Annotated in this window: 47 protein-coding genes, 4 tRNA genes and 1 pseudogene (1 of these 52 running past the window's edge); 18 read left to right on the top strand and 34 right to left on the bottom strand. The window is 58.4% G+C overall.

Translation table 11 applies throughout. The features are described from left to right. Positions 1 to 1322 carry the 3' portion of an MFS transporter gene (locus F8N44_RS05580; protein WP_150649637.1) on the top strand. It extends 553 nt beyond the left edge of the window, so the window shows 1322 of its 1875 coding nt (coding positions 554-1875); its start codon lies off the left edge, out of view; the stop codon is at positions 1320 to 1322. Between the two features lie 97 nt (positions 1323 to 1419). On the opposite strand, the gene sugE is transcribed toward F8N44_RS05580, so the two are convergent. The 3 genes from sugE to rdgC all read right to left on the bottom strand — a co-directional run bounded on the left by sugE (position 1420) and on the right by rdgC (position 3887). Further along, entirely contained in the window at positions 1420 to 1734 is a 315-nt protein-coding gene (gene sugE / locus F8N44_RS05575) for a quaternary ammonium compound efflux SMR transporter SugE (protein ID WP_122597317.1), read from the bottom strand. Positions 1735 to 1853: 119 nt separating this feature from the next. Then, complete coding sequence (locus F8N44_RS05570; protein WP_150649636.1) at positions 1854 to 2819, bottom strand: bile acid:sodium symporter family protein; 966 nt, start codon at positions 2817 to 2819, stop codon at positions 1854 to 1856. A gap of 147 nt (positions 2820 to 2966) precedes the next feature. Then, positions 2967 to 3887, bottom strand: a complete 921-nt coding sequence (gene rdgC / locus F8N44_RS05565; protein WP_007919763.1) for a recombination-associated protein RdgC — start codon at positions 3885 to 3887, stop codon at positions 2967 to 2969. 159 nt (positions 3888 to 4046) lie between these two features. On the opposite strand from rdgC, the gene F8N44_RS05560 reads away from it, so the two are divergent. The 5 genes from F8N44_RS05560 to F8N44_RS05540 all read left to right on the top strand — a co-directional run bounded on the left by F8N44_RS05560 (position 4047) and on the right by F8N44_RS05540 (position 6148). Next, positions 4047 to 4122: transfer RNA gene (locus F8N44_RS05560), tRNA-Val, on the top strand. A gap of 19 nt (positions 4123 to 4141) precedes the next feature. Next, a tRNA-Asp gene (locus F8N44_RS05555) sits at positions 4142 to 4218 on the top strand. A gap of 191 nt (positions 4219 to 4409) precedes the next feature. Beyond that, positions 4410 to 4485 (top strand) — tRNA-Val (locus tag F8N44_RS05550). Between the two features lie 19 nt (positions 4486 to 4504). After that, positions 4505 to 4581 (top strand) — tRNA-Asp (locus tag F8N44_RS05545). 205 nt (positions 4582 to 4786) lie between these two features. Then, positions 4787 to 6148: a hypothetical protein gene (locus F8N44_RS05540; protein WP_150649635.1), complete on the top strand. Its 1362-nt coding sequence runs from the start codon at positions 4787 to 4789 to the stop codon at positions 6146 to 6148. 6 nt (positions 6149 to 6154) lie between these two features. Here F8N44_RS05540 and F8N44_RS05535 read toward each other — a convergent pair whose 3' ends face one another. Together F8N44_RS05535 and F8N44_RS05530 are read right to left on the bottom strand one after the other, a co-directional pair. After that, entirely contained in the window at positions 6155 to 7288 is a 1134-nt protein-coding gene (locus F8N44_RS05535; protein WP_191630869.1) for a catalase family protein, read from the bottom strand. A 26-nt stretch (positions 7289 to 7314) separates the two neighbouring features. Next, entirely contained in the window at positions 7315 to 9123 is a 1809-nt protein-coding gene (locus F8N44_RS05530) for a di-heme-cytochrome C peroxidase (RefSeq protein WP_150649633.1), read from the bottom strand. 270 nt (positions 9124 to 9393) lie between these two features. Here F8N44_RS05530 and F8N44_RS05525 point away from each other — a divergent pair, with 270 nt between their 5' ends. The 7 genes from F8N44_RS05525 (at position 9394) to F8N44_RS05495 (ending at position 17531) form a co-directional block, all read left to right on the top strand. Further along, positions 9394 to 10110: an FKBP-type peptidyl-prolyl cis-trans isomerase gene (locus tag F8N44_RS05525; protein ID WP_007919751.1), complete on the top strand. Its 717-nt coding sequence runs from the start codon at positions 9394 to 9396 to the stop codon at positions 10108 to 10110. A 294-nt stretch (positions 10111 to 10404) separates the two neighbouring features. Further along, positions 10405 to 10860, top strand: coding sequence for a YkvA family protein (locus tag F8N44_RS05520; RefSeq protein ID WP_122608401.1), 456 nt, complete (start codon positions 10405 to 10407; stop codon positions 10858 to 10860). Between the two features lie 112 nt (positions 10861 to 10972). After that, entirely contained in the window at positions 10973 to 11314 is a 342-nt protein-coding gene (locus F8N44_RS05515) for a helix-turn-helix domain-containing protein (RefSeq protein WP_150649632.1), read from the top strand. Then, positions 11311 to 11682, top strand: coding sequence for a hypothetical protein (locus tag F8N44_RS05510; RefSeq protein ID WP_003223109.1), 372 nt, complete (start codon positions 11311 to 11313; stop codon positions 11680 to 11682). The genes F8N44_RS05515 and F8N44_RS05510 overlap by 4 nt, the downstream gene beginning before the upstream one ends. Further along, positions 11683 to 12090: an SEL1-like repeat protein gene (locus F8N44_RS05505; protein ID WP_150649631.1), complete on the top strand. Its 408-nt coding sequence runs from the start codon at positions 11683 to 11685 to the stop codon at positions 12088 to 12090. It abuts the gene before it with no gap. Between the two features lie 240 nt (positions 12091 to 12330). After that, complete coding sequence (locus F8N44_RS05500) at positions 12331 to 17106, top strand: RHS repeat-associated core domain-containing protein (RefSeq protein ID WP_150649630.1); 4776 nt, start codon at positions 12331 to 12333, stop codon at positions 17104 to 17106. Between the two features lie 8 nt (positions 17107 to 17114). Then, positions 17115 to 17531 carry a hypothetical protein gene (locus F8N44_RS05495; RefSeq protein ID WP_191629871.1) on the top strand — a complete coding sequence of 139 codons (417 nt, stop codon included), beginning with the start codon at positions 17115 to 17117 and terminating at the stop codon, positions 17529 to 17531. A gap of 20 nt (positions 17532 to 17551) precedes the next feature. Here F8N44_RS05495 and F8N44_RS05490 read toward each other — a convergent pair whose 3' ends face one another. Further along, on the bottom strand, positions 17552 to 19342 hold the full coding sequence (locus tag F8N44_RS05490) for a bifunctional diguanylate cyclase/phosphodiesterase (RefSeq protein WP_150649628.1): 1791 nt from the start codon (positions 19340 to 19342) through the stop codon (positions 17552 to 17554). A 134-nt stretch (positions 19343 to 19476) separates the two neighbouring features. Beyond that, positions 19477 to 21561, bottom strand: coding sequence for a carboxy terminal-processing peptidase (locus tag F8N44_RS05485; protein WP_191630860.1), 2085 nt, complete (start codon positions 21559 to 21561; stop codon positions 19477 to 19479). Between the two features lie 138 nt (positions 21562 to 21699). On the opposite strand from F8N44_RS05485, the gene F8N44_RS05480 reads away from it, so the two are divergent. Then, entirely contained in the window at positions 21700 to 22662 is a 963-nt protein-coding gene (locus tag F8N44_RS05480; protein ID WP_150649626.1) for a zinc-binding dehydrogenase, read from the top strand. Positions 22663 to 22807: 145 nt separating this feature from the next. Here the strand turns inward: F8N44_RS05480 and F8N44_RS05475 are convergent, their stop codons facing one another. The 6 genes from F8N44_RS05475 to F8N44_RS05445 form a co-directional block, all read right to left on the bottom strand. Beyond that, a complete protein-coding gene (locus F8N44_RS05475) occupies positions 22808 to 23461 on the bottom strand; it encodes an HAD family hydrolase (RefSeq protein ID WP_122598943.1) in 654 nt (217 codons plus the stop codon). 34 nt (positions 23462 to 23495) lie between these two features. Next, on the bottom strand, positions 23496 to 24485 hold the full coding sequence (locus F8N44_RS05470; RefSeq protein ID WP_127926393.1) for an ABC transporter ATP-binding protein: 990 nt from the start codon (positions 24483 to 24485) through the stop codon (positions 23496 to 23498). Further along, on the bottom strand, positions 24482 to 25282 hold the full coding sequence (locus F8N44_RS05465) for an ABC transporter permease (RefSeq protein WP_038367024.1): 801 nt from the start codon (positions 25280 to 25282) through the stop codon (positions 24482 to 24484). Before F8N44_RS05465 ends, F8N44_RS05470 begins: the two co-directional genes overlap by 4 nt. Next, positions 25269 to 26105, bottom strand: a complete 837-nt coding sequence (locus tag F8N44_RS05460; protein WP_191630868.1) for an ABC transporter permease — start codon at positions 26103 to 26105, stop codon at positions 25269 to 25271. Before F8N44_RS05460 ends, F8N44_RS05465 begins: the two co-directional genes overlap by 14 nt. A 5-nt stretch (positions 26106 to 26110) precedes the next feature. Next, entirely contained in the window at positions 26111 to 26917 is an 807-nt protein-coding gene (locus F8N44_RS05455) for an alkaline phosphatase family protein (RefSeq protein WP_150649624.1), read from the bottom strand. Positions 26918 to 27098: 181 nt separating this feature from the next. Continuing rightward, complete coding sequence (locus F8N44_RS05445; protein WP_007916337.1) at positions 27099 to 28166, bottom strand: ABC transporter substrate-binding protein; 1068 nt, start codon at positions 28164 to 28166, stop codon at positions 27099 to 27101. Between the two features lie 350 nt (positions 28167 to 28516). Between F8N44_RS05445 and F8N44_RS05440 the strand changes: the two genes are divergently transcribed. Then, positions 28517 to 29230 carry a UTRA domain-containing protein gene (locus F8N44_RS05440; RefSeq protein WP_102901192.1) on the top strand — a complete coding sequence of 238 codons (714 nt, stop codon included), beginning with the start codon at positions 28517 to 28519 and terminating at the stop codon, positions 29228 to 29230. 527 nt (positions 29231 to 29757) lie between these two features. Here F8N44_RS05440 and F8N44_RS05435 read toward each other — a convergent pair. The 8 genes from F8N44_RS05435 to minC all read right to left on the bottom strand — a co-directional run bounded on the left by F8N44_RS05435 (position 29758) and on the right by minC (position 37901). Then, positions 29758 to 31092, bottom strand: a complete 1335-nt coding sequence (locus F8N44_RS05435; RefSeq protein WP_150649623.1) for an amidohydrolase — start codon at positions 31090 to 31092, stop codon at positions 29758 to 29760. Between the two features lie 64 nt (positions 31093 to 31156). Continuing rightward, positions 31157 to 33310 carry a mechanosensitive ion channel family protein gene (locus F8N44_RS05430; protein WP_150649622.1) on the bottom strand — a complete coding sequence of 718 codons (2154 nt, stop codon included), beginning with the start codon at positions 33308 to 33310 and terminating at the stop codon, positions 31157 to 31159. A gap of 77 nt (positions 33311 to 33387) precedes the next feature. Beyond that, a complete protein-coding gene (locus F8N44_RS31265) occupies positions 33388 to 33564 on the bottom strand; it encodes a hypothetical protein (protein WP_163004785.1) in 177 nt (58 codons plus the stop codon). Positions 33565 to 33730: 166 nt separating this feature from the next. Continuing rightward, the gene (locus F8N44_RS05425) at positions 33731 to 35020 is read right to left on the bottom strand and encodes a M18 family aminopeptidase (RefSeq protein ID WP_007919200.1); all 1290 of its coding nucleotides are present in this window, start codon (positions 35018 to 35020) and stop codon (positions 33731 to 33733) included. A 180-nt stretch (positions 35021 to 35200) separates the two neighbouring features. Then, positions 35201 to 35836: an RluA family pseudouridine synthase gene (locus tag F8N44_RS05420; protein WP_150649621.1), complete on the bottom strand. Its 636-nt coding sequence runs from the start codon at positions 35834 to 35836 to the stop codon at positions 35201 to 35203. A 91-nt stretch (positions 35837 to 35927) separates the two neighbouring features. After that, entirely contained in the window at positions 35928 to 36182 is a 255-nt protein-coding gene (gene minE / locus F8N44_RS05415) for a cell division topological specificity factor MinE (protein WP_003223146.1), read from the bottom strand. Beyond that, positions 36182 to 36994: a septum site-determining protein MinD gene (gene minD / locus F8N44_RS05410; protein ID WP_007913953.1), complete on the bottom strand. Its 813-nt coding sequence runs from the start codon at positions 36992 to 36994 to the stop codon at positions 36182 to 36184. The genes minE and minD overlap by 1 nt, the downstream gene beginning before the upstream one ends. A 169-nt stretch (positions 36995 to 37163) precedes the next feature. Then, the gene (gene minC, locus F8N44_RS05405) at positions 37164 to 37901 is read right to left on the bottom strand and encodes a septum site-determining protein MinC (protein ID WP_095114357.1); all 738 of its coding nucleotides are present in this window, start codon (positions 37899 to 37901) and stop codon (positions 37164 to 37166) included. Between the two features lie 117 nt (positions 37902 to 38018). Here minC and F8N44_RS05400 point away from each other — a divergent pair, with 117 nt between their 5' ends. Together F8N44_RS05400 and F8N44_RS05395 are read left to right on the top strand one after the other, a co-directional pair. Then, the gene (locus tag F8N44_RS05400; protein WP_095114336.1) at positions 38019 to 38951 is read left to right on the top strand and encodes a lipid A biosynthesis lauroyl acyltransferase; all 933 of its coding nucleotides are present in this window, start codon (positions 38019 to 38021) and stop codon (positions 38949 to 38951) included. A gap of 35 nt (positions 38952 to 38986) precedes the next feature. Continuing rightward, the gene (locus F8N44_RS05395; protein WP_150649620.1) at positions 38987 to 40144 is read left to right on the top strand and encodes a patatin-like phospholipase family protein; all 1158 of its coding nucleotides are present in this window, start codon (positions 38987 to 38989) and stop codon (positions 40142 to 40144) included. 88 nt (positions 40145 to 40232) lie between these two features. Here F8N44_RS05395 and F8N44_RS05390 read toward each other — a convergent pair whose 3' ends face one another. The 8 genes from F8N44_RS05390 to puuE all read right to left on the bottom strand — a co-directional run bounded on the left by F8N44_RS05390 (position 40233) and on the right by puuE (position 48388). Beyond that, the gene (locus tag F8N44_RS05390) at positions 40233 to 41018 is read right to left on the bottom strand and encodes an outer membrane protein OmpK (RefSeq protein WP_095119997.1); all 786 of its coding nucleotides are present in this window, start codon (positions 41016 to 41018) and stop codon (positions 40233 to 40235) included. A 373-nt stretch (positions 41019 to 41391) separates the two neighbouring features. Further along, entirely contained in the window at positions 41392 to 42177 is a 786-nt protein-coding gene (locus tag F8N44_RS05385) for an outer membrane protein OmpK (RefSeq protein WP_150649619.1), read from the bottom strand. A gap of 176 nt (positions 42178 to 42353) precedes the next feature. Next, positions 42354 to 43712, bottom strand: a complete 1359-nt coding sequence (locus tag F8N44_RS05380; protein ID WP_150649618.1) for a nucleobase:cation symporter-2 family protein — start codon at positions 43710 to 43712, stop codon at positions 42354 to 42356. Between the two features lie 166 nt (positions 43713 to 43878). After that, the gene (locus tag F8N44_RS05375) at positions 43879 to 45192 is read right to left on the bottom strand and encodes a urate hydroxylase PuuD (protein ID WP_150649617.1); all 1314 of its coding nucleotides are present in this window, start codon (positions 45190 to 45192) and stop codon (positions 43879 to 43881) included. Between the two features lie 51 nt (positions 45193 to 45243). Further along, on the bottom strand, positions 45244 to 45747 hold the full coding sequence (locus F8N44_RS05370) for an ureidoglycolate lyase (RefSeq protein ID WP_077571770.1): 504 nt from the start codon (positions 45745 to 45747) through the stop codon (positions 45244 to 45246). Between the two features lie 119 nt (positions 45748 to 45866). Beyond that, positions 45867 to 46862, bottom strand: coding sequence for an allantoicase (alc, locus tag F8N44_RS05365; protein WP_123467405.1), 996 nt, complete (start codon positions 46860 to 46862; stop codon positions 45867 to 45869). An 87-nt stretch (positions 46863 to 46949) separates the two neighbouring features. Further along, positions 46950 to 47465 (bottom strand): 2-oxo-4-hydroxy-4-carboxy-5-ureidoimidazoline decarboxylase, encoded by a 516-nt coding sequence (gene uraD, locus F8N44_RS05360; protein ID WP_150649616.1) that lies wholly within the window; start codon positions 47463 to 47465, stop codon positions 46950 to 46952. Then, on the bottom strand, positions 47462 to 48388 hold the full coding sequence (puuE, locus tag F8N44_RS05355; RefSeq protein ID WP_077571773.1) for an allantoinase PuuE: 927 nt from the start codon (positions 48386 to 48388) through the stop codon (positions 47462 to 47464). Before puuE ends, uraD begins: the two co-directional genes overlap by 4 nt. A 420-nt stretch (positions 48389 to 48808) precedes the next feature. Between puuE and uraH the strand changes: the two genes are divergently transcribed. Next, the gene (gene uraH / locus F8N44_RS05345) at positions 48809 to 49162 is read left to right on the top strand and encodes a hydroxyisourate hydrolase (protein ID WP_003223171.1); all 354 of its coding nucleotides are present in this window, start codon (positions 48809 to 48811) and stop codon (positions 49160 to 49162) included. A gap of 178 nt (positions 49163 to 49340) precedes the next feature. Here the strand turns inward: uraH and F8N44_RS05340 are convergent, their stop codons facing one another. The 5 genes and pseudogenes from F8N44_RS05340 to F8N44_RS31260 form a co-directional block, all read right to left on the bottom strand. After that, the gene (locus F8N44_RS05340; RefSeq protein ID WP_150649614.1) at positions 49341 to 51227 is read right to left on the bottom strand and encodes a hypothetical protein; all 1887 of its coding nucleotides are present in this window, start codon (positions 51225 to 51227) and stop codon (positions 49341 to 49343) included. A 49-nt stretch (positions 51228 to 51276) separates the two neighbouring features. Then, the gene (locus F8N44_RS05335; protein ID WP_150649613.1) at positions 51277 to 53127 is read right to left on the bottom strand and encodes a hypothetical protein; all 1851 of its coding nucleotides are present in this window, start codon (positions 53125 to 53127) and stop codon (positions 51277 to 51279) included. A 92-nt stretch (positions 53128 to 53219) separates the two neighbouring features. Next, positions 53220 to 54950 (bottom strand): hypothetical protein, encoded by a 1731-nt coding sequence (locus tag F8N44_RS05330; protein WP_150649612.1) that lies wholly within the window; start codon positions 54948 to 54950, stop codon positions 53220 to 53222. Positions 54951 to 55182: 232 nt separating this feature from the next. Next, on the bottom strand, positions 55183 to 57033 hold the full coding sequence (locus F8N44_RS05325; RefSeq protein WP_150649611.1) for a hypothetical protein: 1851 nt from the start codon (positions 57031 to 57033) through the stop codon (positions 55183 to 55185). 172 nt (positions 57034 to 57205) lie between these two features. Next, positions 57206 to 57671, bottom strand: a pseudogene (locus F8N44_RS31260) (calcium-binding protein); the annotation flags it as partial.

Below are 57671 nucleotides of genomic sequence, written 5' to 3'. Positions count from 1 at the left end.
CCGTGCTGGGTTATCTGGCCAGCCGCAGCATCCCGCGCGCAGCGGCGTCCTCCCCGGAGATGCGTCTGAACTGGAATATCTTCAGCCAGTCGTGGGCCACGTTGAAACTCGGTTTGGGCCAGACGCCGGCGGTATCGCGTTCGATAGTCGGCAACTCGTGGTTCTGGTTTGTCGGGGCGATTTACCTGACGCAGATTCCGGCCTACGCCAAGGAATGGATGCACGGTGATGAAACTGTTGTAACGCTGATTCTCACGGTGTTCTCGGTCGGTATCGCGCTGGGTTCGATGCTTTGCGAGAAACTGTCCGGGCGCAAGGTCGAGATCGGCCTGGTGCCGTTCGGCTCATTTGGTCTGACTGTGTTCGGCCTGCTGCTGTGGTGGCACTCCGGCGGAATTCCCGACAGTGTCACTGGCCATAGCTGGATTGAGGTGCTGGGCTTCGTGCACACCTGGGCGGTGTTGATCGATATTCTTGGCCTCGGCATCTTCGGTGGTTTCTACATAGTGCCGCTGTATGCCTTGATCCAGTCACGTACCGCTGAAAACGAGCGCGCGCGGGTGATTGCCGCCAACAACATTCTCAACGCGTTGTTTATGGTGGTATCAGCCATCGTCTCGATCGTGCTGCTGAGTGTGGCCAAGCTGTCGATCCCGCAGTTGTTCCTCGTGGTGTCGCTGCTGAACATTGGCGTCAACGCCTACATCTTCAAGATCGTCCCCGAGTTCAGCATGCGCTTCATGATCTGGCTGCTCAGCCATTCCATGTACCGCGTCGAGCATCGCAATCTTGAAGCGATTCCCGATGAAGGCGCGGCATTGCTGGTGTGCAACCACGTGTCGTTTGTCGATGCCTTGCTGATTGGCGGCGCAGTGCGTCGGCCGATTCGCTTTGTCATGTACTACAAGATCTACAACCTGCCGGTGCTGAACTTTATCTTCCGCACGGCGGGGACAATTCCGATTGCCGGGCGTAACGAAGACATCCAGATCTACGAAAAGGCCTTCACCCGGATTGCTCAATATCTGAAGGATGGTGAGCTGGTGTGCATCTTCCCGGAAGGCAAGCTGACGGCGGATGGCGAGATGAACGAATTCCGGGGTGGCCTGACGCGGATTCTCGAGGAGACGCCGGTGCCGGTGATTCCGCTGGCATTGCAGGGGTTGTGGGGGAGCTTCTTCAGCCGCGATCCGAATAAAGGATTGTTTCGGCGGTTGTGGTCGCGGGTGACGTTGGTGGCGGGATCGCCGGTGGATGTTGATGCGGCTGAGCCGGCGAAGTTGCACGTTCTGGTGGGGGAGTTGCGCGGGGCAGTCAGATAATCTGTGATTGTGTGGGCCTCATCGCGAGCAGGCTCACTCCTACATTGGAAATGCGTTTCCCTGTAGGAGTGAGCCTGCTCGCGAAAGCGGTAGTGGCTTAAGCGCTGACCTTGAGTCCAATCAACCCGGTAATGATCAACGCCACACTGGCCAGCCGAATCAACGCCATCGACTCGCCGAACAGAATAATTCCGGCAATCACCGTACCCACGGCACCAACACCGGTCCAGATCGCATAGGCCGTGCCCAGCGGCAGCTCCTTCATCGCAAGGCCCAGCAAACCCAGGCTGATGGCCATGGCCGCGATGGTCAGAACGGTGGGGAGCGGGCGGGTGAAGCCGTCGGTGTATTTCAGGCCGACGGCCCAGCCGACTTCGAACAGGCCGGCGAAAAACAGAATGATCCAGGACATGAGAGACCTCCATCGATTGACGGGGTCGTCCCCAGATTAATGACTCGATCGAGCCGCAGGGTCGTCCCTGCGTTGCGCGATAGTTTGACCAGCATTAACCCGGGGATCAAGTTTCGGGATCAGTCGGCCGCTTGCTGCGACAGTGCCTCGCGATCCTGCTTTTCACTCATGCGTCGGAAGTACGTCGACAGCAGTGCGCCGGAAATATTGTGCCAGACGCTGAACAGCGCGCTTGGCACCGCCGCCAATGGCGAAAAATGCGCACTGGCCAATGCCGCGCCCAACCCCGAGTTCTGCATGCCGACTTCCAGTGCCAGCGATTTGCGCTGGGCCAACGGCAACTTGAACAGGCGCCCGGTGAAATAGCCCAGCAGATAACCGAAGCTGTTGTGCAGCATCACCACGGCCATGATCAACAGGCCGGACTCGGCGATTTTTGCCTGACTGGCAGCCACTACGGCAGTCACGATGATCACGATGCTGACCACCGACACCAGCGGCAACACATCCACCGCATGGCGCACTTTGTCGCCGAGCAAACGCTGGGCAACTACGCCAAGAATGATCGGCAGCAACACCACTTGCAGGATCGACCAGAACAGCTCCATGAACGACACCGGCAGCCACGCCGAAGCCAGCAGCCAGATCAGCGCCGGGGTCAGCAGCGGGGCGAGGAGGGTGGTGACGGCAGCGATAGCTACCGACAATGCCAGATCGCCGCGAGCCAGCCAGGTCATGACGTTGGAAGAAGTGCCACTCGGGCAGCAACCGACCAGAATCACCCCGACGGCGATTTCCGGCGGCAGGTGAAACACCTGGCAGAGCAACCACGCCACACCGGGCATGATCACGAAATGTGCAACCACGCCCAACGCCACACGCCACGGATGGCGGGCAACGGCAGCGAAGTCGTCGAGTTTGAGGGTCAGGCCCATGCCGAACATGACAAGCCCGAGCAACGGTACGATCGCGCTTTTCAGGCCGAGGAACCATGCTGGTTGCAGGAACGCAATCACAGCGAAAATCAGAACCCAGTAAGCGAAGGTGTTGCCGACAAAGCGGCTCAGTGCAGCCAGTGCGCGCATGGCCCGATCCTTATTATTAAATGAACACCACAAACCAATTGTGGGAGCGAGCCTGCTCGCGAAAGCGGTGTGTCATTCAACTTAAATGTTGGCTGACAGGTCACCTTCGCGAGCAAGCTCGCTCCCACATTGAAATATCACACGGCTTTAGATGCCTTGAGGAGTCTCTTCGCCACCCAACGCTTCAACCAGCGCCGGCAGGAAATCGCCGAAAGTCAGCATCATCAGGGTGAAGCTGGCATCCAATTGACCCAGTGCCTCATCACCGCCGTCCTGTTCTGCTTGATCCTGTAGCAGATCTTCGAACTTCAGGCGTTTAACGGTCATCTTGTCGTCGAGCATGAACGACAACTTGTCCTGCCAGGCCAGCGACAGTTGAGTCACGACTTTGCCGGTGCTCAGGTGCAGCTGGATTTCTTCGCTGGTCAGGTCCTGACGTTTGCAGCGGACGATGCCGCCGTCTTCGTGGGTGTCGCGCAGTTCGCACTCGTCCAGTACATAGAAGTCATCGGCCGCTTTCTGCGTGGTGACCCACTCGGTCATGGTCGCGGTTGGCGACATTTTTACCGTCAGCGGACGGACGGGCAGGGTGCCGATTACTTCGCGCAGGGTCGACAGCAGGTCTTCGGCGCGTTTCGGGCTGGCCGAGTTGACCAGGATCAGGCCTTGTTTCGGCGCGATGGCGGCGAAGGTCGACGAGCGACGGATAAAGGCGCGCGGCAGGAACGCCTGGATGATTTCATCCTTGATCTGATCGCGTTCCTTCTTATAGACCTTGCGCATCTGCTCGGCTTCGATCTCTTCGACCTTTTCCTTGACCGCGTCGCGCACGACGCTGCCTGGCAGAATGCGTTCTTCCTTACGCGCGGAAATCAGCAGGAAGTCACCGCTGACGTGCACCAGCGGAGCATCTTCGCCTTTGCCAAACGGCGCGACGAAACCGTAGGTGGTCAACTCCTGGCTTGCACATGGACGCGCCAGTTTGGTGGCCAGTGCAGTTTCCAGCGCCTCGGCATCGACAGGCAGGTCTTGGGTCAGGCGATAGATAAGCAGGTTTTTGAACCACATGGGGTGAGTCTCTCCTTTATACAAAGGGGGGCATTATTGTCTTCGCCGTCTCATAGGCCAACCCTTCTCTAAGCCTTTGGAAGGCCTGAGAAAATTATTTAAAAAAGTGCTTGCCAGAGGTTGGGTCGCTCCGTAGAATGCGCGCCACACCGAAGCGAAGGGTGATTAGCTCAGCTGGGAGAGCGTCTGCCTTACAAGCAGAATGTCGGCGGTTCGATCCCGTCATCACCCACCATTCGTTTCAAGTGTTTAGCGCAGCGGTAGTTCAGTCGGTTAGAATACCGGCCTGTCACGCCGGGGGTCGCGGGTTCGAGTCCCGTCCGCTGCGCCATATTCGGTAACCTGGACCACTGAACGCCAGGTCACCACGGAAAAACCCGCCAAGGCGGGTTTTTTTCTGCTCCAAGGTTGTACCCGCGGGATGTGTCGTTTTACTGGTTTTCGGATTTATTTGAAAAAAACTTCAATTAAATCAACACTTTACGAAAACTTGTGGCATAATGCGTCCCGTAACGAAGCGAAGGGTGATTAGCTCAGCTGGGAGAGCGTCTGCCTTACAAGCAGAATGTCGGCGGTTCGATCCCGTCATCACCCACCATTCGTTTCAAGCGTTTCGCGCAGCGGTAGTTCAGTCGGTTAGAATACCGGCCTGTCACGCCGGGGGTCGCGGGTTCGAGTCCCGTCCGCTGCGCCATATTCGGAATCTGGAACACTGAACGCCAGATTCCACAGAAAGCCCGCCTTGTGCGGGCTTTTTGCTGTCTGGCGTTTGGGTATTTTTCGCTGCGTATAACTATGTAGTGCCTGCCAGGCGTACCGCTTTCGGAGAATGGGCAACGTTATTCATGACTCATTTCGTGTCATGAATTGGTTCAATTGCCTACCGAGAGACCGAGCGCATGGATACTTCCCCTCCCAAAGAAGCCGCAGAAGAGTCGCAAGAAAAAACATTCCGGGCGTACAACCCGTCCTTCCTGACCTGTGATGATGCAGCTGCCTGCCTGCATGACTTATTGTCCTTTCAGCGGGGGACCGAGCTTCGCTGGTTCATCTTAAAAAGCGAAGTCGGGCGTTTCTACTTTGCAGAGGCTTCAGAGCTCGACGCAACGCCTATCGAAAACAGTGAGGATATCGACGATGACGAAGAGCCCGAATCGCTGACTTCGCTTGTCGTACCGGTAAGTGCAAGCGATCAACTCGACGTTCCACAGGGCTATACCGTCGAAGCAGTCTTCCGTTTGCATCCCGCGAGCGAGCAAGGCATTGATGAAAGTGTATCGGAGTGGAGCCAGCGCAATCGCTTTTTCTCTATATCCGACCTGTCGGACGTTATGAATCCACATCGACAGTACGCCAGGTGCTATCTATCAGTAGACGGCAACCTGCTGTCGTACACCTCAAAGAATTCGGTATTTGAAAAGGAATTGGCCCCCAGAATTGCCAAAGATCGCAGTGGTGCATTGCGAATGTTTGAACGTATGTATGGGCGAGGCTTGGTGCCGAGCAGTATCTGGATTCTGTTGGCTGTAACGGCTGGGGAGGTGGCCGTGGTCGTACCGGGTGTCCTTTGGCGCAGGCGGGGTCTGATCAAGGCCAGTTGGCGCTCGGACCCATTTCAAGAAACGCCTATGAATGAACGGATGCCGATCTTTGGCCCGGTCTGTCAAAGCGCCAGGGAAGTTGCACTTCAGTTACGCCTTCGACACCAGGAGACGTCAGCCGGCCGGCAATCGATGGGTTTTATCCTCAAACATAAAACCGAGGACTTGTTTGTCGCGACAGCGCCGAGTTTCAGCAACTACACCGATTTTGACCGGGCGATGCTGTTTCCCAAGGATCAGCATGGTAATCCGATGCTGCCCAGAGACTTTCGTGTACATGGCATTTATCATTCGGCCCAACCCTTCGCCGCTGACACTTTGCCGGGTGAGGGATATGAGCACTTTTTCTCTCCTGCCGACCTCAAGGTCGGACTCAGCCGACTATTGGTAGCCCCCCATCATCGTTTGTTTCTTGTCACTTCGGATGGGGCGGTGTTGCGCTTTGCCAAACCTGAAAAGTTGCTGATAACAGGGTTGTTAGCGGAGTTCGACGAAGGGCTAGAGCAGAAAATGGTCTTGGGTCAAATATCCCCGCAAACGTTTATCGACAAGGTTGCGGCGGTTGGCACCTTGAGTGTCGTGGTAACGAGCAAAAAGTGGCCGACTCTTGGCAAGCTAACTTCGTCTTCTGGCGATCAACTGGCTTCTTTTCAATCATGAAACCGATCACTCACCATTTCGCTGGTGACGATAGTCACTGACCGCCTCGTAAACCGCTTTGCGCAAGCGGTTGATCCCACCGATCGGTCGATGCGCGTCAATGCCAAACCACGGGTTGAACGAAAGATTGTCGCATTGCAGATTCAGCGTCGGAGTATCGAAATCCTGCGGCGGCAAGGTGATCCGCGCGACGGTTTCGAAGGGCGAATCCTGCTCGCGCCATTCGATGCTGGTGTCTTCGATCGGCATATATTTATGGGCATCCTGACGCTGGATCTGCAGTACGAAACAGGCCGGCACGCGATCCGTCGACAGCTGCTGATTCAACGCGCTGCGCAGGAAGTTCGGCAGGTCGTGGTTTTGCTTGGGCAATGTGTACGCGGGGCAATTGTCCGGATCCGGAGCGACCCGGAACTTTGCATTCGCCTCACCGAATTTGTAGGGCGAAACCGAAAAGTATGTAGTCGCCGTCGGGCTGTCCGGCGGCGGCGACAAGGTTGCCAGTGCAATAAACAAATGACGGATCTGCCAGGTACGCGGATCCCATCCGGGGAAAAACGCCATGACCTTCTTGCCTTCAGCCTGCGCCGCCACATTCTGACGGTACTCGGCGACATCACTGACAAAGAAGTTCGGGTGGCTGAACATCACGAAATCCTGTTCAGGCCGTGCCTGGCGGTTGCCGAGCAGCTGTTTTCCCGAAACGTCGAGCAGTTTGATCGCCATGCCTCTGGCATCGCGAATACTGTCGAACTGCGGGTAGGCATTACCGTTGGACAGACGAATCATCGCTTGCCAGGTTTTGCCTGGCTCACTGAACACGCCCTGTCGCAGCGACTGCGCGAGTTCCGGCAGCACCTGCACTTGCGCTTTCACACAGCCATGGGCCTTGGCATGTGCGTCGCGAAGATACCGTGTGCTTTCGCGATGCTGATCGACGATGCGCACGGCGGTCTGGATCACGTCCTGGGTCATTGCCGCTTCGCCGGGTGGAATCTGTTCCAGCGCCGACACCGGGCCGCGGTGTTGCCAGGCAAACCATGCTGTGGCGATGGCCCAGCCGAGCAGGCCAATGCAGAGTGCTATCAGCAGCGCTTTGCCAAGCAGACGCCCAAGCCATAACCAGATTCTGGCCAGCAGTGACTGTTCTTTCTTGAAGGTCGAGATCATGGCAATTGCGCTTCCAGTGGGCCGCCGAGGACTTTCAGGTATTCAAGCAGCGCCCAACGTTCTTCCGGCTGCAACAACCGGCCAATAACGCCGTTACCGCGCTCGCCTGCACGGAATTCATGGCCGCTGTTATGGTTACCGGTGATCCGCGTATCGAACAGGAAGCCATTGGTAAACGCTTCAGTGCGATACCCCAGGTGGCGCGGATCGAATTCGAAGGTGCCTTTGAAGAAGGTCGTGGCGCGCTCGTCCTGTGGCGACAGCAACTGATAAATGCTCGGCACCGAACCGTTGTGCAGGAACGGCGCGGTGGCCCACACGCCAGCCAGCGGGCGCGCCTTGTAGGCGACTTTTTCGCGCACGCCGATGGGCAGGCCGAAACCGTCCATGCGGGGTTTTTCCTGCGGCGTGATCTTGGCTTCGCGGTAGGCGCGCTCTTCGACAAAAGCGGTGACGTAAGCCAGGCCCTTGGCCACCGACAACTGACTGAGGTCCAGCGGCTCCTTGGGCGTCGGGTGCAGTTTGACGTCCATGGTTTCGAGTTCCTTCAGGTCCCATTGCAGGGCGGTCAGATCGAAACGGTGAGTGGCGATATTGTTGGCGGCATTCGGATCGGTGCCGATGACAGCGACCGGCAGCATGTGCAAATGCTGCACCCAGCGATCACCTTCCTGAGTCTGGCGCGGGACGTGGCAGCCGGCGCAATTTTCGCTGAACAGTGTGCGTCCCTTGGCGGCGAGGGGCTTGTCGATGGCGCCAAACAGCTCCTCTGGCCAGGCGGGCGGCTTGAGCTTTTGCAGGGTTTCTTCGATCTTGTGCAAATCACGCACGCGCACGCTTGAGGCATAACGCGCATCGCCTTGCAGTGGCTGGCCGTTGGCGTCAAAGAAATTCAGAGTGGCGCCGACGCCCAGTGCCTCGCCGATGTTGCGCGCCATCGGCTGCTGCGCCGAGCCGTTCCACTGCACCCAATCAAATGTCCACATGTCCCACAGTTGCGGGTAATCCACTGGCGCATTGGCCACGCGGTAGTTGATCGGGGATATCGCATCGCCGAACGTCGCATTGGCAATGCGGCCAAAGGCATCGGTGCGGCCAGGGCCTTCTTCGGTCGGATAGAGACCGCGATGGGTATCGTTCCAGGCGACCTTGAGAAATGTGTTCAGAGCGGTTTTGAAGTCTTTGCGCAATTGCTCGTGGCGCGCGTCGTATTCGTTGCCCAGCACTGTTCTGGCAAAGCGTTCAAATTTCCATGGGTTGTAGTAAGTCGAGGTCAGACTTGCCACCAAGGCTTGTCCGAAACTTCCGCCGCGCAAAGTAGGAACACTGGACGGCAGTACGTGTTGCGCGGTACCGCCGTCAATCCGCACGGCCTGGCCTTTAAAGCGCAATTCGCCGGTGTGGCAAGCGGCGCAAGTGATGTCCAGATATTGCTCGGAGCTGCCGGGATCCTGATGGCGGGCAAAACCGACGGGGAGGTTGCCGGGGTTGTCCGGCGTGGCTTTCTGCTGTGGATCGATCAGAAAACCAAAGCGTGCGAGGTAATCGGGCGCGGCGAAACGTTGCTCCGAGAAGGGCAATTCCAGCGCCTGGAACCACTCATAGCGCAGACCTTTGACCTGCGTACCCTGAGGTGTGAAATAGTAGGTTTGCCGCTCTTCGTCACTCCACTGATTCAGGTAATGCACCTGCCCGGCGGGGGTGTAGAAGGGCAATTTCGGGTTGGCGACGTAATACAGCACCACGGCGAGAACGAGCACCAGCAGCACGACGATCAGGGTCAGCACACGGAATAAGAGGCGCAAGATAAACATCCTTGTCGAATTGTTGCGCTGTTATGCCTGAGCCGGGCCCTATGCGGCAAGTGGCCATTACGCCAGATAATGCAGGCAGAGTCGCCGGGCATTGTCGGGACGAGATGACAGAAGCTTCATCGTGCCTTTGCCCAAATGCGTTTTGATCCCTGAACTTATCGTCGCTTTACTGCTCTCATGCCGGTAGCCATTGGTCGTGGCGGCCTGATAAGCTCGCGGCTTTACTCGATTGCCCTTTCGGCGCATGAACAAGGAAATAGCATGAAACAGCATCGGTTGGCGGCGGCGGTAGCCCTGGTTAGCCTGGTCCTCGCGGGTTGTGATTCGCAGACCAGCGTAGAGCTGAAAACCCCGGCGCAAAAAGCTTCCTACGGTATCGGCCTGAACATGGGCAAGAGCCTGGCTCAGGAAGGCATGGATGATCTGGACTCCAAAGCGGTAGCCCAGGGCATCGAAGATGCCGTCGGCAAGAAAGAACAGAAGCTGAAAGATGAAGAACTGGTCGAAGCCTTCGCCGCGCTGCAAAAGCGTGCTGAAGAGCGTATGGCCAAGATGAGCGAAGAGTCGGCTGCGGCTGGCAAGAAATTCCTCGAAGAAAACGGCAAGAAGGCTGGTGTAACAACCACCGCTTCCGGCCTGCAGTACGAAGTGGTCAAGAAAGCTGACGGCCCACAGCCTAAGCCGACTGACGTAGTGACCGTTCACTACACCGGCAAGCTGACCAACGGCACCGTATTCGACAGTTCCGTCGAGCGCGGCAGCCCGATCGATCTGCCGGTAAGCGGCGTGATTCCGGGTTGGGTTGAAGGTCTGCAACTGATGCACGTTGGCGAGAAGTACAAACTGTACATCCCTAGCGATCTGGCTTACGGCGCTCAGTCGCCAAGCCCGGCAATCCCGGCCAACTCGGTTCTGGTCTTCGACCTGGAACTGCTGGCCATCAAGGATCCAGCCAAAGAAGCTGCCGCTGCCAAGTAATTGGCAAAGGCTTCGACAACAACGCCTCGCTTATGCGGGGCGTTGTTGCATCTGGAGTCTGGCAAGGGTAAACAGAGCGAACCGATGGCGGTCGCGAGAGTCATAGCCATTGAGGCTGCCCGCGCTAGCCGCCCTGAGCAGCCAAGTCAATGAAATATTGGGGTTTTTTATGTGAGTAAAAAACGCCCGATCTGAGCGCAGCCCTTATGAAACGGGGCTTTCAGCGCTGAAATGCAGCTCTGTTCACAAGGTTATCCACAATTTGTGTGGATAACATTTCAACGGGAGGAATAGATGAAAGCTCCGTGGAATTTCGCTCGATTCCTGCCTCTGGCCGGCCGTTTGTTAGCCCGTGGACGTTTGCCAACCTTATTGTTTGCGGTCGCCAGCAAAGGCGCCGCGCAAGGCAATCGCCTCGGCAAACTCAAAGACGATTTACGTTTACTCCAGGCATTGTGCCTGGCCTATTGGCGCGGTGAGTATCGGGCCATCAGCGGCAAAGCACTGGTTTCGGTGGTGGCGGGTCTGATGTACTTCCTCAGCCCGGTCGATGCGATTCCGGATTTCATTCCCGTGTTCGGCATGCTCGACGACATCGCCGTCCTCGCCTGGCTGATGAAAACCCTCGACGATGAACTCAATGCCTTCCGCCTCTGGCGCAACCGTCAGCAGCCGGAAAAACTGGCAGTCGTCGAACGCCTGCCGGATACCCCTGAACAATTGCAACTTCAGGGGCCGAAGAAGTCCTGATTATCGAACCCCTCTTACAGATAGATACCCCCCGCGACCTTGGCCGCTGTTAGGATTACACTTCTAGGGAAAAGTGCCGACTCGCTAAGTGTTGTTGTCCTACGGGGTAGTCATGGATATTCAGATAATTGCACGCGATGGCGAACCCGAATACGCGGTTCTGCCGTGGGCTCAGTATCAGGCTCTACTAAAAGCAGCAGGCATCAACGAAACACCGTCGCGTCCGGCAGCAACGCCGCTCGCGGCCTCACCAGACACGATTCTTCCAGGTCTGGATCAACTACGCAGTTTGCGCGAAGGGAAGGGCATCGCCATTGAGGCGTTGGCCCGCACGGTAGGCATCAGCCCGTCATATCTGGCCATGATCGAAAGTGGCGAGCGTCAGCCCGACGCCGCGATTCGCCGCAGCCTGGCCTGGGAATTGACGGTGCCAGGGTGGAGGGATGGATCGTGAGCGTACGCATTAGTCGTCAACATTGGGACGGATTGCTAGGGGAACTGGATCAGGCGCGTCGCCAGCGTCATCTGCTGACTTATCGGGCCTTGCTGGAGCGGTTGCAATTGCCGACACCGGCCATGCAAACCTTGACTGCCGCGCTTGAGCATCTGGCGGCGCTGGATGCCAAGGCTGAACAACCGTTGCGCAGCTCGCTGGTGATCAGTCAGGGCGCGAGCCGCCTGCCACGCACCGGTTTCTTTGAGTGCGTCGAACGTCTGGGGCGTTTTTCCGGGCCATCCGACGGTGTAGCTGCGGCCTCTTGGCATGCTTCGGAAGTCGTCCGGGTTTTTGAATACGAGTACCCGGAATCGGCGGAGGCCTGAGTGTTTTTACGACTCAAGGCGCGGGCAAGCTACTGGCTGGCCCGCCGGCTGTTTCACTGGTCATGGTTTGTCCGCCAACCACGCGGCTGGCGTTGGCTTGAGGGGCAGTTTGCGCGCATGGCCAACCTCGGCGATGTCGGTGCGCAAAGCTTCTATGGGCACATCCTGACCTTTCGTGGCGTCGGCCTCGGCGCACGTGAAGAAGGTGTGCGTCTGTTGCGGCTGGCGGCGCTCGCTGGCGATGGTAAGGCGGCTTATCAGGTCGGCGTGATCAGCCTGGCCGGAACCCCGAGCAAGTCACCGGATCCTGTCGAAGCCGCACGCTGGTGGGGTATGGCTGCCAAGGCCGGACACCCGTTAGCTGAGCTCAAATTGAAAGAGCTGAGCGCTCGGGATTCAACGCAGTAAATCCAATTGTGTCCGTCCTGATAAACGCGGCGTGAGGTTTTCCTCACGCCGCGTTTGCGTTTTGCGTGTCTGTTTATCTGCTGCTGATTTATTACAGACAAGTCCTACAGCCATCACCTACTTGCCTGACTTCTTTCCTGATTGATCCCCCGCACAGTTCCCGCGCCTAATTTTTTTGCGCGAGGGAACGCTCATGTTTGATCCGCTTATTCAGTCCACTTCGCACACCCGCGTGCGCTGATGGAAGCCGTCACCCGCATCGAGCAAGCACTCGACAGCTTTCCCGAAACTCTCAGTATTTACCGCGAACAGCTCAGGCATTGGGCCAGTCGAGCGGCGGACGAGATCAGCCACGCGGCGGATCTGCCATCGTTGATGGGCATGGAGCGGATCATTCGCTTCGGCTCCGATAGCACTGCCGTCAGCAGCACCGACGACGAATTCTTCTCAGGTGTCGTCCAGTGCCCGAAGGGCGGGTTGATGCAGATCGAGAGCAAGTTCGAGTCGGTGTACGACATTGCGCTCGGCAACATAGTGGTCGATGTGATCGCCATGGATGGTGGTGAAACCACGCCCGTGACGCTCGACCCGCAGGGCAAAGGCTCGTTCAGAGGCGTCGCGGGGAAGTTCTACCGGGTGCAGGTGCACAGCGAGGTCACTGAGAGTCAGGTCGAGGACCTGTTCAAAGCCTATGACGGCCTGACCGCTGAGCTGGACGGCTGGTTACGCAGCGAGTGGCAGGGTTTCAAACCGCAGTGGTCACAGTCGGTGGCGACGGCGGCGGGCAATGGCATGCTCGCCGGGAGTTGGGCGGCGATCGAGGGGGTGTGGGACAGCATCGGCCTGCTGTCGGACATTCTCAAGGATCCCGGGGCGTTCGCCGAGCGGCTGGGGGACGGTGCTACACAGTTGATGGCGCTGGCAGCGACAGCCCCCGATGTCATGGAAAAGCTTCAGTTGCTGGTCAGTGACGAAGCTGCACTGTGTTTATTGCTGCGCACGGCCAGCCTTTGGCTGGAGATGCTGCCGCCCAGTGAAATCGCCGGCAAAACCGCGGAAGCGGCGTCGATGATGATGGTGCAGTTGCTCATTGATGTGCTGATCAGCGTCATCTTGACGTTCGTCAGTGGTGGCGCAGGCATCGCTTATCTGACGCTGCGTCTGGCGGACCGCGCCGTGCAATTGCTGTCGGCGGTGAAGCGTTTGGTGAAGGCGATGTTCGGCATCGTCCAAGGGTTCATCAAATACGTCGATCAATACAAAACCGTTGCCGCCCGCGGCATCGCCGCCGGGGTGAAAAAGGGCCGGATGCAATTGCGCTGGAATGCGCAGCGCAACACCTTGTTGAAGAAAGACGAGCCTCACGACGACTCGCCGGATCAGGCGAAAAACCCCAACGGTGACAGCGCCGATTGCGTGCCGCGCACCTGCACCAACGGCTGTCCGGTGTCTATGGTCACCGGTGAAGAACTGCTGACCCTGAGCGATGCGGTGCTCGATGGCGTGTTGCCATTTGAGTTCACCCGGTTGTATCGCTCCAGCGCCGCCGAGATCGATGTCGGGCTGGGCTTTGGCTGGAGTCATTCGCTGACGCATCGGCTGGTCTTTGAGGGCGACTTTGTGGTCTGGGTCGACCACGAGAACCGGCGCACCCGCTTTCCACTGCCGAATATTGAGCGCCCGGCGATTCACAACAGTTTGTCGCGGACGGCGATTTTTCTGGGTGATGAACCGGAGGAGCTGATCCTTGCGCTGGCCGGGGACGCGGCGCGCTTTTATCACTTTCGTGCGGGACGGCTGACGGCAATCAGCGATGCCTATGGCAATCGTCTGACGGTGCAGCGCGATCGCTCTGACCGGGTGCAGCGACTGGATAACGGTGCCGGGCGTTCGCTGTTGTTGCGCTATGACCGCGCGCAGTTGCTCGGTATCGATTATCAGGTGTTTCGCGACGGCGCCTGGAGCACTGAACAGGCGCTGGTCAGTTACCGCTACGACGCTTATCGGCACCTGATCGAAGCGACCAACGCCGTCGGTGACAGCGAGCGTTACGACTACGACGACGCTCACGTGATTCTGCAGCGGCAACTCGCTGGGGGCGCGAGTTTCTTCTGGGAGTGGGAACGTTCGGGCAAGGCTTCTCGCTGTGTCAGGCATTGGGCCTCGTTTTCGCAGATGGACACGCGCTACGTCTGGAATGACGACGGCAGCGTGGCGGTGCATTACGTCGATGGCACTGAAGAGGTTTACGTCCACGACGAGCGTGCGCGACTGGTGCGTAAAGTCTCGGCGGATGGTGGTGAGCAGCTCAAGGCCTATGACTCTTTGGGGCGGTTGATTGCCGAGCAGGATGCGTTAGGCGCGGTCACCGAATACCACTACGACGAGGTCGGACGGCTGGTGGCGCTGATTCCACCGGATGAGGCGCCCACGTCCTACGAGTATCGCAACGGTTTCCTGCACAAGCGCTCCCGCGGCGAGGCGGTGTGGATCTACCGGCGCAATGCCGAGGGCGATGTCACCGAAGCGGTCGACCCCGACGGTCAGGTTACGCATTACTACTACGACACCCGGGGCCAGTTGCTGTCGATCCGCTATCCGGACAGCAGTCGCCATCGCCTGGTCTGGAACAACCTTGGCCAGCTTGTTGAGGAAACCCTGCCCGACGGTGGCGTGCGGCGCTTTTCCTACGACGCACTGGGGCGACGGACGACGACCGCAGACGAACATGCTGCGGTCACCCGTCAGCATTGGGACGCCGTTGGCCGACTGATTCAGACGACGTTTCCTGACGGTGCGACCCGCGCCTACAGCTACGGCGCCTACGGTCAGGTCACCGCCGAGCGCGATGAACTGGGGCGCATCACCCGTTATGAATATGACGACGATCTGCACCTGGTTTCGCGGCGGATCAACCCCGACGGCACGCGGGTGCAGTACCGCTACGACCACGCGCAACTGCTGCTCACCGAGATTGAAAACGAATCGGGGGAAAAATATCGGCTGGACTACACGCCGACGGGCCTGATCCGTCAGGAAAGCGGTTTTGACGGCCGGCGCACGGCGTACGCCTACGACCTCAACGGGCATCTGCTGGAGAAGACCGAGTTCGGTGATGACGGCTCGCAACTGGTCACCGCTTATGAGCGCGATGCTGCCGGGCGTCTTCTGCTCAAAACCCTGCCCGACGGCATCAAGGTTTCCTACCAATACGACCGCCTCGGCCGACTGATCGGTGTCGATGATGGCCAGCAACACCCGCTGGCCTTCGAGTACGACCGCCAGGACCGGCTGATCACCGAGCATCAGGGCTGGGGCACCCTGCGTTACCGCTACGATGCCTGCGGCCAGCTCAAACGCCTGCGTCTGCCGGACAACAGCGTGCTCGACTACCGCCACGCCAAGGGCGGTGCGCTGACCGGCATCGACCTCAATGGGGCCGAGCTGAGCCGCCATGTCTACCAGTCCGGGCGCGAACTGCAACGCCAGCAAGGCCTGCTGCTCAGCGAATATTCTTACGACGATCAGGGACGATTACTCGCCCACGCCGTAGGCCATCAGCGCGATGCGTTGTACCGCCGCGATTATGCCTACAACGCCAACGGCAATCTCGCGCACATCGCCGACACTCGCCACGGCCAGCGCACCTACGGCTACGACGCCCTCGACCGGCTGATCCGCGTACGCCACTCACGCGACGAACTGCCGGAAAGCTTCGCCCACGACCCGGCCGGCAACCTGCTGATGCAGGACCGCCCCGGCCCCAGCCAGATCAAAGGCAACCGCCTGCTGCTGCAGGGCGATCGACATTACGACTACGACGCCTTCGGCAACCTGATCCGCGAACGTCGCGGCCGCGCCCAGACCCTCGTCACTGAATACCGCTACGACAGCCAGCACCGCCTGATCGGCCTGACCCGTCCCGACGGCCAGACCGCGTCCTACCAATACGACGCCTTCGGCCGACGCATCCGCAAAACCGTCGGCGACGCCACCACCGAGTTCTTCTGGCAAGGCGACCACCTCGTCGCCGAAAGCAGCGAACACGAATACCGCAGCTACGTCTACGAACCCGGCACCTTCCGCCCGCTGGCGCTGCTCGACGGCAAAGGCCCGAAAAAGGCCTGCCCGTTCTACTACCAACTCGACCACCTCGGCACCCCGCAGGAGCTCACCGACTACAGCGGCGACATCGTCTGGTCCGCGCAATACGACGCCTACGGCAAAGTCGCCACGCTGACCCTCGCCGGCGACGACTACCTGAACCAGCCGCTGCGTTTTCAGGGGCAGTACTTCGACGGCGAAAGCGGCCTGCATTACAACCGGCACCGGTATTACGACCCGCGGCTGGGGCGGTATCTGACGCCAGATCCGATCAAGTTGGCCGGTGGGTTGAATCAGTACCAGTACGTGCCGAATCCGACGGGGTGGGTGGATCCGTTGGGGTTGAGCTCTAACTGCCCGCCGCCGAATAAGCCTGGGTGTGAGGTGCCGGGTGGGTTTGGTGGGGCTAAGGTTGATGAGGGTGAACCAGCGCTGCCGAAGATGACGGCGCAGGAGCGTAGGGCGAGGATTGATGAGTTGGCGGAGGCGAATGCGAAGCGACGGGTATTGGAATATGAAAATATTTATGGCATGCACACCGTTGAAAAGCACAGCCCGGAAATTTCGGATAGAGCACTTAAGCAGCGCGCTATTAATGGTGCGAACCCTCATACAGGAGTTGTTCCAAGGCGTGCACGAGGCAACCTTAGTTCGCAGTTTTATAATTGGCGCATGCACTTAGGGGCGTTAAATAAAGCGATGACGAAAGATAAGCATGGTCTGATAATGCATAACGGAGTGGATCAGAATAACAATCCAATAGTGAGGCTAGAGTTGCCGGGTGCGGGGCGTGGGTACAGGCCAAATAGAAGGGATGTTCAAAATCCTATTTTAAATGAGCACCTAAATTGGTTTGAGGTAAAATTTGATGAAGTAAATACGCAAAAACCATTTACAGGATTCCCTACATAGGTGAAGTGATGCTGAAAAATCCCTACCTTAACGAAGCGTTTGAACCGAATTTAATGTGGTTTGTAGGAGTGCTTGATGTTTATGATCGGGAAGAAACTCGAGGTGCAGAGCTTGAGATCTATAACCCCAATGTTTCTGCCGATAGAGAGTTGTTAATTAAAAGGTATTGTCTGAATCTTCCGTATCTTACCTATAGACATAAGCTAGTATTGGTTGAAAGCTTGGAAGAGAAACTCAGAAATCCAAAGTATGACTTCCAGCTCCTGTTTGAAATCGATCCATACGAAGCTGCAAGTTGGCCTCGTGAAGAGTGGGATGCCCTAGAAAACCCCCGAGGTTTTTTCCAGGATATCTACCGGTTTGCGATGGAGGTTTGGGAGCATGATCTAGCAAAAGCCGCTAGTGAAGATCGGTCCACATGGTAGTTTTCGGTTGTTCTATAACATCAACGATGGCCTGAAACGAGCGCTTCGATAAAGGGCAGCGCCTTCATGCTCTCGATAACATGCACGCTATACCCCGGAACATTCTTCGCATGATGCTTCGCCTGCGAAGCCATTTCCGCAAGCTGACTGGCATCAAGGTGTGCGCAGGCTTCGGGTTGTAGATGCACGACGCCGATGGACAGTGACAGTAGCGGAAACTCCTGCCGCACCCCTTGGCGATTCGGCGCAATAAAACATCCAGCCTCAAGGTGTTCGGGGCGGTAGAAACGTCGACACTGGCTCTGGAAGTCATCAAGCAACTGATTGAGTCGTTTGCGCCAATCCTCGGGGCCGAGGACGAGCAGGAAGTCGTCGCCGCCGATGTGACCGACGAAGTCGCGGGAGGGGTCGACGCGTTCGTTGAGGCATTGCGCCAGACACAGCAACACTTCATCACCCCGTCCGTAGCCGTAGATATCGTTAAAGGGTTTGAAGCTGTCGATGTCGACGTAGCAGATGACGGATTCTCGTCCCTGTTGCAACAGGCGAGTCAGGCACTGCTGGATCGGCACATTGCCGGGCAGCAGAGTCAGCGGGTTGGCATAACGAGCCTGTTGGATTTTCAGTTCGGTGATCAGTTTGAGTACGTCGATCACTCTGCCAAGGCCGAGATACCCGCCGTTGAGGGTGATGATGAAGTCCTCTTCGATGCGCTGGCGGGCACGGCTGGTGATCAGGCGGCTGACCTGTTGCAGCGACTGGCTCATTTCCACGGCGAGGAAGTCGTCGTTCATCAGGCGACTGATCGGTTTACGGGCGAACAGGTCGGTGGCGAACGGTTTGAGCAGGGCATCGGACAGGGAATGACGATGGACGATGCCGCAGGGTTGGCCCTGTTCGTCGAGTACCGCCAATGAATTGAGGTTGGCCTGGCGGCGGAAGGCTTCCAGCACGGTGGCGGTCGGTGTATCGCGATGCACGGCCGGTTGCTCGTTGAGCAGGGCGCTGAGGTCGCTGCCTTCGTCGTTCAGCGCAACGCTGCTGCTGTCGTGTTTGGGCATCAAGGCGCGGGCATCGCGCGGAGGGTGTTCCTGAGGGCGGCCGAGCAAGTAACCCTGCACCAGATCGACACCCATTTCGGTCAGCACCGCGAGTTCTTCCGGCAACTCGATGCCTTCGGCGATGACTTGCGCCCGCGAGGCTTTGGCGATTTGCAGGATCGAGCCGACGAACTCACGCTTCAACGCATCCTGATGGATGCCGTCGATGAAGTGTCGATCGATCTTCACGTAGTCCGGACGCAGTTCTGACCACAACCGCAGGCTTGAGTAGCCGGCACCGAGATCGTCCAGCGCAATGGAAAACCCCATCGCCCGATAGTGGTGCAAGGCGGTTTGCAGCAACTGAAAATCGTCGATGGGCGTCTGTTCGGTCAGCTCGATGACCACCTGGCTGGGCGGAATGCCGAAATCCTGCAGCAACTGCAAGGTGCGCCCCGGTTGATGGGCGGCTTCAAGCAAGGATTCCGGCGAGACGTTGAGGAACAACTTGCCCGGCAGTCGCTGCTCGTTGAAGCGGCGACAAGCGCTTTGGCGGCAGGCGATTTCCAGCTCGCTCAAACGCCCGGCCTGACGGGCCACGGCGAACAGCGCGATCGGCGAGTGAAGAGGGCTGTTGGAAGGGCCGCGCGTGAGGGCTTCGTAGCCGAGAATGCGCCGTTCTGAGAGAGAGATGATCGGTTGGAACAGGCTGTGTAAACCGCTTTGAGTCAGGATCGAGCTCAAGGCACTCAGCTGTTCGGTCGTGGTCATGGCAATCTCTGGCGATAAAAAAAGGACTGGGAGCGCTCTCGATGAAGAGAGTGGCTCCCAGTCCTTTATTGCACGACAGAATGATGACTGTTTGATGACGATCCGGGGATCGCCAGCACTAAATTGCCATCACCTTACTTCTTGGCCACCTGATTGCTCAGCTTCAGGTAATCCAGCAGCACGCGCCCGGTTTCGCTCAGGTAAGCATCGTCTTCTGGTTTGACCTTGTCCGGGTCGGCGGCCGCGAGGGCGTCTTCGTCTTCTTTCTTCAGCTCTTTGAGCGGTTCTTCGCCTTTGGCCTTGCGACGGATGTTTTCCATCGCCAGTTGCTTGGCGTCGATGTCGTTGTGCTGGGCACGGCGCTCGGCTTCGTTGAGGCTGACGGTTTTTTCTTCCATCAGTTTCTGCGCCAGGGCCAGCTTGTCACGGATGAACACAAACTCGGCATCCTTGGCGGTGCGCGTGTCATGTTCGGACTTGAGCTGAGCCAGGAACGGCTTGAACGGATCGGCCGCTGGTTTGATTGCCGCGCGGATGGTGTCCCACGGCATGGCTTCCGGCAGGGCGCTCTCGCCGATTTCCTTGGTGTCGATCAACGACGGGTAGTCGATGTCCGGCAACACGCCCTGATGCTGGGTGCTCTGACCGGACACACGGTAGAACTTGGCCAGGGTCAGTTTCAGTTCGCCATGGTTGAGCGGCTGAATGGTCTGCACGGTGCCTTTACCGAAGGTCTGGCCACCGATGATCAGCGCGCGGTGGTAGTCCTGCATGGCGCCGGCGAAGATCTCCGAAGCCGAAGCGGACAAGCGGTTGACCAGCAACGCCATCGGGCCTTTGTAGAACGCGCCCGGGTTTTCATCTTCGAGTACGTCGACACGGCCATCGGCATTACGTACGAGTACGGTCGGGCCCTTGTCGATGAACAGGCTGGTCAGCTCGGTAGCTTCCTGCAGGGATCCACCGCCGTTGTTGCGCAAGTCGATGACCACGCCGTCGACTTTGTCTTTCTGCAGCTCGGTGAGCAGCTTCTTGACGTCGCGGGTGGTGCTCTTGTAGTCCGGATCACCGGCACGGAACGCTTTGAAGTCGAGGTAGAAGGCTGGAATCTCGATGACGCCGAGTTTGTAGTCCTTGCCGTCCTGTTTCAGGTTGAGCACGGACTTCTTCACGGCCTGGTCTTCGAGCTTCACCGCTTCACGGGTGATCGGCACGATCTTGGTGGTCTGGTCGTTCGGCGCATTGCTCGCCGGAATCACTTCCAGACGCACTACGGTGCCTTTCGGGCCACGGATCAGTTTGACCACTTCGTCCAGACGCCAGCCGACCACGTCGACCATCTCTTTGTTGCCTTGGGCAACACCGATGATCTTGTCGGCCGGGGCGACCTGTTTGGTCTTGTCGGCCGGGCCTGCCGGCACCAGACGCACGACTTTCACCTGGTCGTTGTCGCTCTGCAACACGGCACCGATGCCCTCGAGGGACAGGCTCATGTTGATGTCGAAGTTTTCCGCGTTATCCGGCGACAGATAGTTGGTGTGCGGATCGTACGACATGGCGAAGGTGTTGATGTACGCCTGGAAGATGTCTTCCGGACGGGTCTGGTCCAAGCGCGCCAACTGGTTCTTGTAGCGCTTGGTCAGGGTTTCCTGGATCTGCTTCGGCTCTTTGCCGGCGATCTTCATCCGCAGCACTTCGTCCTTGACGCGTTTGCGCCACAGGTCGTCGAGTTCAGCGGTGGATTTGAGCCAAGGGGCGTCCTTGCGATCGATCAGCAAGGTTTCCCGGGTGGTGAAGTCCATCTTGTCGACGCCTTTGTTCAGCTCGGCAAGGGCGAAGTCCAGACGCGACTTGACGCGGTCCAGATAGCGCTTGTAGATGGTGAACCCGGCGTTGAGGTCGCCGCTTTTGAGGAAGTCGTCGAACTGCGTCTTCCACTTGTCGAATTCGGTGATGTCGCTGGCCATGAAGTAGCTGCGCGACGGATCCAGCAGCTTGAGGTAGCTGTCGTAGATGATCACCGAGCGCGCATCGTCGAGCGGCGGCTTGCTGTAGTGGTGACGCTTGAGCAACTCGACGACGTTCAGGCTGGCGATGACTTCATCGCGATCAGGCTGCAATTTGTCCCAGCTGTTGGCTGCGAATGTATTGCCCGACACCGGCAACAAACCGATACCGATGAAAAGAGCGAGGGCGGTGCTGGGGAGCAAATGCTTCATGCTGATTCGACGCGGGGACAATTGATAACGCATATTAGGCCGTCTTTGAAGTCGCCGGTTCTACGAGAGCCGGTCGCATAATGCAAAAAGCCCGGCGCTACAGCTTCGGGCTCAGTCCAGACTCACTATGGAGGCACTGTGAAGGCATTGCAAGGCGTTGACGGTCAAGTGGCATGGGTTGAAGAGCCGAGTCCTACGTGTGATGTAGGACAAGTCCGCATTCAAGTGGCGGCAGCGGGTCTCAATCGCGCCGATTTATTACAGAAAGCAGGGCTTTATCCGCCACCACCAGGGGCCAGCCAAGTGCTCGGTCTTGAGTGCTCCGGGGTCATCAGCGAGGTCGGCGCGGGCAGTGCCTGGCAGGTCGGCGATCGGGTTTGCGCCTTGCTGGCTGGAGGTGGCATGGCCGAAGAGGTGGTCGTCGACGGGCGGCACGTGCTGCCGGTTCCCGAAGGCGTCTCGCTGATCGAGGCGGCGGCATTGCCTGAGGTTTATGCAACAGTCTGGCTGAATGTATTTCAACTTGCGGCGCTCAAACCGGGTGAGAAAGTTCTCTTGCACGCCGGCGCAAGTGGAATCGGTTCAGCCGCCATTCAGTTGTGCAAAGCGTTCGGCAATCCCTGCTGGGTCAGCGTCGGTTCGGCCGAGCGTCTGGCTTATTGCGAGGCGCTGGGTGCGCAGGGCGGGGTGGTGCGCACCGATGATCTGGACAGCCTGCGTGATTTCGGGCCGTTCAATGTGATTCTCGATCCGGTGGGGGGCGATTATTCGGCGTTGAATCTCAAGCTGATGGCGCTGGATGGACGTTGGGTGTTGATCGGTCTGATGGGCGGTCGTGAGGCGAAACTGGATCTGGCGCAGGTATTGGCCAAGCGTGTGCAACTGCTGGGCTCGACGTTGCGTAGTCGTGACGATCAGTTCAAGGCGGATCTCTTAAGTGATCTAGGCCAGCAGGTGTGGCCGTTGTTTGCTGAGGGGCGGTTGAGTCCACAGTTGGCCAAGGCGTTTGCGGTGAAGGATGCCGAGGCGGCGTTTGCGGAGTTGGCGAGTAATACGGTTTCCGGGAAATTGGTGTTGGTGATTGACGAAAGTCTGAGCTGAGATCAAGGCAAAAAGCCCCTCACCCTAACCCTCTCCCAATGGGAGAGGGGACTGACCGGGTTGTTCTGTCGAGCTACATCGACCTGATACATGGTGTCGAACTCAGGTTCGGGATGTCAGCCTGCAATCGCAGATTAAATCTTTGTCATTTCCAGAGATGGATCGGCCAGCCGGCTTTTTCCGCGTGTTCCAGCAGCACCGGGTCCGGATTCACCACGTGCGGAAAATCCACTTTCAGCAACAACGGCAGATCATTGCGTGAGTCGGAATAAAAACTCGCGCCTTCAAGGTTCTCTTCTTCGGCATCCAGCCATTCCAGCAAGCGGGTGATCTTGCCTTCGCGGTAGGTCAAAGTCCCGACCGTATGGCCGCTGTAAACGCCATGGGCAACTTCCAGTTCAATTCCCAGAATTTCATCAATGCCCAGTCGATCGGCAATCGGTCTGACCAGATGCGTGCCCGACGCCGAGATCACCAGAATCCGGTCGCCGGCCTTGCGGTGGGCGGCGATGGTTTTGGTCGCGTCGCTGAAGATGATCGGTTCGATAAAGTCTTCAACCCATGGCCCGACCAAGTGCTCGACTTCTTCCGGCGTACGCCCGATCAACGGCTCCAGGCTGAATTCCATGTAGTCTTCCATGCGCAATTTGCCATGGCTGTAGGCGTCCATCAGTTCGTTGTTCTTGCGCATGAACGACTCGGGATCGACCCAGCCCAGGCGCCCCATCTGCTCGCTCCAGAGGGTGGCGCAGTCGCCGTGGATCAACGTTTCGTCCAGATCAAAAATTGCCAGGGCCATCAGTGCAGTTCTCTCTTCAACGTCAGCAAAGTCATCAGGCTACCTCACACAGGGCCGTCGGATCGATGGAAAGCGCCAGACGCTGACCGTCGGGATGCAGATCGGCAGCCGAGCGGTTGAGCACATCCACCACCAGTTCCACGCCACGCGCTTCGATGCGATAGCGGATGACGTTGCCAAGCAGGCTGTGGCTGCGGATCTGCGCATCGAGTTCGCCGTTGAGGCTCAATTCGATGGCTTCCGGGCGAATGGCGATGCGGTGGCTGATCGGGCGCTGCAGCAACTTCGACGCGTCGTCGGCATCGAGCAGGTTGTAGTTGCCGATGAAGCCTGCGGCGAACACATCGACCGGTGCGGTGTAGAGGGTTTCGGCATCGCCGCTTTGTACGATTTTTCCCTGATTCATCAGGAAAATGCGATCAGACATGGTCAGCGCTTCTTCCTGATCGTGGGTGACGAAAATCGTCGTCAGGCCGAGTTCGCGCTGAATCTGGCGGATCTGTTCACGCAGGTGTTTACGAATCCGTGCATCGAGGGCCGACAGCGGCTCATCCAGCAGCAACAAACGCGGGCGCGTCACCAGCGAACGGGCAAGGGCCACGCGCTGACATTGGCCACCGGACAACTGATGCGGATAGCGGCTGGCGAAGTCGTTCAGTTCAACCAGTTTCAACACTTCCGACACGCGTTTATGGCTGTCGTCGGCGTTGACTTTTTGCATGCGCAAACCGAAGGCCACGTTCTGCTCGACGGTCATGTTGGGGAACAGCGCATAGCTCTGGAACACCATGCCGATCCCGCGTTTCTGCGGACTCAACGGCACGATATCGACGCCATCGAGGAGGATCTTGCCGCCATCCACTGGCGTCAGGCCGGCGATGCAACGCAACAGAGTGGATTTGCCGCAACCGGACGGGCCGAGCAGGGTGACGAACTCGCCCTTGTTGATTTCGCAATCGATGTCGCTGAACACGGTCGTGCCGGCGTAGCTTTTCTGCAGGTGTTGGACGCTGACATAGCTCATTCGCTTTTGTCCTTGTTCAAGATGTTGGCGATCCAGGTCAGGACCAGCACGAAAAAGAAGTACGAAATAACCAGGGCACTGGTGAAGTGGCCGCTGCTGTTGCGCATGTTGTTCAGGTAAACCTGCAGGGTTTCGTAACGGGTGCCGACGAGAATGTTGGCGAAGACGAACTCCCCGAACAGGAACGAGAACGACAGCAGCAACGCGACCATCAGGCCTTTGCGCAGGTTCGGCAGCACCACTAGAAACGCTGCCTGAAAGGTGCTGGCGCCGAGCAGTTGTGCAGCGTCCATCAGGTCGCGCAGGTTGATCGCTTGCAGGTTGTTGGTGATCGCCCGGTACATGAACGGCAGCGCCACGGTGAAGTAGCAACCGATCAGAATCCACGGCGTGCCGACCATCGCCATCGGCCCGGAACCATACAACTGCAACAGACCCACCGAGGACACCACCGGCGGCACCGCGAAGGGCAGCAGGATGAGGATGTTCATCAGCGCATCGAGTTTCGGGAAGTGGTAATGCACCACGAACAGCAGCGGCAGAATCAGCACCACCGACAGCACCAGCGCGCCAACACACACCAGCAACGACTGGCCGAAGGCGTGAAGAAAGCGCGGATCGCTCCACAACTGGATGTACCACTTGAAGGTGAAACCGCTGGGCAGGATGGTCGCCGACCAACTACTGGCGATCGAATAAATCAGCGTTCCCACGAGTGGCAGCAAGAGGATCGCGAACAGCAGATAAACCACGACGCGGTGGTAGAGGCCGGCCGGGCCGGATTCAGCGCGAGACATGGTAGCTCCTCTTCAACAGCAGTTGATGCACGACGGTGACGATGGTCATCAGTGCCACCAGCACCACGGCCAGGGCGCTGGCCAGATTCGGGTCGAGGGAAATGTCACCGGAGACCATCGCTGCAATGCGGATCGGCAGGACGTTGAAGTTGCCCGTCGTCAACGCGTACACCGTGGCGTAGGCGCCGAGGGCGTTGGCCAGCAGGATTACAAACGTACCGAGCAACGCCGGGGTCAGCACCGGCAAGCCGATATGCCGCCAGAATTGCCAGCCATTGGCGCCAAGCAGTGCGGCAGATTCGCGCCAGTCTTCACGCAAGGCGTCAAAAGCGGGGTAGAGCAGCAACACGCCGAGGGGAATCTGGAAGTAGGTGTAGAGAATGATCAGCCCGGTTTTCGAGTACAGGTTGAAGTCCTGAATGATCCCCGACTGCTTCAACATGATGGTGATGCTGCCGTTGAAACCGAGCAGGATGATGAACGCGAACGCCAAAGGCACACCGGCGAAGTTGCTGGTCATGTTGGCGAAGGCATTCACGAAGTTGCGCAGTTTCGAATCGACCCGACGCAGGGAGTAGGCACCGAGAACGGCGATGACGATGCCGAACACGCTCGACCAGAAACTGATTTCGAGGCTGTACTGGATCGCCTGCAAATAGAACTTCGAGCTGAAGATCTTGCTGAAGTTGGCGAAACCCCAGCCGAACTCTTCCGATTGCAGGCTGTTGATCATCACCCAGATCAGCGGGGCGATTTCGAAGACGATAAAGAACAGCGCGAAGGGCACCACGCACAGGGCTGCCAGCCATTTGCCGCGAGTCATTGAGTTCACTTGAGCAACTCCCGGCACACAGGTTTGTCATGGGGCACGCCGAGCAGTTCGCAGACCGTGCCGCAGATTTCTGTCTGCTTGGGTGCGGCGCCAGCGTCGAGGCTGAACGCGTCACCGAGGACAAACAATGGCACTTGGCGCTCTTCCGGCAACAGGCCGTTGTGCGAGTGATCGTTGTTCATGCCGTGGTCGGCGGTCACCAATACCTGATAGCCAGCGTCGAGCCAGTTCTGCAGATAGTCGGCGAGGATGATGTCGGCGAAGCGCGCGCTGTTGCGGTACTGCGAAGAGTCGAGGCCGTGTTTGTGCCCGGCGTCGTCGATGTTCATCGGGTGGATCAGCAGGAAATCCGGATCGTGGCGCAGGCGCAGGTTTTCCGCGTCGGCGAACAGGTGCGAATCCGGGTAGTGATCGCTCCAGTAGAAATGCCCGTGCTGGATCGGCAGCGACAGATTGTCGGTGTGGCGGTCGCGGGCGGCTACGAACGGCGAACGGTTATACAACTCGCTAACCCAGTGATACGCCGCTGCAGCGGTTTTCAGACCGGCATCGCGGGCGTAGTGATAAATGCTGCGCTGGTTGGACAAGCGCGAGACGTTGTTATGGACGATGCCGCTGTCGATCGGCGGCACGCCGGTGAGGATGCATTCATAAAGCGGTCGGGACAGGGCCGGCAGTTCGCACTCCAACTGGTAGAGCGCGGCGCGTCCTGCGCCAACATAAGCCTGCAGATGCCCCATGGCGTGACGCGCGACCTCATAGTTGAGACCGTCGAGCACGACAAGGATGACGTTGTGCTTCATAGGGGCAAAAACTCCGCGAAACGGGAAATTTCAGATTCAGCCGAGATCCCCTGTGGGAGCGAGCCTGCTCGCGAATGCGGCAGATCATTCAACATTGATGTCGACTGACACGACGCCTTCGCGAGCAGGCTCGCTCCCACATTTGGATCTTCAACAGATCACACAGTAGTGATCAGCCGCTTTATTTCATCTCTACGATGACTTCCTCGTTCCACTGCTGTGGCAGGGCCTTGGAAGTCTTTTCCCATGCATCGGCGTCTTTGATCGGGGTGACCTTTTTGTACTGCTCGTTCGGCAGCAGTTTGGCTTTCACGTCTTCCGGCAGTTGCAGGTGCTCGGCGCGGATCGGACGGGCGTTGCCGCGGGCGAGGTTGGTCTGGCCGGCGTCACTGAAGATGTATTCGCGGGTCAGTTTGGCGGCGTTCGGGTTTTTCGCGTACTTGTTGATGATCGTGGTGTAGCCGGAAATCACCGAACCGTCGGACGGGATCAGCACCACGTAGTCATCCGGGTTGGCCATCTTGGCTTTGTAGCTGAGGCCGTTGAAGTCCCAGACCACACCGACTTCGATCTCGCCTTTTTCCATGGTGGCGATGGTCGGGTTAGCCATCGACAGGCGACCTTGCTTGGCGATGTCGGCGAACAGCAGCAGCGCAGGCTTGATGTTTTTCTCGTCGCCACCGTTGGCCAGTGCTGCAGCGAGAACGCCGTTGGCGGCTTGGGCGGCGGTGCTCACGTCACCGATCGAAACTTTGTATTTGCCGCCCTTGAGGTCAGCCCACTTGGTCGGTACTTCGGAGCCGTGCAGCAGCTTTTTGTTGACGATAAAGGCGATGGTGCCGGTGTAGGCCAGTGCCCAGTTGCCGTCCTTGTCCTTGGCCCAGTCCGGAACCTGATCCCAAGTGCTTGGCTTGTAGGGTTGCACTACGCCTTGCTTGACCGCGATCGGGCCGAACGCGGCACCGACGTCGCCGATGTCAGCAGTGGCGTTGTCTTTTTCCGCAGCGAACTTGGCGATTTCCTGGGCGGAGCTCATGTCGGTGTCGATGTGCTTGAGGCCGTAGGTTTTGGCCAGGTCTTCCCAGGTGCCTTTCCAGTTGGCCCAGTCATCGGGCATGCCGACGCTGTTGACGGCACCTTCCGCTTTCGCAGCGGCTTCGAGGGTTTTCAGATCGGTGCCGGCCGCCATGGCGGAGGTGCACATTGCAATGGTCGAGCCTAACAGTGTTGCCAGGAAAAGCTGTTTCATTCCGAAGCTCCTTGGTCGTGTTCAACGCTGCGATTGCGGTGTGTGTTGGTCTAGGTCAGCAATACCTGAGCCAATTTAAGGGGGCCGGATGACACTTTGATGTCGGCGGCCCTGCGGCAGGTCTCTTGTTTGCTCGGTATCAGCGGTTGCCAGATAAGCGTAGACCATGCCCAAGCCCCGGCGGACAAGGGACTTGGCCGATGTATTGCAAGTCGTGAAGACGACCGTTCGGTAGTTTTGTCATCTCTCGGTCATCTGCACTGCCTAGGCTTGCAACATCAGGAATCGGCTCGATTGCCGTGCGGTTTTGCCCCGAAACAGTGCTGGTCTAGTCCAGATAGGTAACGTTGATGCGCGATGAGGCAACAAAAGCGGTGACAGCGATTGGCCAGGTGTTGCAGGAGCAGCTCGATCACGGGTTGCTGGCGGCGGGCAGCAAGTTGCCGGCCGAGCGCAAGCTCAGTGAGTTGTTCGGTACGACGCGGATTACCGTGCGTGAGGCGTTGTTGCAACTGGAGGCGCAGGGGCAGATTTATCGTGAGGAGCGCCGTGGCTGGTTCGTCTCGCCGCCGCGTCTGGCGTACAACCTGATGCAGCGCAGTCACTTTCACGCGATGGTCAGTGCGCAGGGGCGAGTGCCGTCGACCGAGGTGATTTCGGCGCGGTTGCAGCCGGCTTCGGCGGCGGTGTGTGCCTGGCTGCAACTGCCGGCGTTGTCGAGCGTGATTCAGATTTGTCGGTCACGGCGCATTGATGGGCGGTTGGTGTTGTATGTGGAGCACTATTTGAATCCGCAGTTTTTTCCGGGGATTCTTGGGTTTGATTTGAATCAGTCGATGACCGAGTTGTATGCGCGGCATTACGATTTGCACTATGGGCGGGTGCGGTTTGAGATTGTGCCTACGTCATTGTCGGTGGATGCGGCGGCGGCTTTAAGGGTGTCGGTGGGGAGTCCGGGGTTGCGGATTGCTCGGGTTAATTATGATCAGCATGAGCGGTTGATTGATTGTGATCTGGAGTTTTGGCGGCATGATGCGATTCACGTAGGGGTTGATGTGGTTTGAGGTTTGGCCTTGGCGGCCTGTGGGCCGACCAGGTTCTTGGGGTTTTGGGTGTATATCCGTTGCTTCGGGTGCTGCCACTGGCGGTTTCGCTCTTACAGCGACTCACTTTTCCAAGCGCCGAAAAGTAAGCAAAAGGCTGGGCCCCGGCGTTCGGCCCGCTCGCTGGGGCTCGGGGTTCCTTCGCTCCGGAATTGATCCGGGCGCATCGCCTACGGTTTGCTTCGCTGCACCTCCTCTCGATGTGTTCGACTTCGTCGAACGGTCGCTACGCTCCCACGCCCGGATCAATCCCTCCACTCAGCCTGCCGAAGGGGCCGGCACGGCAAGATCAAGAGCGGTACTCGAGCTTGCGCTCATTGTGTTGAGTGGGGCGGCTTTGCCGCGTGGGTTGTTCGCAAATCAAAACTGTGGGAGCCAGCCCTGCTGGCGATGGCGGCCTGACAGCCGACCAATTTCTGGAAGGGTGCATATAGTCCAACTGTGGGAGCGAGCCTGCTCGCGAAAGCGCCCCCACAGTCACCTCATCCCTATTTGCCCGCCCGCGTATTGGCATACAAATAATCCGTCGCCAACGACGCCAATGTCCTCACGCCCACCACCAACGCCGACTCATCGACAAAGAACCCCGGATTGTGATTCGGCGCAGCCTTGCTCATGTCTTGATCCCGCGGCGTCACGCCGAGAAACACAAACAGTCCCGGCACTTCTTTGGCAAAGAACGAGAAGTCTTCCGCGCCGCCCACCAGCGGTGCATTCACCACATCATCCTTGGCCGCCCACTTCAGTGTCGGCAGCATTTTTTCCGTCAGCGCCGGGTTGTTGATGGTCGGGTCGTATTTTTCGATGATGGTGACATCCGCTTTCGCACCACCGCTCTCGGCGATTTTTTCTACGGTCTGGCGTACGTCGGCATGCAGTTTCTGGCGGATGCCGTAGTCGTAGGAGCGGATCGTGCCGGTCATGTCGACGGATTCGGGAATGATGTTGTAGCGGGTGCCGCCGTTGATGGTGCCGATGCTGACCACTGACGGATAAGAGGAGATATCGGTGCGGCGGCTGACCACGGTTTGCAGGCCGACGATGGTTTGCGCGCCGACGGTGATCGGGTCGATGCCGTCCCATGGGCGGCCGGCGTGAGTCTGTTTGCCGAGGATTTTGATGCGCAGGTCGTCGGAGCTGGCGAGGGTGGCGCCGGGGCGGTAGGCGATCTGGCCGGCGGGGACGCCGGCCCAGACGTGCAGGCCGAAAACGGCGTCGGGTTTCGGTGATTTCATCACGCCTTCCTCGACCATCATTTTTGCGCCCCAGGTGTTTTTGCCGTCGGGGATGAAGTCGCTTGGGCCTTCTTCGGCGGGCTGGAAGTAGAACACCACGGTGCCGGGCAGGGTGTCGCGCATGCCTGTGAGAATTTTCGCTGTGCTGAGCAGGATCGCGGTGTGCGCATCGTGGCCGCAGGCGTGCATCACGTCGACTTCTTTGCCGAGATAAGTGCCTTTGGCTTTGGAGGCGAACGGCAGGTCGGCGACTTCCATGACCGGCAGCGCGTCCATGTCGGCGCGCAGGGCCACGGTCGGGCCGGGCAGGGCGCCTTTGAGGACGGCGACCACGCCGGTACGGGCGACGCCGGTTTTCACTTCCAGGCCCATGGCCTTGAGTTGTTTGGCGACCAGTTCGGCGGTGCGTTTTTCCGTGTTGCCGAGTTCCGGGTGGGCGTGGATGTCGCGGCGGGTTTCCAACAGTTCCGGCTCGAGCTGTTGCGCTTGTTCGGCGATTTGCGTGCGGGTGCTTTCCAGCGTCGCGGCGCCGGCGTGGCTGGCGAACAGGGTGAGTAGAACGGCTTGGGCAATGCGCGTCAGTTGCATCGGTTTCTCCTTGATTATTGTTGTCGGGCTTCCCTGCCTGTGACTGCAACCGCGCGCCTGAGTGCTATTCCTTCGGCTGGCCGCCACCGGCAGTGATCACTTGCACGCTCATGCGCGGCGTTGCCAGATCCAGGCCTGCCTCATCCAGATGGCGTTTGAGCGACAGGTTGAACGCCCGGGAAACTTCCCACTGTTTGATCGGCGCAGTCTTGAACCGGGCGCGCAGGATTGCGCTGCCGGATTCGAAACTCTCGACCCCCTGAATCTCCAGCGGCGACCAGATGTTGCGCCGTTGCAGTGGATCGGTACGCATCTTCTGGCCGACTTCGCGCATCAGTTTGATCGCGTCGTCGATTTCCATGTTGTACGGCACCGCCACACGGAAGATCGCGTAGCCGAACTCGCGGGAGTAGTTCTTGATGCTTTTGATTTCGCTGAACGGGATCGTGTGGACGATGCCGTCGATGTCGCGCAGGCGTACGGTGCGGATGGTCAGGCCTTCGACGGTGCCGAGGTGGCCGCCGACGTCGACGTAGTCATCGATGGCCAGCGAGTCTTCGATGATGATGAACAGGCCGGTGATCAAATCCGCGACCAGCGATTGCGCACCGAAACCGATGGCCAGACCGATCACACCGGCACCGGCCAGCAGTGGCGTGACGTTCATGCCCATGTTCGCCAGCGCGACGATCAGCGCAATGATGAAAATCGCCACGAACAGCACGTTGCGGATCAGCGGCATCATCGTTTGCGCACGGGCATTCGCCAGACCTTTACGCGAGCGGGTGAGGGCGTGGTGCACGGCGGTGTCGGCGAGGATCCAGATCAGCCAGGAGAAAATCAGTGTGCCGATCAGGCTGAACAGTTTCACGCTGACATCATGCCCTTCGCCCTCGGCGAAACCGATCAGCGATTGGCCCCAGACGCGCAGGCCGAGTTCGATAAAGACCAGCCAGACCACCAGGTGCGCGAGGGTGTAGAAGAAGCTTTTCAGGCGTTCGGAGTAGAGCGCATGACGTTTTGGCCCACGCTGTGGTTTCAAGGAGTGCCGGCGGACGAGGCCGTTGATCACCATGCACATCACCAGCAACACGGTGCAGATCAGTGACTGGCGCAATGCGGTGCTGGTGTCGCCGGCGGAAACGAACGTGGCGAACAGCGAAATACCAACCAGCACCAGCGCCGGCACATACCAGAAGGTGCCCAGGATTTCGATGGTGTCGCTGAGGGCCCGGCGGGTCAGGCGTCGTGACAGCGGCTGATTGCGGATCAAGTGCGCGATCGGTCGACGGAAACGCAGGATGAACAGACCGGTCGACAGCGCCGCGAGGACATTGGCGATGGTCGCGGCGGTATGGGCCAGATGCACGCCCAGGCTTTCGATCAGGCGTGGATCGTTCAGCGCCTCACCGAACGCGGCGAAGCTGCCGATCAGCCACAACGGCCGAAACGCCTGATGACGCAGGATGTACAGCGCGCGATGGCGATGCGGGCCATCGAGCAGGGAAAACGCGATCACGCAGATCGCCGAGAAACAGGTGCCGACCACCAAGGCATAGGCGAGCACCATTGCCAGGCTTTTGCCCAGTGACGACGGCAAGGCGTAGCTCATGTAGACGGTCATCACCAACGCGATCAACCACGGCCCGAGCTTGCGCAAAGCGAAGCGCAGCATGTCGAGGGCCTTGGGGTGTTGCGGCAATTCTTCGGTGAGGCCGAAGCGCATGCGCACCCGGTGACCGAGCCAGATCAGCGCAGCGGCGAGCAGACTCCAGACCATCAGGATCATGGCGAAGCCGAAAATGATCGGCAGCCATTCGTTGGCCGGCAGCATCATCGCGCTCAGTTCGTCCTTGGCCAGGTCGAACTCGTTGCCCCAGCGGTTGAGCGGGCTGTCGGCGCCGGTGAATTGTTTTTCGAAGTTGGACAGAGTGCCGCCGATCAGGCCGAGCACGCCTTCTTCGGGACTGGCCTGGGCCTTTTTGGTAGCGTCGCGCAGCTTCTTCAGGTCAGTCAGCAGTTGCGCACGCTGCTTGTCGTTTTCCAGCGACTTGATGACTTCGTCGAGGGACTGGCCGAGCGGTTCCTGCGCTTCGGGTTGCGCCTTGTTGGTGTTGAGCAGGCCCGGCAAACCGACCGCATGGGCGGGGGCCAGCGGCAGCAGTGTCATCAGGCAGATGAGGAACAGACTGGGCAAAGCAAAAAGACGAGCGAACACTAGGCGGTCAACCTCGCAAGGGGCGGATTCGCTGGAGTGTACGAGGCCCACTAAAGCAATGCGAGCCGGGCGCGGATTTATTCGTTGAGTTTGGCGAGGATCTTGTAGACCACGGTGGCGAGGATCGTCAGCATGCCGATCCACATGGCGAACACACCGGCGTTCTTGTCGCGGAAGTTGAAGCCGATGGCCAGCAGGATCATTCCGCTCAGAATCGGAATGAGCATGGCGTGGAACGAAGACATCGAGATCATGGAGACTGCCTTGTCGAAATGAATGATGTAAGTCTAGGTCGGTTTCTGCCGACCGGTATTGATCTGAGTAGGAGCTGCCGAAGGCTGCGATCTTTTGATCTTAAAAACAGAATCAAAAGATCGCAGCCTGCGGCAGCTCCTACAGCGAACAAGTGGTCCCGAATGGTTACGGCAATTCGCGGCAGGCGTAGAACGCGCTCAGCACTTTGACCAGGTGCGCCAGGTCATGGCTGCCGCACAGTTCGCGGATTGAGTGCATGGCGAAGGTCGGTAGGCCGATATCGACAGTGCGCACGCCCAGGTGGCTGGCGGTGATCGGGCCGATGGTCGAGCCACAGCCCATGTCGCTGCGCACCACAAAGCTTTGCACCGGCACTTCTTCGGCCATGCACAGATGGCGGAAGAACCCGGCGGTTTCGCTGTTGGTCGCGTAGCGCTGGTTGCTGTTGACCTTGATCACCGGGCCGGCGTTGAGTTTCGGGCCGTGGTTGGCGTCGTGCTTTTCGGCGTAGTTGGGGTGTACACCGTGGGCGTTGTCGGCCGAGACCAGCAGGGATTTCTGGATGGTGCGGACGAACTCGTCACCTTCCGGCAGCAGGCGGCGCAGGGTTTGTTCGAGCATCGGGCCATCGGCACCGCAGGCCGAGCAGGAGCCGACTTCTTCGTGGTCGTTGCACACCAGCACGCAGGTTTCGTCGGTTTCAGCGGTGAGCAGGGCTTGCAGACCGGCGTAGCACGACAGCAGGTTATCGAGGCGCGCGCCAGCGATGAAGTCACCGTTCAGGCCAATCACAGCAGCGCTTTGCGTGTCGTAGAAACTCAGCTCGTAATCGAGCACAACGTCGGCGTTCAAGCCATGTTCGCGGGCCAATTGATCGGTGAGCACGGCACGGAAATCGACACGTTCGTCACCGGCAAATTGCGCGAGGATCGGCGGCAGCTCGGTCTGCGCGTTGATCGCCCAGCCCTGATTGGCTTCACGGTTGAGGTGAATGGCCAGGTTCGGAATGATCGCGATCGGCGCCTTGAAGTCGATCAATTGGCTTTCGACTTTGCCGTCGCGGCGGAAGGTTACGCGGCCGGCCAGCGACAGATCGCGGTCGAACCACGGCGCCAGCAGCGCGCCGCCGTAGACTTCAACGCCCAGCTGCCAGAAACCCTGACGCTGCAGTTCTGGTTGCGGCTTGACCCGCAGGCACGGGCTGTCAGTGTGTGCGCCGACCAGGCGGATGCCGCCGTGCAGTGGCGAAGTGCGGCCCATTTTGATCGCGACAATCGAGGAGTCGTTGCGGGTGACGTAATAGCGGCCGTTCGGCTCGGTGGTCCATGGTTCGCGCTCGTCGAGGCGCACGAAACCGGCGGCCTCCAGACGCTGCACCAGACTGGCGGTGGCGTGGAACGGGGTAGGGGAGGCCTTGAGAAAGTCGATCAGGCCTTGGTTCAACTCTTCGCGCATAAGAAACTCCAGACAGCAATGGGCGGGAGTTTAACGCATCGGCCGGGGAATTGAATCTGCACCGGATCCGTGTAGGAGCTGCCGAAGGCTGCGATCTTTTGATCTTGCTTTTGATTTACGAAACACCAGATCAAAAGATCGCAGCCTTCGGCAGCTCCTACAAGGGGTCTGCAGTGGCGGTCAGAACGGCGCGGGGCACTCGAAGCGCAGGCGTTCGCCGGTTTGCGGGTGGGTGAAGCTGAGCATGCTGGCGTGCAGGCACAGACGTGGCCAGGCGGCCAGAGCCTGCTCGTGGGCGTAGAGCCCGTCGCCGAGCAGCGGATGCCCGATCGACAGCATATGCACGCGCAACTGATGCGAGCGGCCGGTGATCGGTGTCAGTTCGACGCGACACCAGTCATCGCAACGCTCCAGCACACGCCAGAAAGTCAGCGCATGCTTGCCGAATTCATGATCGACCACGTGGCGCGGCTTGGTCGGTGGGTCGTAACGCAGTGGCAAGTCGATGCTGCCACTGTCGAGTTCCGGCTGACCCCAGGCCAGCGCGGTGTAGGCCTTTTCGGTTTCGCGGTCGTGAAACTGGCGCGACAGTTCGCGGTGAGTGTCGGCGTCACGCGCGAGCAGAATGATGCCGGAGGTTTCCCAGTCCAGGCGATGGACGATGCGCGCTTCCGGGTAGCCGTTTTCCTGCAAACGGGTAATCAGGCAATCCTTGTTGTCGTCGGCGCGACCGGGCACCGAGAGCAGCAACGTCGGTTTGTCGACCACCAGTACGGCGGCGTCCTGATGGATGATGCGGATGTTGGACAGCGGCATTAAAACAGCCTCGTAACAAATGCCAACGGCGGTTCAGGGCCATTCCACAGTGGGAATGGCCCTGAACCGCCGTCGTTCCTGCCGGATCGACTCAGCGATCGGGCAGGGTGATGTTGAGTTCCAGAATCGAGCAACTGCCCTGGCTTTCCAGTGCAACATGTACGTCGTCGTTGCCGATGTTGACGTACTTGCGGATCACGTCGACCAGTTCCTTCTGCAAGGCTGGCAAGTAATCCGGCGTGCTGCGCTGGCCGCGCTCATGCGCCACGATGATCTGTAGACGCTCTTTCGCTACCGAGGCGGTACTTGGCTTTTTGTTGGCACGAAAGAAGTCAAAAAGGTTCATTACCTACCTCCAAACAGGCGCTCGAAGAATCCCTTCTTCTCGACATCGAGGAAACGGTGGGCTTTTTCTTTGCCCAGCAAACGGTCGACGGTATCGCTATACGCCTGACCGGCATCGCTCTGGTCGTCGAGAATCACCGGCACGCCCTGGTTGGATGCCTTGAGCACCGCCTGGGACTCCGGGATCACGCCAAGCAGCGTTACCGAGAGGATTTCCTTGACGTCTTCAACGCCAAGCATTTCGCCCTTTTCAACACGCTCCGGGTGGTAGCGGGTGATCAGCAGGTGTTCCTTGATCGGGTCTTCGCCACGTTCGGCGCGACGCGATTTGCTCGCCAGCAGGCCGAGCATGCGGTCCGAATCTCGTACCGAGGACACTTCCGGGTTGGTCACGACGATCGCTTCATCAGCGAAGTACATGGCCAGGTGCGCACCTTTTTCGATGCCGGCCGGGGAGTCGCAAACGACGAACTCGAATTGTTCCTTGAGCTCCATCAGGACTTTTTCCACGCCTTCGACAGTCAGCGCGTCTTTGTCGCGGGTCTGACTGGCGGCCAGTACGTAGAGGTTTTCCAGGCGCTTGTCTTTGATCAGCGCTTGTTGCAGGTTGGCTTCGCCGTTGACCACGTTGACGAAGTCATACACCACGCGGCGCTCGCAACCCATGATCAGGTCAAGGTTACGCAAGCCCACGTCGAAGTCGACGATCACTGTTTTGTGGCCGCGCAGAGCGAGGCCGGTACCGATAGCGGCGCTGGTGGTGGTCTTACCCACACCACCCTTGCCGGATGTAACCACGAGAATCTTGGCCAAGGTGTTTCACCCCTAAGGAAGAAGGACTTTTTAGCCCCTGAAAAACATCTCTTGAAAACTACTGCAGTCGGACAGCCTTGGCTGGAATTCGGCGTTGAGCCTTTTTCCTACTTCGTTTGAGCCGTTTTCGCTACGTTTTAGAGATGCTTGGAAAATGCGGCAGTATCCGTTAAAGCCGAATGATGTTCAACACGTCGCCCGACAGGCTGACCTGTACGCCCGAGCCCCACATCGGGTCGCGACGCAAATCTTCGGAAACCTTGTAGTGACCGGCGATGGAGATCAGTTCAGCGCTCAATTGCTGACAGAAAATCCGTGCCTTGGTATCACCCTTCACGCCGGCCAGCGCACGGCCACGCATTGGGCCGTATACATGGATGTTGCCATCGGCGAGAAGTTCCGCCCCCGGACTGACCGAGGACACCACGACCAGATCGCCACCCTGGGCATATATCTGTTGGCCACCACGTACTGGCGTGGTGATGACGCGGGTCGGTTTTACGGTAGGTTCCGGCGGTTTTTCCGGTTTCTTTTTGACTTCGGCTTCGGCTGTTTCCAGCGGCCGTTCGCGGGCGCCCGACGGCGGCAGCACCGGAATGTCGATGGCGATGGCGGCGGCGATGTCTTCGATGCGGCTGGCGCGAATCGCCAGGGTGCGCAGGCCATGTTGGCGGCAGACGCGCATCAGGCCCGGCAGATCGACGGCGCCTTCGCTCGGCGGCAGTTTGTCCAGCGCCAGAACCAGCGGCGCGTTGCTGAAGAAGTTCGGCGCCTGGGCGACTTTGGCGGCCAATTGCCGATCGAGGCTTTCGAGGTCGTTACGGGCCAGTTCCAGCACAGTAATGGCCAGCATGCTGCCCTTGAGCTGGAATACGGGATCTTGGTCTAACGGTTCGGTTTGGCTCATGTCGGCATACAACGGCTTGTCACTAAAAGTGCCGAGACTTATAACGAGAACGCCCGCAGGCCGCAAGCCGGGTCGAACGATGTAGAATGCGCGGCCACTGTATTTACGGAAGCTTTAATGGATCGCCCGCGTTTTCGAAAAGCATTTTTATCGCCACGCTTCTGGCCGCTCTGGTGCGGCTTGGGGCTTTTGTGGCTGATCGTGCAGCTGCCTTATCCGGCCTTGCTGACCATCGGTCGAGTTTTGGGCGCCTTGATGTATCGCGTGGCCGGCGACCGGCGGCGCATCGCCAAGCGCAATCTTGAGCTGTGCTTCCCGGAAAAATCCGCCGCCGAGCGCAAACGTCTGCTCAAGGAAAACTTCGCCTCCACCGGCATCGCCTTTTTTGAAATGGCCATGAGCTGGTGGTGGTCGCGTGAACGTCTGGCCAAGCTTGCCCACGTCGAAGGCCTGGAGCATTTGCAAAAGGCCCAGCGCGAAGGCAAAGGCGTGATCCTGATGGCGGCGCATTTCACCACGCTGGAAATCGGCGCGGCGTTGCTCGGTCAGCAGCACACAATCGACGGCATGTACCGCGAACACAAGAATCCGTTGTTTGACTATGTTCAGCGTCAGGGCCGTGAGCGGCATAACCTCGATTCGCTGGCGGTGGAGCGCGACGACGTGCGCGGCATGCTCAAGTTGCTGCGCTCTGGTCGCGCGATCTGGTACGCACCGGATCAGGACTACGGCGCCAAGCAGAGCATCTTCGTGCCGCTGTTCGGCATTCAGGCGGCGACCGTGACGGCGACCACCAAGTTTGCTCGTTTGGGTAAAGCGCTGGTGGTGCCGTTCACTCAAGAGCGTCTGGCTGACGGCAGCGGTTATCGGCTGGTGATTCATCCGCCGCTGGAAGATTTCCCCGGCGAAACCGAAGAGGCCGACTGCATCCGCATCAATCAATGGGTCGAGAGCGCCTTGCGTGCCTGCCCCGAGCAGTATCTGTGGGCGCATCGACGCTTCAAGAGCCGGCCACCGGGCGAGCCGAAGCTGTACGCCAAACGCGGTTGATTGACCCACCCCTATAAGCACCATGGAGCGTTGCGATGAGCCCAGCTGAACCGGTCACAGGTTTGATTCTTTCCGGCGGCGGGGCTCGGGCGGCGTATCAGGTGGGCGTGTTGGCGGCGATTGCCGAATTGCTGCCGTTGGGTGCGGACAATCCGTTTCCGGTGATCGTCGGCACTTCGGCCGGGGCGATCAACGCCGTCAGCCTCGCCAGTGGTGCTACAGACTTTCGCGCCGCCATCGAGCGTCTCACCTTGTTCTGGCAAGGCTTTCGCAGCCATCGCGTGCTACGCAGTGACTGGCCCGGCGTTATTCGTCAGGCCAGCCGCTTTGTCAGCCACAGCTTGTTGGGGATGGGGCGGCAACTACCGGTGGCGCTACTCAACAGCTCACCGCTGCGCAAACTGCTCAGTGAAAAACTGCACATGCCCGGCATCGCCGAATCCATCGCGCGCAAGCAATTGCATGCGGTGGCGGTGACGGCGTTCGGCTACGAGTCGGGGCAAGCGGTGACGTTCTATCAGGGCGGCGGCACGATTGATGCGTGGTTGCGGCATCGGCGTATTGGTGTGCCGACGCAACTGTCGGTGGATCACTTGCTCGCCAGTTCGGCGATTCCGTTGCTGTTCGCGCCGGTGAAAATTGGCGATGAATACTTTGGCGATGGCGCGGTGCGGCAATCGGCACCGATCAGCCCGGCGCTGCACTTAGGGGCGAGCCGGGTGCTGGTGGTGGGTGTCAGCGGCAACCCTCGCGGGTTTGATCCGCAGCAGCCACTGGAGCGCGCCTACACGGGGCAACAGCCGACGCTGGCGCAGATTGGCGGGCACATGCTCAACAGTACGTTCATCGACAGCCTCGAGAGCGACATCGAGTTGCTCCAGCGTCTGAACCAGTTCAGCCACTTGATGCCCGCCGGCACGCCGACCCGCGAGCTGGGTGTGGCGCCGGTGGAGGTGCTGGTGATTTCGCCGAGTCAGCCGATCGATGAGATTGCCGCGCGGCATCGTCAGGAGTTGCCGGCGGCGTTGCGCTTGTTCTTGCGTGGGCCTGGGGCGACCAAGACCAGTGGGGCAGGGGTGTTGAGTTATCTGCTGTTCGAGGCGGGGTATTGCAGCGAGTTGATTGATCTGGGGCGCAGGGATGCGCTGGCCAAGCGCGAGGAGCTTTGCCGGTTTTTGGGATTGCCATTTTAAAGCAAAAGATCGCAGCCTTCGGCAGCTCCTACATTGGAATGCGCTATCCCTGTAGGAGCTGGCGAAGCCTGCGATCTTTTGATTTTTATCAGAAGTGGAACTTCACCAGGAAGCTCGTGGTGCTCTGATTGGTCTTGAACGCACCGGTGTCGTCGATGCCGTACTTGTCTTTCCAGTAGTCGTATTCAACACCGACATACAACTGCTTCTCGCCGAAACTCAACGCCTTGCCCAAGTCGTATTTGACCTGTGGGTTGAAGTGCAGGTTGGCGTGGTAATCGCCTTTGGAGTTGGAGTCGTTGTCGGTGACCCAGTCCATGAAGCCGTCGATCAGGATGTCCGACTTGCCGACCGGGATGGTGTAGGACCAGACCGGGGTGATCTGCCAGACGTTGTCGCCGGCGCGAGCGCCCTGGGTGTGGCGCTGATAGAAGTTCAACTGGAAGTAGTCGAAGCCCGGGATCGCCAGGTCGAAGCCTGGACCGATCAGGTACGACTCGGTGTCGCCTTCGCCGAACTCGTAAGTCATCGCCACCAGCACGTCTTTGATCGGGCCGAACTCGATCTTCTGGTCGAGCACTTTGCCCAGCGAGATGCGCGGGCTGAACTCACCGTAGTAGGTGTTCGGACCGTTGCTGAAGTCCTTGCCACCGTTGTAGAAGATCTTGTCGAAGAAGAAGAAGTTGTCGCCGTACGTCCACGCGTCGGCGTGTTCGAAAGTGACGGTCTGCTGGATGCGCGGGTTGACCTGGAAGTCCTTGCCATACAGGTAGGTCAGGCTGTTGTTCTGCCACTGCAGCAGACCCTCGGCCATGGCCTGGCCGCCGGCCAACATCGATCCCGCGAGCATCAGGCTGGTGCACATACGTTTCATTCGGTTGCTCCCAAAGTAGGTGTTCCACGTTTATTTTTTTAAGATCGGCGCTCTGGTGTGGCGCCTTTTTTCGTTGCTGCAAAAGTCATCCGATCGGTCAGCTTCGTTGCTGTTAGCAAGAGCCGAGCCAAGGCTTTCGAAAAGCAAAAAAACACCCGCTCGGCTGCTGCAAAACAGTCGATTGAGTGTGTTTTCGGGATGCCTCGGTACTGACCGGGGCCGGGATAAGTTGGCTTTTCGGTCAGGAATTAAATCCGGGCTTTTTTTTAGACCGAATTCATGAGGCCGCGGAGAATACTGACTCAACGGCCAGGTCTCAAGTGCCCCGCAACAGAGCACCGACGACAGGCATGGGGCACGGTTGCGGGCCATCTTAAAAGTGCACCTTGACCAGCAGGCTGGCGGTGTTTTGATTGGTGTCGAAGTTGTGTGTGTTTTCGACGCCGTATTTGTTTTTCCAATAGCTGTATTCGGTGCCGACATACAGTTGCTTGTGGCTCCAGCCCAAGGCTTTGCCCAAGTCATATTTGATCTGCGGATTGATGTGCAGGTTGGCGTGGTAGGTGCCGCGCGAGTTCTCATCGTTGTCGACTACCCAATCGAGGTAGCCGTCGATCAGCACATCGGAATTGCCCAGCGGGAAGCTGTAGGACCACGCTGGGGTGATCTGCCAGACGCCATCGCCGGGACGCGGGCCTTCGGTCTGACGGCGGAAGATGTTCAGGGTGACGTAGTTGAAGCCGGGCACCTTGAGGTCGAAGCCGGGGCCGATCAGATAAGCCTCGCTGTCGCCTTCGCCGTATTCGTAGGTCATTGCCAGCAACACGTCCTTGATCGGGCCGAACTCGAGTTTCTGGTCGAAGATCTTGCCGAACGAGAAGCGCGGGGTGAATTCACCATAGAAGGCGTGGGGGCCTTTGTTCGCGTCTTCTTTGCCGTTGTAGAAGATTTTGTCGACGAACAGGAAGTTGTCGCCGTACTTCCACTTGTCGGCGTGCTCGAAGGTCAGCGTCTGCTGGATCGACGGGTTGATCGCGAAGTTCTTGCCGTACAGGTAGCTGAGGCTGTTGGTTTGCCACAGCAGTAAATCGCCGGCCATGGCCTGACTCGCGGCCAGCAGGCCGCCACTCAACAGAACGTTGGTCTGCGTGCGAATCATCTGTTGCTCCCTCTTGTTTTTATTGTTGAGGCGCAGAGCGGTTGCTTAGCCCCTGTGGGAGCGAGCCTGCTCGCGAAGGCGTTCTTTCAGTCAACTGATGGGTTGAATGTCATACCGCTTTCGTCGGAACGCCGCCCGGAGCAAGCTCGCTCCCACAGGGTTTTGTGGTGACTCCGTCAGTGCTGGTGGGCGTGGCAGTCGTTGATCGCTGCGCGCTCTTTGCCGCCGAGAATGTTGAACAGCAGGTTCAGCGTCAGCGCACTGAGCGTGGCCATGGCGATGCCGCTGTGGGTAATCGGGCTCATCCACATCGGCAGATGCGCGAAGAACTCTGGACGCACTACCGGGATCAAGCCCATGCCTATGCTCACCGCGACCAGCAACTGGTTGCGACGGTCACCGATGTCGGCTTCCTGCAGGATCTTGATGCCGGTCGCTGCGACCATGCCGAACATCGCAATCGCCGCGCCGCCGAGTACCGCCGGTGGAATCGACGCCACCAGAAACGCTGCTTTCGGCAGCAGGCTCAACACGATCAGCAAGCCACCGGCAACGATGGTCACCGAGCGGCAACGTACTCCGGTCATCTGCACCAGACCGATGTTCTGCGCGAACGAGGAGTGGGTGAACGTGTTAAAGAAACCAGCGACAAACGAGGCACCGGCATCACACAGCAAGCCGCGACGCAGCATGCGCGGGCAGACTTCCTGGCCGGTAATCTTGCCCAGCGCGAGGAACATGCCGGTGGATTCTACGAAGATGATCACGACTACCAGACACATCGACAGGATCGGCGCGAGTTCGAATTTCGGCATGCCGAAATGCAGCGGGGTGACGAACTGAATCCATGGCGCGTTGGCCATGCCACTCAGGTCGACCATGCCGATCGCGCCGCACAGCAGGTAGCCGAAGCACATGCCGATCAGTACGGAAATGTTGACCCAGAAACCGCGCATAAAGCGGTGGACCAGCAGGATAGTGCCCAATACCAGAGCGGCGATGGCCAGATAAATCGGTGAGCCGAATTGCGCTGCGGCGGCACCGCCACCGGCCCAGTTCACGGCCACGGGGAACAGCGACAAACCGATCGAGGTGATGACCGTGCCGGTCACCAGCGGCGGGAAGAAGCGTACGACCTTGGACATGAACGGCGCGATGAGCATGCCGAAGAAACCGGCAGCGATCGTCGCACCGAAGATGCCTTGCAGGCCGATACCGGGCATGCCGGCCATGGCGACCATGCTGCCGACAGCGGCAAAACTGGCACCCATCATCACCGGCATGCGAATGCCCATCGGGCCTATTCCTAAGGATTGCACGATGGTGGCGATACCGGCGACCAGCAGGTCGGCGTTGATCAGAAAGGCAATTTCTTCACGACTCAGGCCAGCGGCCTGTCCAATGATCAGCGGCACCGCGATGGCACCACCGTACATCAGCAGAACATGTTGCAAACCGACCAGGATCAGTTGCAAAAGGGGCAATCGCTGAATGGCGGGTGCGTCGGGGATGCGCGCTTTGGACAGCTCGGACATGCAACACCTCGGATCTTTTTATTCTTGTGATTAACAGCTGCCGGGTTGCTCACAGCTGTTTCTTTGCATCAGGTAAACCGCGTTGCGGCCATTCGCGAGCAAGCTCGCTCCCACAGGGATTGAAGGTCTCCTTGTGGGGGCGAGCCTGCTCGCGAAGCTTTGTTGCTTAGTTGGTCTGTGCTCCCTGGGCGATCCATGCACCGATCAGGTCACGTTCCTGCTGGGTCATCTGCGTGATGTTGCCCAGTGGCATGATCTGCGTGGTGATGGCTTGCGCCTGGATGCGTGCCGCGTTCTGACGGATCTGCTCAGGGGTGTCGAGCATCACACCCGCCGGAGCTGCGCTGAACAACGGACTGGTTGGTTTGGCCGAGTGGCAAACCGCGCAACGTTCTTGAATCACGTTGTGCACTTTGTCAAAGGCCGGACCTGCGTTGGAGGCTTGCGCCGGTGCTGCGGCAGGGGTTGCCGGAGCAGCAGGTGCCGCCGCTTCAGCCGGTTTCAAGCCACCGCCCAATGCCGTTTCCGGCAGTGGTTGGTACTCGATTTTCGCTGGCGCTTTGGCCACTTCCGGCGCGGTCGACATCGGCATCGGGCCGGTGACGTACGCCAGACTGATCATGCCCACCGCTGCCACTGGCAGGGTCCAGGCAAACTTGTGGCTGTCGTGACGGGTGTTGAAGTAGTGACGCACCAACACCGCCAACACCGCGATCCCGGCCAGGATCAACCAGTTGTACTGGCTGCCATAGGTGCTCGGGAAGTGGTTGCTGATCATGATGAACAGCACCGGCAGGGTGAAGTAGTTGTTGTGACGCGAACGCAGCAAGCCTTTGGCTGGCAGCGCCGGATCCGGCGTGCGGTTCTCGGCAATCGCCGCGACCAGTGCACGCTGCGCCGGCATGATGATGCGGAACACGTTGCCGACCATGATGGTGCCGATGATCGCGCCGACATGCAGGTACGCACCACGACCGCTGAACACTTTGCTGAAGCCATACGCCGCGCCGATGATCAGCACGAACAGAATGAAACCGAGCAGAGCAGGGCGTTTGCCCAGGGCCGAGTCGCACAGGAAGGAGTAGATGAACCAGCCGATAAACAGCGAGCCGATACCGATGGCCACGCCTTCAGGGCCGCTCAGGGTGCTGCCCGGAGCCAGCAGGTAGAGCGTTGGATTGGAGTAGAACACCACGCACAGCAGCGCGATCCCCGACATCCAGGTGAAGTAGGCTTCCCACTTGAACCAGTGCAGGTTCTCCGGCATCGCCGGCGGGGCCAGTTTGTATTTTTCCAGGTGATAGATGCCGCCACCGTGGATCGCCCACAGGTCACCGGCCAGGCCGGTTTTCGGGTTGACGCGGTTGAGGTTGTTCTCCAGCCAGACGAAGTAGAACGACGCGCCGATCCAGGCCACGCCAGTAATCATGTGAACCCAGCGCACGCTCAGGTTCAGCCATTCCAACAGATGTGCTTCCACAGTCTTTACCTCTCGCCTGTCACTCTTGTTGTCGAGTGATCAGACCTTCTCTTATTGGTGGGGGGCGAGGATCAAACGCTCATCCTCTTTGAAAAAATGCTCATCGCAGTTATTGCCTGTGCCACTGCGATCAACCACCAGGAAGTCATCCCGCTTTTCGATCGTCAGCACCGGGTGGTGCCAGACGCCGCGATGGTAATTAATGCCCTGCCTGCCGTTGGTGACGAAGGCGCGGACCAAGCCTGATACAGGTTCATCGCCAATTGGCGCGACCACGATCAGAAAGGGGTTGCCGAGCAGCGGTATGAAAGCCTGGCTGCCCAGCGGATGGCGTTCCAGCATGCAAACGGTCAGCGGCATGTCCTGCGCGTCGGCGCGGAAGATGCTGATGATCGCGTTGTCCTCAGGCTGAGCGGTTTCGACCGTCGCCAGTTTATGGAAGCGCATGGTCGAACCGTTGTTGATCATGAAGTGATCGCTGCCGTCGGTTTCGATCACGTCACCGAAAGGGGCGAAGGCTTCTTTGCTCAGCGGTTCAATCGTTAGTGTGCGCATGCTGTTCTTCTTTTCCGAATTCTGTGTTGACTGTTCTGACGCCTTCGCGAGCAGGCTCGCTCCCACAGGGGAATGCATTCCAAATGTGGGAGCGAGCCTGCTCGCGAATGGGTTCAACCTTATTTAGCGACCTTGCCGAGAACGCGCAGGCGGCTCACACCACCATCCGGGAACACATTCAGGCGGATGTGGGTGATCGGGCCCAGCGCCTTGATCTGCTCGACGAAGGTGTGTTCGGCGTGCATTTCCAGCTTCTGGCTTGGCAGCAGTTCACGCCAGAACAGCGATTGGGTTTCGATCTGGCTGTCAGTACCGCCCTTGACGAACGCGCCCTGGATCGAGCAAGTGTCCGGGTAGTTGCCTTTGAAATGCAGGGTGTCGACGATGATCTTCTCGATCTCGCCCGGGTGGCCCAGCGCGACGATTACCCAATCATTGCCCGGCGTGCGACGACGTGCAGTTTCCCAGCCGTCGCCCATGTTGATGCCACGGCCCGGGTTGAGGATGTTGCTCATGCGGCCGAAGTGTTCGTCGGAGCAGGCGAGGGCGCGGCCACCATTGAGGGCTGCTGCCAGATCGACTTGCTCGTTATCGCCAACAGCGGACCAGTCGCGGAACGGAATGCCGTACACGCGCAGACGGGCGACACCGCCGTCCGGGTAGATGTTGAAGCGCAGGTGGCTGAACGCCTGGTCGTTGCTGATTTCGTGGTAGTGGTGGCTGTTGCCCTGCAGCTCGACGGCCGACAGCACTTCCGTCCACTGGGTGTTTTCATCAGGCTCGCCCGACGCCAGGAAGCACGCTTCCAGAGAGGCCGATGGCGGGAAGTTGCCGGTGAAGAATGAAGTGTCGATGTCCACGCCTTTGATAGAGCCCGGTACGCCCAGACGGATCACTGCGCTGTCGAAGCCTTCGAAGCGCTTGCGGCGCGATTCCCAGCCGTCCATCCACTTGCCGTTGTCATCGAACACGCCCTCCTTCCATACGGCCGGGGTCGGTTGGAACAGACGATTGGCGTCTGCGAACCAGTCATCGGTGACCGAGATGATTTTGGTGCCCAGACGGGCATCGGCCAGGTTGACGAATTTTTCGAAAGGTACGGCGTAAGCTTTCATTCTTCTTGTCTGCCTTTGAATAAGTGGCTGGGGATGCTTGCGAGGCCCTGGGCATTCTCCGCGTCTGACATGCTCGGGCCAGGCTTGCTAAAGAGTCAGTAAACGGAACAGGGCGATCTTGTTGATCTCCGCCAGCGCGCATTTGAACTCGATGTCTTGCGAGTTGTGAATACGCGTTTCGAACGCCGCGAGGATCTGATGCCGGTTGCTGCCTTTTACCGCCATGATGAAGGGAAACTTGAACTTGGCTTTGTAGGCGTCGTTCAGCTCGGTGAAGCGCTGGAACTCTTCGGCCGTGCATTGGTGAATACCGGCGCCAGCCTGTTCATTGGTGCTGGCTTCGGTCAGTTGGCCCTGGACGGCAGCTTTGCCGGCCAGGTCCGGGTGAGCGTTGATCAGGGCCAGCTGACTGGCGTGATCGGCGCTCAACAGGATGTCGCTCATGCGCTGGTGCAGGGTTTCGATCTCGTCGATCGAAGCGTCCGCGCCCAGGTCGTAGGCCTTCTCGGCTACCCATGGCGAATGTTCGTAGATGTCGGCGAAGGCTTTGACGAAAGCGTCGCGGCTCAGGGTCGACGGTTGCAGGGTTTGAAAGCGGCTCATTTCGCGGCCCCTTGGTACGGCTGGGTTTCGTGCCAGTGACGCGCGATGTCGACGCGACGGCTGAACCAAACCTGTTCATGACTTTTAGCGTATTCGATAAAGCGTTTGAGCGAAGCGATGCGACCCGGACGGCCGATCAGGCGGCAGTGCAGGCCGATCGAGAGCATCTTCGGTGCTTCAGCGCCTTCGGCATAGAGCACGTCGAACGCGTCTTTGAGGTATTCGAAGAAGTCGTCACCCTTGTTGAAACCCTGCACCTGGGTGAAGCGCATGTCGTTGGTGTCGAGGGTGTACGGGATCACCAGATGCGGCTTGCCGGTCGGGTTGTTCGGTTCCCAGTAGGGCAGGTCATCGTCGTAGGTGTCGCAGTCGTAGAGGAAACCACCTTCTTCCATGACCAGACGACGGGTGTTCGGGCCAGTGCGGCCGGTGTACCAGCCCAGTGGGCGCTCGCCGGTGATTTCGGTGAGGACGCGGATCGCTTCGAGCATGTGCTCGCGTTCCTGCGCTTCGTCCATGTACTGGTAGTCGATCCAGCGGTAGCCGTGGCTGCAAATTTCGTGGCCGGCATCGACCATCGCACGGATCACGTCCGGATGGCGCTGAGCGGCCATGGCGACGGCGAAGATAGTCAACGGAATGTCGAATTCCTTGAACAGTTTCAGGATCCGCCAGACGCCAGCGCGGCTGCCATACTCGTAAAGCGATTCCATGCTCATGTTGCGCGCACCTTGCAGCGGCTGAGCAGCAACCATTTCGGAAAGGAACGCTTCGGATTCTTTGTCGCCGTGCAGAATATTGCGCTCGCCGCCTTCTTCGTAATTGAGTACGAACGACAAGGCGATGCGGGCATTGCCCGGCCAGTGTGGGTGAGGAGGGTTACTGCCGTAACCGATCAGGTCGCGTGGATAGTCAGCGCTCACTGCAGTCTTCCTTCTTGTTCGTTGACAGATTTGTGTGGCGGCCTGGCAGGCTGGCGTCACAGCGATGGACTGATTGTATACAACTTTATTCGCATTTTGTAAGTCTGAATTTTCGCATTTTTCACCGACTGTCATCTTTTACTGCTATTGGCGTGAGCCTGCAAGAAACCTGCCTGACCAGTCAGCTAATGGATAGGAGGTTCAATGAATAGGCAGGTTGCTGGCAGAACGCGAGGAAACCCCCGAATGGCGGGGGTGGTGTGAAAAATGTCGTTTTTATTGTGTACAATTTTTTTGGAAAGTGTCTTAATCAATCGCTCGCCGCAGCGTTTCGTGCTCCGAATCGGTGCGGTCTCCTTTTCAACTGACTTCGGGAGGCGCGAAGTCTGACTGCTCGACGCAGGCAGGCGCGCAGAATCAATGGGACGTTTGACTACACACGTTTTGGACGCTGCACACGGTTGCCCGGGCAGTTCGATCAAGGTCGAGCTGTACCGCGTTGAAGGTTCGCACCTGGAATTGGTCGCCAGTGCGATAACCAACAGCGATGGCCGGGTCGATGCGCCGCTGCTGCAAGGCGACGATTATCGCACCGGCGTTTATCAGGTTCAGTTCCACGCGGGCGATTACTACCGCGCCCGTGGCGTTCAGTTACCGGAACCGGCATTTCTGGACGTGGTTGTGCTGCGCTTCGGCATTTCTGCCGAACAGGATCACTACCATGTGCCATTGCTGATTTCGCCGTACAGCTATTCCACGTACCGGGGCAGCTGACCCCCAAGCAGCTGCCCCCACCGGGAAGCGACTGCGCATATAGCTTCTTTGGTCTTTCGCCCGCTCACACTGCGGGCTTTTTTTATGCCTGCATTTTGTGTCGATCTGCCCGCGTACGCTCCAGAGAGCTCCGGAGCGCGTTGCTGTGTGCTCGGGTAATCGTTGGTTGTCAGCTCATTCAGCTGTGTCGGGTGACGATAAGGTTGTGTTCGTGAGTAGGGAGAGGCTCGTTGGTGCCCAGCAAAAAAATCACCCTGTTCGTGTGCAAATGCTCCATCAGGTCGTCTTTGACATGGGTATCCATGTTGTCGACCAATACTCTTTTATTCAGCCAGGCAACTGGATCAGGGAGAAAAACAGTGTTGTTTTGAATCCTGTCCATGAACATGATGAAAACAGGATCAACTCCCGTTCGCTTGATCAACAAGGCATTCCCCAGGCTAGCGCCAAAATCATGGGCAATGAAGTAGCCGTGTGCGCTGAGAAGATCTTTGAAAAGTGTCCGCGTTGTTCGGCCACCCCTTTGATGTTGCGAGCCGGACAGCAGTTTCGGATTGAAGTCGATTCTTTGCAGACCTTCAGTGGACGGTAGCGGCATACGCATGTAGCCATGTACGTCGACCGCAAGCGGCGAGAGGAGCATCAGCGGGTCGCTCAAATCCTGGCGAACGACTTTGTTATCGCCCATCAAAACAGAGCGATTTTCCCAGTACTTGAAAGTCTCGAACAACGCACTGATCCCGGGCCCTGTTATTTTGTCGGAGTGACTGGCCCGATTGAACATCTCCCGTGCGGCTTTACTGGCAGAGTGATCAGAAAGGTAGGGGAACTGGTCGCTGACATATTGAGTCAGGCTTTTTTCAAATGGCCGACTCTCGACGATTCTCCATGCTTCACTGCCGTGCCCCGTATTGTCCGCCAACTTCACCACACCCCGGGGTTGTAACTCAGAATGGGTCAGCAGCAACTGTTCGAAAGCATCGAAACGAGTAGCAGAAAACTGTGGAGGTTTGATGAAGGCAAAACCGTCAACCGCGTAGGTTGGCTGGTCAAGGATCGCAAAGTGCTTGCCGCTGATTTCGATGGAGTCGCCGGCGGACGGTATCTTCGTAGTTCCCCAGCCTTTCCATAATTCACTGATGCCCATGAGTACGAAGGGATTAAGAGGATCACTGTCTTCAGGCAGTCGAGGGCGCTTACGTGGGCTCGGGCCGGGCTTTTCTGACTGGGTGAGGGCACGAGAGCTGCCTGGCTGTGGAGCTTGGTGTGGATCGGTATTGGTCTTCGATTTGCGGCGCCAGACGAATTGCCCCGGAATCTGCTCGAAGGTTATATCCGGCACATTGATCGTTGTTGCAGAAGCCAGTTTGTATTCGCCTTGTTCATTCCTGCGAACCAGGATGGTTCCGTCGGCGATATCGACATAGGTTTTCCCGCGCGGTCCTTTGCGAATGCCGTCCAGAGACTCCTGCGCGGCAGGGAGAAGGGTCGCCAGGTGCGGGTCGACAAGGATGATTTCCTGTACCTGTTCGGCAGTCCGTTGTTGCGCTGACAGATTCCTCTGTCTGGATTGGGCCTTGTACCACTGTGCCTCGACGCGCCAACGTGACTGCCCGTCAACTTTTTTCAGAATCGGTGGTGTCACACCTGGCGCTGCGGGCCAGGGTATCTGGTAGTCACCGGCGGTGTTGAGTTCAACCCGGTAATGATGGCCGTCTTCCAGGTGCGCGTAAGTCTGACCGCCCGGGGCCACGAATAACCCGTCGACGGATTTGTGCGGCGTCAGCAGATGGGTTTGTAATACCGGCAGGGATATCTCCGCCAGTCTGGCATTGGCTTTGGCGAGCACCGGATCCGTTAAGTAACTCACCACAACACGTGGGTCGCCCACCACTTCGCTGCCAGTCGTGTGTGGAGTGGAAGTGTCGACCGGTCGATGAGTACCTTGCGCGAAAATTTCAGGACTACCGGTGTTTTTCAGGCTGCCACTGCCAGCCTCGGAACTATTGATAGTCGAGGTATCGGGCGATTTAGAGCGACCCGTGGTCTTTGTAGGTTTGGTCATTGAAGTGCCTCTGAGCGACTCATGTTTTTCTGCTCACTGCCCTGCTTGTTCATTTGTCTTTGAAAATGAACAGCGTTGTCTGTCCCAGAACATCTGTCTGGATTCCGCCGAGCAGGTAGCTGATCTTTTTATCTTTGCTGTAAGCCGACAGTGGCTTTGGTTCGCTGATGGATGTTTGCACCACGACCTCACTGCGTTGAAAACGCTCAGGCTGAAATCGCTGCAACCTCCCGTTAATAAGCGGGGGCAGTTTCAGCGCAAATACGTGATCGATTTTCTTGCGGTAAAAGAGCAGTTCGTTCTCGGCAAACGTGCTTGTCAGGGGATTCAGCACGTAACCATCATTTTCCAGAAGCTGACTGAACAGCCTTCGCAAGTTGAGCGCAGTTGGCGCTGCGGCGTATTCGTTCCAGTGCCTGGAAAAACGTCCGGGATCAAAATCCAGGCGCATCAAGCCTTCACCCAGCGAGGAGGGAATCGCCAGGGTTTCTTCCAGTCCGGAAACAGGGCGCAACATGAGTAACGGGTCAGCCAGTTCTCGACGCGGCGCTCTGCGCTGATCCCTGTTGGCCCAATAACGAAACACCTGATTCATCAACGCCAAACCGGGAGCACTGATGATTTCGGATCGGTTCGCCTGATTGAACATGGCTCGGGCGAGTGAGTTGACCGATTGATCCGAGAGATATTTGAAGGTTCTGGAGATGTACTGAGTGATCGGCATCTCAAAGGGCACGACGCTGTCCAGTACCGTCCATTGGCTGTTTCGTTTAATCGCCCATTTCGGCTGCAACGACGGGTTATCCCGCAGCATGTATTCGAAGGTGTCGTACAAGGCGGGTGAGAACAACGGATGTTGCAGATAAACCAGTTGCGAGTTGGCACTCAAGTCCTGTTGCATCACCCGGTAAAACTGCCCGTCTATTTCGATATGCTGGCCCGATTGTGGGCGCACGTTGTGTCCCCAGTTTCGCCATAAGCCGAAACTCAGGTTGATCGCGTCGGGATTGGCCGATAGCAAACTCTCGGTCAGCGCGTGGGTGGCATCAGTCCCTTCTTCCTGATGCCGTCGCTTGCTTGAGCCGGCCATGGGCTCCGATGTATCGGTTGAGGCTTTGCGTTTTTCCTGTTGCGACTGCTCCGGTACAGAATCGGTTTGCTCGGTTTTGCGACGCCACAGTCGCGTCTCGGGAATCTGTTCAAACAATAAAGGCGAGACGTCGCGCACGGTCGCGGAGGTTTGCTGATACTGACCGTTGGCGTTTTTACGCACCATGACGGTTCCTTCAGTGGTATCGATATAGGTTTTGCGGTGCTTGTCGTAGCGGATTCCATCCGGTGTTTGCAGGCCAGGAGAGAGCATGGCGGCATCATCGGGGGCGAGGTAGATCGGCTGCTCCGCCAGGAGACCCTCGGCGGTGGCATTTCGTCTGTCGCTTTCAGCATTGTGTGCGAGCCAGTTCGGTCGCTCGAAACTCCAGACAGGCTGGCGCTCTGTCTTGATCAGGAAGGGGCCAGGCAAATGCGGGGCGAAGCGGAAGGGGATCTGGTAGCGGCCATCGTGATGGATTTCGACCAACAGATGTCCTTCATTTTCAACGTGGGCGTACAGCTTGCCATCCGGGCTGGTGAACAGTCCGCTGTCGGGATCCAGACGTTGTAGCAGATGTACTTGATCGGCAGGCCAGGTGATTGATCGCAGCGCGGCCTCGATCCGTGAGTGAGGTGCAGCAATCTCGTTGACCTGCACAGACGGTGGGCGCGTAGAGAGGGCCGGCAGGCTTGCGGAGGATTCTGAGCTTGACTGGTTTTCGCCGGGGAATCTGTGGGAAGGGCTCCCGGTGTTTGGATGTAAATCGGGCGCAGTAACCCCGGCCACACGTTTCGGTGGTTTGACCATAAAGTAAATCTCGCTATTTGAAAGGTGAGGTGTTCAGGCTGTGGCTTGTCCACTGGCGCTTGCGGACGCGCCGGTCATATGTTCGGCAGGGCTCAGCCCTCTCTCACAATGAAGAGCGTCGGGTTATCCGGGGAAACATGTTGTATGCCCCCCACCAGATGGATGACTTCGTTATGAACCAGATGGCTGTCCAGCTTCTGTTTTTGCTCCGCGCTGAGCCTGGTCAGAAAGGTAGGGTCGGTGAGTTCTGAGCCGGCGGGAGTTGTGCGAAGCACCTGATTTTCAGCGATGTGCGGCAGTTTCAATACGAATATGGCGGCAACGCGTGGACGGTGAAAAATCAATGCACCCTCGCTGAGCCTGCGTGTGGTCGGATTGACGCTGTAACCGTTGTGTTGCAAGACGTTCACCAGCAATGCACGCAGGTTTCCGGGCGTAGGTGCCGCTGCGTAAGGAGCCCATTCCAGAGGGAACCGTTGTGGATCGAAATCCAGGCGCTGCAGCACCGCTGAATTGTGCGCAGGCAACGTGAGCAAGCCGCCGCTTGGCAGGTTGCCGGGCGTTGTCGGCAGTTTTGGTAGCATCACCAATGGGTCCGACAGGCTGTGAATCGGTGGTTCGTTATTCACCCGATCTACCCAGTGGCGAAATGTCCGCGCCATCACCGACAGTCCGTAAGCATTCAGTCCTTGAGGCAGGGAGACCCGATCGAATACTGCTCTGGCGAGGTTGCTGGTCGACTGTGCCGACAGATAGTTGTAAGCGGTGGAAACATATTCGTTGGCGGACATTTCGAACGGCGCATGGTTATCCAGAACCTTCCATTGGCCATGGCGTTTGAGCGCCCATTTCGGCTGACGGGAAGGTTCATGACGCAGCATGTTTTCGAAAGCGTCAAAGCTGTCCAGTGAAGATCCGGGGTGTTGCAAATAGACCAGCCCGGTATCGGCGCGTACACCTTGAGCGACAATCTGGAAGTGCTGGCCGTCGATTTCTATTGACTCGCCTGAGTCGGGTTTTTTGGCTTTTCCCCAGTTTCTCCACTGACCTGCGGACAGGTCCAATGCGACGCTCTGCTGGGAGAAAAGATGTTCGACCAGCGCTCTTGTATCGGTTGCAACATGGGTGTGTTCGTCGAGGCGCGGCGGCCTGCTCGGGCCGGGCACGGGCTCAGTCGTTTCAGTGGACACTGGATCGGTCAAGGCTTGATGGCGGGGTTGCGAAACGTCGGTTTCACGCCAAAGCTTTGTGCCGGGAATCTGTTCAACCCTCTCTCCCGTCGGTGTCGATTCCCCGGCGTGCGTCTGTCGCCAGCCGTCCGGGGCTCGGCCCACCATGACCATGCCGCCGGGCATTTCGACATAGGCTTTCTTGCGTTTGTCGTATCGAAAACCTTCTTCGGTGTCCGGCTGCAACTTCAGTCGGCTTGCCGATTGGGCGTTGATAAACACCGGGTGCTGCGCTCGCTCTCTGGTGGAGGTGCTTGCGACGGCGGCCTGCTGGTTTTCGCTGAAGTGCAGGGCTACCCACTCCGCGGCGTTTGCAAGCGTTGAACCCACCGGAAAGTGATGGACGATGACTGAGGGGCGCTGGGAAGATTCGGGCGGTAAGGGGTGGGTCGTGACAGTGGAGCGGGGTTCGGGTGCAGCCGGCAAGGCATTGGGCGATGACGATTCGGCTAAGGCAGGCACGTTGGCGGTGCCTGGAGCAGGATGAACGGATTCGCCGGTATTGGCCCCGAGAGGATTGTTTGGATGCTCGACGGATGTCGCGTGTGAGTCGAGTGGAAGCGTGCGCGGAATTTTCTTGGGTGGTTTGGCCATTGAATGACTCCTTTGGATTGTTGATCCAGTCGTTTGCATAGGGGCAGATGATCAGGTCGCCACTTTGCAATCGCCTGGCCAGTGACTCCGGAGGGCCATGGTCGTGAAATGAAGCCTCTGATGTGCGGTATATATGTATTGCGATGAGGGCAAATGCTGCACGGTGTTACGAGGTGCTCTGGCGGTGTGCCAACTCGCCCCGGCAGGGCCCGGCGCGAGTGGCAGAGGGAACTCAGCGCTCTCTGATGATGAACACCGAATCCGGAGTGGACTCGACCTTCAATACTCCCCCGATGAGCCAGACCACTTTGTTTTGTGCATTCGCGGTTGTCAGGGCAACAAACGCCTCTTTGCCAATTCGGGCCGGCAAGCTTGGTTCTGCCAGCTCATTGCCTGGGGTGTGGGACAGGCCGACATGTTCCACTGCCCCCAGCTTCATGAAATAAATCGGGTCATGGGATTCGCGCCGGAATACCAGGGTTGGCATGCGATGCTCGTGAGTCAGGGGAAAGACGTCGTAGCCGCCGCGTACCAACAGGGCGCCGAGCAGGCGTCTGAGGTTCAGATCTGTCGGATAGGTTGTGTAGTGATTCCATTCGATGGGAAAACGCTGTGGATCGAAGGTGAGTCGTTGCAGTTCGCCGTCGACCTGGGAGGGCATACGGATAAGTTTTTTTCCGTTGATGTCGATGGACGGCGCCACAGACAACATGTTCAGTGGGTCGGCGTACGCAGGAGCGGTGCCAAACGGTCGTTGTCTCCACTGATGCAGGACTGCCTGAATATTGATGAGTCCGGTGCCGGTAATCTTCGGTGAGTTGTCCGCCAGTTCAAACAGTTTTCTGGCGACTGTGTAGGCAGTGGTATCAGAAAAGTCGGGGAATGCATTGGCAACTGACTGCGATATCGGTTCATCAAAAAAACGTTTGCCGGGGTTTATCTCTCCGGGATCGTTACCGATGCGAAACGTTGCCACAGGTTGCAACAAGGGCGCCATACGCAGCATTTGTTCAAACGCATCGAAGCCTGCTGGCGCAAAGTCAGGATGCCGCACAAAGTAGACTTTGGGGTTGCGGTTGGAGCCGATGGGCACAATCGGATAATGAAACCAGCCGAGCTGGACGGATTCGACCACTGGCGGCTTGTTCAGATGGCCCCAGGGTAACCAGAAAAACGGTGTTTGATCGGCGGGGACGCTGGTATCGAGGCTTGTCGGTGGTACTGGATCTTCGGGTTCGTCGACCCGGGCGCGTTTGCTCGGGCCGGGTTGCGCTTGGTCTGCGTCGGCAATCGGCCGAGACCTGTCTTCAGCAGGACGTTCAGTGGAGGGAGAGTCTGGTTTCTTCAGGCGCCAGAGTACCGTTCCGGGAATCTGTTCAAAAAACACTTCGGGCAAGTCCCTGCTTGTCGCCGAAGTCAGTTGGTAATCACCTTGTTGATTTTTCCGCACCATGACCGTGCCTTCTGCCGTATCGACGAAGGTGTGTTTGAGTTTGTTGTAACGGATTCCGCCCGACGAGAGTTCTGCTCGGGTCAGCGTTTGTGCGTCATCGGGCGCAAGGTAGGAGAGGGTTTGTGGCGTGGCGGGCGTACCGGACCGAGATTGTGTCGATTGCCAGCCCGGACGCTGAATGTGCCAACTGGCCTGGCCTTCAATCTTGGTCAGCACCGGACCGGGAACACCAGGCGCAAAGGTTAGCGGAACGTAATAGTTGCCTTGCAAGTCCCGCTCGACGATGAACCGGCCTTCGCTGCCGATTTGCGCGTAGGTCCGCTGATCCGGCCCGGTGAACAAGCCGGTGTTTTCTCCGTGCGGTGTCAGTTCGTGCAATCGGTCCTGAGGCCAGGCGATAGCGCTGCGGGCGGCCCTGTAGGTATCGGGTATTTCGTTGACGATGACGGCGGGCGGCCGATTGGTGGAGGTGCCGGGGGGCTGTGAACCCGTGGTCGAATCGACGCCAGACGTTAGGGTGTCAGGCAGGTTTGCAGTAACACGGCTACCCGAGCCTGACTGCGCAGGTCTCGTTGTAACAGTCGTCTCGGCTGCTGCTGTCACCGGAATTTTCTTGGGTGGTTTGGCCATGTGAAATTACTCTTTGAGGGATGATGCGCAACGCACGCAAGTGCCTCGCTGCATTTTTCAGGCGCACTCGTCTACCTCCCGAAACTTCAGGCTGGGATAGCGATGCAGAAGTTGGGCTACCTCAACTTCGGAGTGCGCACGTGATGATTAGATTTGACTGATATGTGGTGCGTTAAGCGGGAGGCACATTTATCAAGGGCTGTCGCGTAAACAGGTTGGGATCTTGATGGCTGCAGCGGTTGATCACCTGCAGTCGGGAGTATTCAACGCGAGATTTGTCGCTGCGCAGGATCCAGCCGTGCGCGGGGAAGCTGTAACTCAGCGCCCCGGGGCGGTTGTCGGCAAGGACGATGTTTCTCACTTTGGCCTCTTTATTGGCCATGGCCGCAAAGGCGTCGGGCAAGGCTGTTGCCGAGTCGGGCTCTTCAAAGAACCGCGCATCCAGACCGTCCAGGTAAACCCTGTCGAAGGAAAGGTCGACGGTATGGACGACACCTTTTTCTGTGATGACGCGAACCTGATCGATCAGGTCTTCGCTTTCGTAATCGGGCAGATGAACGATGCAGGTGCCGACATGCAACTGATTGTTTTCCAGTCTGATCTCGACCTTGCCAAGTGTTGTCGCATCGAGATCCCAA

It is taken from the genome of Pseudomonas fluorescens (assembly GCF_902497745.1).
Classification (GTDB): Bacteria; Pseudomonadota; Gammaproteobacteria; order Pseudomonadales; family Pseudomonadaceae; genus Aquipseudomonas; species Aquipseudomonas fluorescens_BM.
The sequence above is the reverse complement of the archived record's forward strand: the minus strand, read 5'-3'. Positions and strand labels throughout refer to the sequence as shown.

Bases quoted from the DNA above. Each gene is read 5' to 3' on its own strand.
- sugE (WP_122597317.1), bottom strand. From the start codon at position 1,734: ATGTCCTGGATCATTCTGTTTTTCGCCGGCCTGTTCGAAGTCGGCTGG.
- F8N44_RS05570 (WP_150649636.1), bottom strand. From the start codon at position 2,819: ATGCGCGCACTGGCTGCACTGAGCCGCTTTGTCGGCAACACCTTCGCT.
- rdgC (WP_007919763.1), bottom strand. From the start codon at position 3,887: ATGTGGTTCAAAAACCTGCTTATCTATCGCCTGACCCAAGACCTGCCT.
- F8N44_RS05540 (WP_150649635.1), top strand. From the start codon at position 4,787: ATGGATACTTCCCCTCCCAAAGAAGCCGCAGAAGAGTCGCAAGAAAAA.
- F8N44_RS05525 (WP_007919751.1), top strand. From the start codon at position 9,394: ATGAAACAGCATCGGTTGGCGGCGGCGGTAGCCCTGGTTAGCCTGGTC.
- F8N44_RS05520 (WP_122608401.1), top strand. From the start codon at position 10,405: ATGAAAGCTCCGTGGAATTTCGCTCGATTCCTGCCTCTGGCCGGCCGT.
- F8N44_RS05515 (WP_150649632.1), top strand. From the start codon at position 10,973: ATGGATATTCAGATAATTGCACGCGATGGCGAACCCGAATACGCGGTT.
- F8N44_RS05500 (WP_150649630.1), top strand. From the start codon at position 12,331: ATGGAAGCCGTCACCCGCATCGAGCAAGCACTCGACAGCTTTCCCGAA.
- F8N44_RS05495 (WP_191629871.1), top strand. From the start codon at position 17,115: ATGCTGAAAAATCCCTACCTTAACGAAGCGTTTGAACCGAATTTAATG.
- F8N44_RS05490 (WP_150649628.1), bottom strand. From the start codon at position 19,342: ATGACCACGACCGAACAGCTGAGTGCCTTGAGCTCGATCCTGACTCAA.
- F8N44_RS05485 (WP_191630860.1), bottom strand. From the start codon at position 21,561: ATGAAGCATTTGCTCCCCAGCACCGCCCTCGCTCTTTTCATCGGTATC.
- F8N44_RS05475 (WP_122598943.1), bottom strand. From the start codon at position 23,461: ATGGCCCTGGCAATTTTTGATCTGGACGAAACGTTGATCCACGGCGAC.
- F8N44_RS05470 (WP_127926393.1), bottom strand. From the start codon at position 24,485: ATGAGCTATGTCAGCGTCCAACACCTGCAGAAAAGCTACGCCGGCACG.
- F8N44_RS05465 (WP_038367024.1), bottom strand. From the start codon at position 25,282: ATGTCTCGCGCTGAATCCGGCCCGGCCGGCCTCTACCACCGCGTCGTG.
- F8N44_RS05460 (WP_191630868.1), bottom strand. From the start codon at position 26,105: ATGACTCGCGGCAAATGGCTGGCAGCCCTGTGCGTGGTGCCCTTCGCG.
- F8N44_RS05455 (WP_150649624.1), bottom strand. From the start codon at position 26,917: ATGAAGCACAACGTCATCCTTGTCGTGCTCGACGGTCTCAACTATGAG.
- F8N44_RS05445 (WP_007916337.1), bottom strand. From the start codon at position 28,166: ATGAAACAGCTTTTCCTGGCAACACTGTTAGGCTCGACCATTGCAATG.
- F8N44_RS05440 (WP_102901192.1), top strand. From the start codon at position 28,517: ATGCGCGATGAGGCAACAAAAGCGGTGACAGCGATTGGCCAGGTGTTG.
- F8N44_RS05435 (WP_150649623.1), bottom strand. From the start codon at position 31,092: ATGCAACTGACGCGCATTGCCCAAGCCGTTCTACTCACCCTGTTCGCC.
- F8N44_RS31265 (WP_163004785.1), bottom strand. From the start codon at position 33,564: ATGATCTCGATGTCTTCGTTCCACGCCATGCTCATTCCGATTCTGAGC.
- F8N44_RS05425 (WP_007919200.1), bottom strand. From the start codon at position 35,020: ATGCGCGAAGAGTTGAACCAAGGCCTGATCGACTTTCTCAAGGCCTCC.
- F8N44_RS05420 (WP_150649621.1), bottom strand. From the start codon at position 35,836: ATGCCGCTGTCCAACATCCGCATCATCCATCAGGACGCCGCCGTACTG.
- minE (WP_003223146.1), bottom strand. From the start codon at position 36,182: ATGAACCTTTTTGACTTCTTTCGTGCCAACAAAAAGCCAAGTACCGCC.
- minC (WP_095114357.1), bottom strand. From the start codon at position 37,901: ATGAGCCAAACCGAACCGTTAGACCAAGATCCCGTATTCCAGCTCAAG.
- F8N44_RS05400 (WP_095114336.1), top strand. From the start codon at position 38,019: ATGGATCGCCCGCGTTTTCGAAAAGCATTTTTATCGCCACGCTTCTGG.
- F8N44_RS05395 (WP_150649620.1), top strand. From the start codon at position 38,987: ATGAGCCCAGCTGAACCGGTCACAGGTTTGATTCTTTCCGGCGGCGGG.
- F8N44_RS05390 (WP_095119997.1), bottom strand. From the start codon at position 41,018: ATGAAACGTATGTGCACCAGCCTGATGCTCGCGGGATCGATGTTGGCC.
- F8N44_RS05385 (WP_150649619.1), bottom strand. From the start codon at position 42,177: ATGATTCGCACGCAGACCAACGTTCTGTTGAGTGGCGGCCTGCTGGCC.
- F8N44_RS05380 (WP_150649618.1), bottom strand. From the start codon at position 43,712: ATGTCCGAGCTGTCCAAAGCGCGCATCCCCGACGCACCCGCCATTCAG.
- F8N44_RS05370 (WP_077571770.1), bottom strand. From the start codon at position 45,747: ATGCGCACACTAACGATTGAACCGCTGAGCAAAGAAGCCTTCGCCCCT.
- alc (WP_123467405.1), bottom strand. From the start codon at position 46,862: ATGAAAGCTTACGCCGTACCTTTCGAAAAATTCGTCAACCTGGCCGAT.
- uraD (WP_150649616.1), bottom strand. From the start codon at position 47,465: ATGAGCCGCTTTCAAACCCTGCAACCGTCGACCCTGAGCCGCGACGCT.
- uraH (WP_003223171.1), top strand. From the start codon at position 48,809: ATGGGACGTTTGACTACACACGTTTTGGACGCTGCACACGGTTGCCCG.
- F8N44_RS05340 (WP_150649614.1), bottom strand. From the start codon at position 51,227: ATGACCAAACCTACAAAGACCACGGGTCGCTCTAAATCGCCCGATACC.
- F8N44_RS05335 (WP_150649613.1), bottom strand. From the start codon at position 53,127: ATGGTCAAACCACCGAAACGTGTGGCCGGGGTTACTGCGCCCGATTTA.
- F8N44_RS05330 (WP_150649612.1), bottom strand. From the start codon at position 54,950: ATGGCCAAACCACCCAAGAAAATTCCGCGCACGCTTCCACTCGACTCA.
- F8N44_RS05325 (WP_150649611.1), bottom strand. From the start codon at position 57,033: ATGGCCAAACCACCCAAGAAAATTCCGGTGACAGCAGCAGCCGAGACG.